General features: G+C 39.0%; 55 protein-coding genes and 1 riboswitch (1 of these 56 cut by a window edge). Of the genes, 28 read left to right on the top strand and 27 right to left on the bottom strand.

From position 1 onward, the window contains the following. Positions 1 to 181 precede the first annotated feature (181 nt). The 8 genes from PALI_RS14340 to PALI_RS14305 all read right to left on the bottom strand — a co-directional run bounded on the left by PALI_RS14340 (position 182) and on the right by PALI_RS14305 (position 7,884). Positions 182 to 934 (bottom strand): HesA/MoeB/ThiF family protein, encoded by a 753-nt coding sequence (locus tag PALI_RS14340; protein ID WP_193156266.1) that lies wholly within the window; start codon positions 932 to 934, stop codon positions 182 to 184. Between the two features lie 35 nt (positions 935 to 969). Then, positions 970 to 2,505, bottom strand: a complete 1,536-nt coding sequence (gene thiE, locus PALI_RS14335) for a thiamine phosphate synthase (protein ID WP_193156265.1) — start codon at positions 2,503 to 2,505, stop codon at positions 970 to 972. Between the two features lie 10 nt (positions 2,506 to 2,515). Beyond that, positions 2,516 to 3,307, bottom strand: coding sequence for a thiazole synthase (locus PALI_RS14330; protein WP_182701539.1), 792 nt, complete (start codon positions 3,305 to 3,307; stop codon positions 2,516 to 2,518). 5 nt (positions 3,308 to 3,312) lie between these two features. Continuing rightward, complete coding sequence (gene thiS, locus PALI_RS14325) at positions 3,313 to 3,507, bottom strand: sulfur carrier protein ThiS (protein ID WP_193156264.1); 195 nt, start codon at positions 3,505 to 3,507, stop codon at positions 3,313 to 3,315. Positions 3,508 to 3,514: 7 nt separating this feature from the next. Then, positions 3,515 to 4,516: an FAD-dependent oxidoreductase gene (locus PALI_RS14320; protein WP_193156263.1), complete on the bottom strand. Its 1,002-nt coding sequence runs from the start codon at positions 4,514 to 4,516 to the stop codon at positions 3,515 to 3,517. Positions 4,517 to 4,646: 130 nt separating this feature from the next. After that, complete coding sequence (gene thiC, locus PALI_RS14315; protein ID WP_226894557.1) at positions 4,647 to 6,599, bottom strand: phosphomethylpyrimidine synthase ThiC; 1,953 nt, start codon at positions 6,597 to 6,599, stop codon at positions 4,647 to 4,649. Positions 6,600 to 6,741: 142 nt separating this feature from the next. After that, a riboswitch (TPP riboswitch) is annotated at positions 6,742 to 6,856 on the bottom strand. A gap of 104 nt (positions 6,857 to 6,960) precedes the next feature. Then, entirely contained in the window at positions 6,961 to 7,359 is a 399-nt protein-coding gene (locus tag PALI_RS14310; RefSeq protein WP_289508497.1) for an META domain-containing protein, read from the bottom strand. A gap of 120 nt (positions 7,360 to 7,479) precedes the next feature. After that, positions 7,480 to 7,884: an acyl-CoA thioesterase gene (locus tag PALI_RS14305; RefSeq protein ID WP_077536044.1), complete on the bottom strand. Its 405-nt coding sequence runs from the start codon at positions 7,882 to 7,884 to the stop codon at positions 7,480 to 7,482. 102 nt (positions 7,885 to 7,986) lie between these two features. On the opposite strand from PALI_RS14305, the gene PALI_RS14300 reads away from it, so the two are divergent. Next, complete coding sequence (locus PALI_RS14300) at positions 7,987 to 10,086, top strand: TonB-dependent receptor (protein WP_226894556.1); 2,100 nt, start codon at positions 7,987 to 7,989, stop codon at positions 10,084 to 10,086. Between the two features lie 841 nt (positions 10,087 to 10,927). On the opposite strand, the gene epmA is transcribed toward PALI_RS14300, so the two are convergent. Next, positions 10,928 to 11,902 carry an elongation factor P--(R)-beta-lysine ligase gene (gene epmA / locus PALI_RS14295; protein ID WP_193156261.1) on the bottom strand — a complete coding sequence of 325 codons (975 nt, stop codon included), beginning with the start codon at positions 11,900 to 11,902 and terminating at the stop codon, positions 10,928 to 10,930. 56 nt (positions 11,903 to 11,958) lie between these two features. Further along, entirely contained in the window at positions 11,959 to 12,525 is a 567-nt protein-coding gene (gene efp, locus PALI_RS14290; RefSeq protein WP_077536047.1) for an elongation factor P, read from the bottom strand. Between the two features lie 41 nt (positions 12,526 to 12,566). Between efp and epmB the strand changes: the two genes are divergently transcribed. Continuing rightward, on the top strand, positions 12,567 to 13,580 hold the full coding sequence (gene epmB / locus PALI_RS14285; RefSeq protein ID WP_193156260.1) for an EF-P beta-lysylation protein EpmB: 1,014 nt from the start codon (positions 12,567 to 12,569) through the stop codon (positions 13,578 to 13,580). Here epmB and PALI_RS14280 read toward each other — a convergent pair. After that, entirely contained in the window at positions 13,577 to 13,786 is a 210-nt protein-coding gene (locus PALI_RS14280) for a hypothetical protein (protein WP_077538842.1), read from the bottom strand. The two genes, epmB and PALI_RS14280, sit on opposite strands and share 4 nt — an antisense overlap. Before the next feature lie 75 nt (positions 13,787 to 13,861). Between PALI_RS14280 and PALI_RS14275 the strand changes: the two genes are divergently transcribed. After that, the gene (locus PALI_RS14275) at positions 13,862 to 14,152 is read left to right on the top strand and encodes a prephenate dehydrogenase (RefSeq protein WP_077536048.1); all 291 of its coding nucleotides are present in this window, start codon (positions 13,862 to 13,864) and stop codon (positions 14,150 to 14,152) included. A 91-nt stretch (positions 14,153 to 14,243) separates the two neighbouring features. Here the strand turns inward: PALI_RS14275 and PALI_RS14270 are convergent, their stop codons facing one another. Then, the gene (locus PALI_RS14270) at positions 14,244 to 14,735 is read right to left on the bottom strand and encodes a DUF3016 domain-containing protein (RefSeq protein WP_077538844.1); all 492 of its coding nucleotides are present in this window, start codon (positions 14,733 to 14,735) and stop codon (positions 14,244 to 14,246) included. Between the two features lie 546 nt (positions 14,736 to 15,281). On the opposite strand from PALI_RS14270, the gene galE reads away from it, so the two are divergent. Next, entirely contained in the window at positions 15,282 to 16,298 is a 1,017-nt protein-coding gene (gene galE / locus PALI_RS14265) for a UDP-glucose 4-epimerase GalE (protein ID WP_193156259.1), read from the top strand. A 77-nt stretch (positions 16,299 to 16,375) separates the two neighbouring features. Here the strand turns inward: galE and zapE are convergent, their stop codons facing one another. Next, positions 16,376 to 17,485 (bottom strand): cell division protein ZapE, encoded by a 1,110-nt coding sequence (zapE, locus tag PALI_RS14260; protein ID WP_193156258.1) that lies wholly within the window; start codon positions 17,483 to 17,485, stop codon positions 16,376 to 16,378. A 59-nt stretch (positions 17,486 to 17,544) separates the two neighbouring features. On the opposite strand from zapE, the gene rsuA reads away from it, so the two are divergent. Then, positions 17,545 to 18,243 (top strand): 16S rRNA pseudouridine(516) synthase RsuA, encoded by a 699-nt coding sequence (rsuA, locus tag PALI_RS14255; RefSeq protein WP_193156257.1) that lies wholly within the window; start codon positions 17,545 to 17,547, stop codon positions 18,241 to 18,243. Between the two features lie 9 nt (positions 18,244 to 18,252). Here the strand turns inward: rsuA and PALI_RS14250 are convergent, their stop codons facing one another. Together PALI_RS14250 and PALI_RS14245 are read right to left on the bottom strand one after the other, a co-directional pair. After that, on the bottom strand, positions 18,253 to 19,026 hold the full coding sequence (locus PALI_RS14250) for a YggN family protein (RefSeq protein WP_138586322.1): 774 nt from the start codon (positions 19,024 to 19,026) through the stop codon (positions 18,253 to 18,255). A gap of 153 nt (positions 19,027 to 19,179) precedes the next feature. Further along, the gene (locus PALI_RS14245) at positions 19,180 to 21,609 is read right to left on the bottom strand and encodes a zinc-dependent metalloprotease (RefSeq protein WP_193156256.1); all 2,430 of its coding nucleotides are present in this window, start codon (positions 21,607 to 21,609) and stop codon (positions 19,180 to 19,182) included. A 154-nt stretch (positions 21,610 to 21,763) separates the two neighbouring features. Here PALI_RS14245 and PALI_RS14240 point away from each other — a divergent pair, with 154 nt between their 5' ends. Continuing rightward, positions 21,764 to 22,732, top strand: a complete 969-nt coding sequence (locus PALI_RS14240; protein ID WP_138586320.1) for a class 1 fructose-bisphosphatase — start codon at positions 21,764 to 21,766, stop codon at positions 22,730 to 22,732. A gap of 186 nt (positions 22,733 to 22,918) precedes the next feature. Here PALI_RS14240 and PALI_RS14235 read toward each other — a convergent pair whose 3' ends face one another. Next, the gene (locus PALI_RS14235; protein WP_193156255.1) at positions 22,919 to 23,245 is read right to left on the bottom strand and encodes a hypothetical protein; all 327 of its coding nucleotides are present in this window, start codon (positions 23,243 to 23,245) and stop codon (positions 22,919 to 22,921) included. 43 nt (positions 23,246 to 23,288) lie between these two features. On the opposite strand from PALI_RS14235, the gene PALI_RS14230 reads away from it, so the two are divergent. Next, the gene (locus PALI_RS14230) at positions 23,289 to 23,648 is read left to right on the top strand and encodes a DUF5522 domain-containing protein (RefSeq protein ID WP_138586326.1); all 360 of its coding nucleotides are present in this window, start codon (positions 23,289 to 23,291) and stop codon (positions 23,646 to 23,648) included. A 363-nt stretch (positions 23,649 to 24,011) separates the two neighbouring features. Further along, positions 24,012 to 24,761 carry a glycosyltransferase family 25 protein gene (locus PALI_RS14225; RefSeq protein WP_193156254.1) on the top strand — a complete coding sequence of 250 codons (750 nt, stop codon included), beginning with the start codon at positions 24,012 to 24,014 and terminating at the stop codon, positions 24,759 to 24,761. A 26-nt stretch (positions 24,762 to 24,787) separates the two neighbouring features. Here the strand turns inward: PALI_RS14225 and PALI_RS14220 are convergent, their stop codons facing one another. The 5 genes from PALI_RS14220 to PALI_RS14200 form a co-directional block, all read right to left on the bottom strand. Further along, positions 24,788 to 25,207: a group I truncated hemoglobin gene (locus PALI_RS14220; RefSeq protein WP_193156253.1), complete on the bottom strand. Its 420-nt coding sequence runs from the start codon at positions 25,205 to 25,207 to the stop codon at positions 24,788 to 24,790. Further along, positions 25,207 to 26,046 (bottom strand): DUF3034 family protein, encoded by an 840-nt coding sequence (locus PALI_RS14215; protein ID WP_193156252.1) that lies wholly within the window; start codon positions 26,044 to 26,046, stop codon positions 25,207 to 25,209. The genes PALI_RS14220 and PALI_RS14215 overlap by 1 nt, the downstream gene beginning before the upstream one ends. Continuing rightward, entirely contained in the window at positions 26,033 to 28,348 is a 2,316-nt protein-coding gene (locus PALI_RS14210) for a bifunctional diguanylate cyclase/phosphodiesterase (protein WP_193156251.1), read from the bottom strand. The genes PALI_RS14215 and PALI_RS14210 overlap by 14 nt, the downstream gene beginning before the upstream one ends. Next, the gene (locus PALI_RS14205; RefSeq protein WP_193156250.1) at positions 28,341 to 29,003 is read right to left on the bottom strand and encodes a methylamine utilization protein; all 663 of its coding nucleotides are present in this window, start codon (positions 29,001 to 29,003) and stop codon (positions 28,341 to 28,343) included. Before PALI_RS14205 ends, PALI_RS14210 begins: the two co-directional genes overlap by 8 nt. A 119-nt stretch (positions 29,004 to 29,122) precedes the next feature. Beyond that, positions 29,123 to 30,229 (bottom strand): phosphoribosylaminoimidazolesuccinocarboxamide synthase, encoded by a 1,107-nt coding sequence (locus PALI_RS14200; RefSeq protein WP_193156249.1) that lies wholly within the window; start codon positions 30,227 to 30,229, stop codon positions 29,123 to 29,125. A 178-nt stretch (positions 30,230 to 30,407) separates the two neighbouring features. On the opposite strand from PALI_RS14200, the gene PALI_RS14195 reads away from it, so the two are divergent. The 4 genes from PALI_RS14195 to PALI_RS14180 are packed head-to-tail and all read left to right on the top strand — an operon-like array spanning position 30,408 to position 33,942. After that, the gene (locus tag PALI_RS14195) at positions 30,408 to 31,481 is read left to right on the top strand and encodes a CDP-glycerol glycerophosphotransferase family protein (protein WP_193156248.1); all 1,074 of its coding nucleotides are present in this window, start codon (positions 30,408 to 30,410) and stop codon (positions 31,479 to 31,481) included. Between the two features lie 9 nt (positions 31,482 to 31,490). Continuing rightward, entirely contained in the window at positions 31,491 to 32,177 is a 687-nt protein-coding gene (locus PALI_RS14190) for an ABC transporter ATP-binding protein (RefSeq protein WP_193156247.1), read from the top strand. Further along, entirely contained in the window at positions 32,174 to 33,427 is a 1,254-nt protein-coding gene (locus tag PALI_RS14185) for an ABC transporter permease (protein ID WP_193156246.1), read from the top strand. Before PALI_RS14190 ends, PALI_RS14185 begins: the two co-directional genes overlap by 4 nt. A 14-nt stretch (positions 33,428 to 33,441) precedes the next feature. After that, a complete protein-coding gene (locus tag PALI_RS14180) occupies positions 33,442 to 33,942 on the top strand; it encodes a DUF3299 domain-containing protein (RefSeq protein ID WP_182701518.1) in 501 nt (166 codons plus the stop codon). A gap of 51 nt (positions 33,943 to 33,993) precedes the next feature. On the opposite strand, the gene mutM is transcribed toward PALI_RS14180, so the two are convergent. Together mutM and PALI_RS14170 are read right to left on the bottom strand one after the other, a co-directional pair. Further along, positions 33,994 to 34,803, bottom strand: coding sequence for a bifunctional DNA-formamidopyrimidine glycosylase/DNA-(apurinic or apyrimidinic site) lyase (mutM, locus tag PALI_RS14175; protein ID WP_193156245.1), 810 nt, complete (start codon positions 34,801 to 34,803; stop codon positions 33,994 to 33,996). Further along, positions 34,803 to 35,318 carry a hypothetical protein gene (locus PALI_RS14170; protein ID WP_193156244.1) on the bottom strand — a complete coding sequence of 172 codons (516 nt, stop codon included), beginning with the start codon at positions 35,316 to 35,318 and terminating at the stop codon, positions 34,803 to 34,805. Before PALI_RS14170 ends, mutM begins: the two co-directional genes overlap by 1 nt. A 118-nt stretch (positions 35,319 to 35,436) precedes the next feature. On the opposite strand from PALI_RS14170, the gene PALI_RS14165 reads away from it, so the two are divergent. After that, positions 35,437 to 36,363 (top strand): manganese-dependent inorganic pyrophosphatase, encoded by a 927-nt coding sequence (locus tag PALI_RS14165; RefSeq protein WP_077536067.1) that lies wholly within the window; start codon positions 35,437 to 35,439, stop codon positions 36,361 to 36,363. Between the two features lie 286 nt (positions 36,364 to 36,649). On the opposite strand, the gene rpmG is transcribed toward PALI_RS14165, so the two are convergent. From rpmG to radC, 3 genes are all read right to left on the bottom strand, one after another. After that, on the bottom strand, positions 36,650 to 36,805 hold the full coding sequence (rpmG, locus tag PALI_RS14160; protein ID WP_004335545.1) for a 50S ribosomal protein L33: 156 nt from the start codon (positions 36,803 to 36,805) through the stop codon (positions 36,650 to 36,652). A gap of 11 nt (positions 36,806 to 36,816) precedes the next feature. Beyond that, entirely contained in the window at positions 36,817 to 37,053 is a 237-nt protein-coding gene (rpmB, locus tag PALI_RS14155) for a 50S ribosomal protein L28 (protein ID WP_004335549.1), read from the bottom strand. A gap of 274 nt (positions 37,054 to 37,327) precedes the next feature. After that, complete coding sequence (radC, locus tag PALI_RS14150) at positions 37,328 to 38,002, bottom strand: RadC family protein (RefSeq protein ID WP_077536068.1); 675 nt, start codon at positions 38,000 to 38,002, stop codon at positions 37,328 to 37,330. A 143-nt stretch (positions 38,003 to 38,145) separates the two neighbouring features. Here radC and coaBC point away from each other — a divergent pair, with 143 nt between their 5' ends. The 14 genes from coaBC to PALI_RS14080 all read left to right on the top strand — a co-directional run bounded on the left by coaBC (position 38,146) and on the right by PALI_RS14080 (position 54,403). Continuing rightward, entirely contained in the window at positions 38,146 to 39,339 is a 1,194-nt protein-coding gene (gene coaBC / locus PALI_RS14145; RefSeq protein WP_077536069.1) for a bifunctional phosphopantothenoylcysteine decarboxylase/phosphopantothenate--cysteine ligase CoaBC, read from the top strand. Between the two features lie 111 nt (positions 39,340 to 39,450). After that, positions 39,451 to 40,038 (top strand): nucleoid occlusion factor SlmA, encoded by a 588-nt coding sequence (gene slmA / locus PALI_RS14140; RefSeq protein WP_077536070.1) that lies wholly within the window; start codon positions 39,451 to 39,453, stop codon positions 40,036 to 40,038. Between the two features lie 173 nt (positions 40,039 to 40,211). Then, positions 40,212 to 42,986, top strand: a complete 2,775-nt coding sequence (locus PALI_RS14135) for a S9 family peptidase (RefSeq protein WP_193156243.1) — start codon at positions 40,212 to 40,214, stop codon at positions 42,984 to 42,986. A gap of 257 nt (positions 42,987 to 43,243) precedes the next feature. Beyond that, positions 43,244 to 44,254, top strand: a complete 1,011-nt coding sequence (locus tag PALI_RS14130) for a Fic family protein (RefSeq protein ID WP_193156242.1) — start codon at positions 43,244 to 43,246, stop codon at positions 44,252 to 44,254. Between the two features lie 927 nt (positions 44,255 to 45,181). Beyond that, the gene (locus tag PALI_RS14125) at positions 45,182 to 45,667 is read left to right on the top strand and encodes a helix-turn-helix domain-containing protein (protein WP_193156241.1); all 486 of its coding nucleotides are present in this window, start codon (positions 45,182 to 45,184) and stop codon (positions 45,665 to 45,667) included. A 253-nt stretch (positions 45,668 to 45,920) separates the two neighbouring features. Next, on the top strand, positions 45,921 to 46,544 hold the full coding sequence (locus PALI_RS14120) for a hypothetical protein (protein ID WP_193156240.1): 624 nt from the start codon (positions 45,921 to 45,923) through the stop codon (positions 46,542 to 46,544). Between the two features lie 255 nt (positions 46,545 to 46,799). Beyond that, positions 46,800 to 47,204 (top strand): hypothetical protein, encoded by a 405-nt coding sequence (locus PALI_RS14115; protein ID WP_193156239.1) that lies wholly within the window; start codon positions 46,800 to 46,802, stop codon positions 47,202 to 47,204. Between the two features lie 121 nt (positions 47,205 to 47,325). Continuing rightward, positions 47,326 to 48,192, top strand: a complete 867-nt coding sequence (locus tag PALI_RS14110; protein ID WP_193156238.1) for a glycosyl hydrolase family 18 protein — start codon at positions 47,326 to 47,328, stop codon at positions 48,190 to 48,192. Positions 48,193 to 48,491: 299 nt separating this feature from the next. Next, positions 48,492 to 49,367, top strand: a complete 876-nt coding sequence (locus PALI_RS14105) for a hypothetical protein (protein WP_193156237.1) — start codon at positions 48,492 to 48,494, stop codon at positions 49,365 to 49,367. 212 nt (positions 49,368 to 49,579) lie between these two features. Further along, entirely contained in the window at positions 49,580 to 50,206 is a 627-nt protein-coding gene (locus PALI_RS14100) for a hypothetical protein (protein WP_193156236.1), read from the top strand. Between the two features lie 91 nt (positions 50,207 to 50,297). After that, positions 50,298 to 50,717, top strand: coding sequence for a hypothetical protein (locus tag PALI_RS14095; protein WP_193156235.1), 420 nt, complete (start codon positions 50,298 to 50,300; stop codon positions 50,715 to 50,717). A gap of 34 nt (positions 50,718 to 50,751) precedes the next feature. Next, positions 50,752 to 51,327, top strand: coding sequence for a hypothetical protein (locus PALI_RS14090; protein ID WP_193156234.1), 576 nt, complete (start codon positions 50,752 to 50,754; stop codon positions 51,325 to 51,327). Positions 51,328 to 51,447: 120 nt separating this feature from the next. Next, on the top strand, positions 51,448 to 53,664 hold the full coding sequence (locus PALI_RS14085; RefSeq protein WP_193156233.1) for a glycosyltransferase: 2,217 nt from the start codon (positions 51,448 to 51,450) through the stop codon (positions 53,662 to 53,664). Positions 53,665 to 53,719: 55 nt separating this feature from the next. Then, positions 53,720 to 54,403: an EAL domain-containing protein gene (locus PALI_RS14080; RefSeq protein WP_193156232.1), complete on the top strand. Its 684-nt coding sequence runs from the start codon at positions 53,720 to 53,722 to the stop codon at positions 54,401 to 54,403. A gap of 73 nt (positions 54,404 to 54,476) precedes the next feature. Here PALI_RS14080 and PALI_RS14075 read toward each other — a convergent pair whose 3' ends face one another. Then, on the bottom strand, positions 54,477 to 55,661 hold the full coding sequence (locus tag PALI_RS14075; protein WP_193156231.1) for a BaiN/RdsA family NAD(P)/FAD-dependent oxidoreductase: 1,185 nt from the start codon (positions 55,659 to 55,661) through the stop codon (positions 54,477 to 54,479). Between the two features lie 323 nt (positions 55,662 to 55,984). Between PALI_RS14075 and PALI_RS14070 the strand changes: the two genes are divergently transcribed. Continuing rightward, positions 55,985 to 57,671, top strand: the 5' portion of a protein-coding gene (locus tag PALI_RS14070; RefSeq protein WP_193156230.1) for a S8 family peptidase. 101 nt of this gene lie beyond the right edge of the window; only the first 1,687 of its 1,788 coding nucleotides appear in the window; the start codon lies at positions 55,985 to 55,987; its stop codon lies off the right edge, out of view.

Here is a 57,671-nt window from a genome sequence, read left to right as displayed (position 1 = left end):
CATGTTATTGCAGGCCGCACCGTTTATATTTTTATGGGCTTTGCCCATCACGCCAGCAAATTGTGCGCCTACAATTCTGGCGCAGAAGTTTGATATGTTGTAGGCGTAGAGCTTGCTCACGCAAGAAGCGAAGCTTCTAATTACTTAACTTAGAACGGTTATAAACCATCAACTAAAACTTTTACTTCACACCACACTCTTTACAGTCTGAATCTTTGACTACTTTGAAATGCTGTTGCTTTAAAGTAAGCGCATCAAAGGCTATAAACACACACCCCTCTGCATGCCCCAGCAATAAATTGAGCGTAAGTTGCGCCTGCATAGAGCCTATTACACCAAGTAACGGGCTAATTACTCCTGCGTTACTGCAATTGATAACTGGTGTAACTTCGCTTTGTGGAAAAACACAGCCATAACACGGGCTATCACTTTGTCTAAAATCAAAGCCCATTAACTGCCCTTTTGTTGCTAGCGCAGCTCCCGAAATTAACGGTATTTTATTAGCAATACAATAACGATTAACGCTATAGCGAGTACTAAAGTTATCAGAGCAATCAAGTACTATATCAGCGCCTTTTAGTATGCTCGGCGCATTACTCTCATCTAACTTTTGGCAATGCGTTACTATTTCTATTTGATTATTAAGACTCGCTAATACTTTACCTGCGGCGGCGACCTTGTTTTGACCTAAGTGATTTATTTTATAAAGCACTTGGCGCTGTAAGTTTGAAAGATCAACCTCATCATCGTCAATTAAAATAAGCGTTCCAACACCCGCAGCGGCTAAATATAAAAGCGCTGGACTACCTAACCCACCAGCCCCCACTACTGCAACCGTTGAGGATTTAAGTGCTAACTGCCCTTCAAGCCCAACTTCTTTAAGCAATAAATGGCGGCTGTAACGCAGGGTTTCTTTATCGCTTAGCTCACTCACGTTTATCAGCCTTGTTAGTATTTCCCTTGTTAGTTTTAATTGGCACTACTTATGGCCACTTGCAGAGCGCTTATAGCCTCTACGTAATTATCAGCTTCGGTAATCGCACGCACGACGGCAACACTGCCTACGCCTGTTTTAGCTACCTGCTCAGCACGGCTTAAATCAATTCCGCCTATTGCTACTGTTGGGTAGCTTTGCATAAGTGGTACAAACTTAATCAGCTTTTCAAGGCCTTGTATTTGACCTGTCATATCTTTTGTTGTGGTTGGGTAAATAGCGCCAAATGCCATGTAACTAGGGCGATAATTATGCGCACGTAGCATTTCATAAAAACCATGGGTAGAAAGCCCAAGCCTTAATCCAGCGTCTTTAATTGCCGCTAAATTAGCAATGTCTAAATCCTCTTGCCCTAAATGCACACCATACGCACCATGTTTAATAGCTAGCTGCCAGTAATCGTTTATAAAAACCTGCGCATTGTATTGCTTGCCCAGCTCAACAGCGTGCTTAATGAGCTCATCCAGCTCGTCTTGCGTTTTATTTTTAACGCGTAACTGCGCTGTTTTAATGCCTTGTTGTAAGCATTTTTCTAGCCAATCGGTACTATCTACAACCGCATATAAACCCAACGATTTACTTTCACAAGGTGCAAAGTCAGCAGCCATATTAAAATCAAGCGGCACATCAAAATCGAGCTCATCACCCAGCCAGCTACCTGGCTCAATCACTTGTGGGTAGTCATCTAAATTAGTAGGAAACCAGGTCTGAGCAACCGGCCCAATCCCTTCGCCGTAGCGTATCGACTGTTTTAGCCCTTGATTTATATATGCTTTAGCTAAAATAAAGGCATCTTTTAATGGGTAGTCTTTAGCTAAACACGCAGCAATTACCGAAGCCATGCTACATCCGGTGCCGTGATTATGCGGTGTTTGTATTTTTTGATTACCAAGCCAGTATTCTTCACCATCTTGCGTAAAATTATTTACACAATAATCAATACAATAGCCACTTGGGTAATCCCAATGTCCGCCTTTAATAACAACGGCTTTCGCGCCCCAGCTTAATAACTTATTAGCCGCTTCTTTTATTGCAGCAGGGCCAATTAAATACACACCGGTTAATAACTGTGTTTCGTGTGTGTTTGGAGTTATTACATCCACTAGCGGCAGTAAACATTCTCTAATTGCGCTTACCGTATCCTCTTCTGTTAGTAAATCACCGCTTGAGGCAATAGCAACAGGGTCATATACAATAACAGGCGGCGTTGGCCACTTAGCTTTGTAGTGACTTATATGTTCGCTGATCAACTGAATTTGCTGCACATTGGCTAACATGCCAATTTTTATCACTTTGGCTTTCATGTCTTTTTCAAGCGCTAGTAACTGCGATTCAATAATATCGGTAGATACTGCATTAATAGCCTCTACGCCTAAACTATTTTGCGCAGTAAGCGCCGTAATTGCCGTACAACCATGCACACCAAAACTTTGCATTGCTTTTATATCAGCTTGGATACCGGCACCGCCGCCAGAATCAGATCCGGCAATTGTCCACACTACGTTATTCATATTCCTTCCTTCACTGCTGATGCCAAAATGGCATACCCATTGTTGGGGTTGATGGGGCTGCAACGTCTTTTTCCGGCATCGCTTTTGCTTTGTATGCAAAGCGACCTGCTTCTACTGAAGCTTTAAATGCGCGACTCATAGTAATTGGGCAACCCGCCCCTGCAATGGCTGAATTTAATAATACCGCATCATACCCCATTTCGAGTGCTTGGCAGGCATGCGATGGTAAACCTAAACCTGCATCCACTATCAATGTGGTATCGGGTAAGCGCTCTCGAATAGTTTTTAAATTATAACTATTTAACAAGCCTTTACCTGTGCCTATTGGCGCACCCCACGGCATAAGCACCTCACACCCAAGCTCATTTAAGCGCTGGCAAAGTACCAAGTCATCGGTGCAATAAGGCAATACTTTAAAGCCATCGTTAATCAATATTTTTGCGGCTTCAAGTAGCGCAAAAGGATCCGGCTGTAAATTGTAATCATCGCCAATCAGCTCTAGCTTTATCCAATCGGTGGCAAATACCTCTCGGCACATTTTTGCAAGCGTTATGGCCTCTTTAACACTATGGCATCCTGCAGTGTTAGGCAGTATTTTTAAGCCTGTATTTTTTATTAACTGCCAAAAGTCATCACCGGCTGCTGCACTTTGTTGTCGCCTAAGCGACACAGTTACAATTTCAGCCCCAGAGGCAACTATCGACTGGGTCATAATGTCGGGCGACGGATAAAGCGCAGAGCCTATTAATAAACGACTCTTTATTTGCTCTCCATAAATAGTTAAACAGTCTTTAGTTTGCATGAGCTTTATCCGCCTTGAATGGGGGACAGTAACTCAACACTGTCGCCTTCATTAAGTACATAGTTACTGTGCTGACTTTGTGGAATAAATTCGCCATTAACAGCCACAGCAAAAGGCGCAACTGCACCAAAACGTTGAAGTACCTCAACGAGCGCTTTGCTATTAACATTAAGTAGCTCGCCATTAATTGTAATGTTCATTTTATTCTCACTCTATTCGAGAAACTGCTTGCGCCACTAATGCCGGCGCCAACATATAACCATGTCGATACAAACCGTTAATGCTAATTACATTACCAACTTGTGATACTTCTGGGCGGTTATCGCTAAATGCGGGGCGTAATCCGGTTTGAATATTAAGTAGTCGTGCTTCGGCAAACCCGCTATGTACGGTATAAGCCGCTGAAAGTAACTCAAGAGTTGAGCGCACTGTTGCAGCTCCATCGTCTTGCGATTCGATTTCAGTCGCACCAATTACATATTCATGATTAGGCTTAGGCGCTATATAAATTGGGTAACGCGGATGCATTAAGCGTACAGGTCGCGTTAAACTCACTTCAGGTGCATATAACCTTGCTACTTCACCACGCACGCCTCTAATCGGTTTATCGCCTTTAGCGCCAAGCCCACGGCAATCTATAATGTAGTCAAATGGTCGATTGTTTATTTTGTTGTCGCTAATGGTTACGCGCTGGTTAAACACAAACTTTACTTTACGTTTGTTGAGCTGTGCAAAGCTGGCTTTATAAAATGCTTGATTATCTATTTGCCCTTCACAGGGTAAAAATAAGCCTTGATTAAAGCGCCCTGCAAGTTCAGGTTCAAGCATTGTAATTTGCTGAGCACTCACACGCTCGGCAGTGTATTCAGCTAGCGGTTTTATACGCTGTGCAAAGCTTTGTAAATCGCCTTTGTCCTGTTGGTGCGCAATGACCAATGTGCCTTGCTGCTGAAAAAAAATATCACTTTCAAGTTCTGCAATAATGCTAGGCCAGCGCTTCATTGAATCAAGACCCATTAACGCTAAGTCAGCCTCGCATAACACCGACTCAGCAAGCGGGGCGAGCATTGCCGCTGCCACTTTACCAGCGCTATTTTGTGTATGCTCATCGTCTGCTTCAAAAACAGTGACATGGTGCTGCTTACTTAATTCAAGTACAGCTAACCTACCGGCTAAACCAAACCCAACCACCGCAATGTTATAAAACATAAAGGCCTCCAAAAGCAGTTATTAGTAGTACACAAGTAGGTGCGAATTCACTTCGCGCTTTTTTAATTTTTAAAGAAGCGAGGTATAGAACCTCACCTACGTCTGCATCTAGCTTCTAGCAATAATTACTTTATACCGCTTTATGGTAAATCTCTGAGCCTGTTTGCTTAAACTCAGCAGATTTAGCTTTCATTTCGGCTTCTACATCAACCATTTTGATTTCAATAGCGTCGCCAGCGTTATTAGGATCAATACCGCGTGTTTCTAAATCTTTAGCGTAATCGCGTACTTCTTGGCTAATTTTCATAGAGCAAAATTTAGGGCCACACATAGAGCAAAAGTGAGCCACTTTGCCTGATTCTTGCGGAAGCGTTTCGTCGTGATACTCGCGAGCACGGTCAGGATCTAAACCAATATTAAATTGGTCATGCCATCTAAATTCAAAGCGTGCTTTTGATAAAGCGTTGTCACGCTCTTGCGCGCCTGGGTGACCTTTTGCTAAATCGGCGGCATGCGCTGCAATTTTGTAAGTAATTAAACCCTCTTTAACATCTTCTTTATTTGGCAGACCTAAATGCTCTTTAGGTGTTACATAACAAAGCATTGCACAGCCGTACCATGCTATTTGAGCCGCACCAATACCCGAGGTAATATGGTCATACCCTGGTGCAATATCGGTCGTTAATGGGCCTAATGTATAAAATGGCGCTTCGTCACAATGTTTTAATTGCTCATCCATATTAGCTTTAATCATGTGCATTGGCACATGACCAGGTCCTTCAATAAATACTTGTACATCGTGTTTCCACGCAATTTTAGTCAGTTCACCTAATGTGCGTAGCTCACTAAACTGCGCTTCATCGTTGGCATCAGCAATAGAGCCTGGACGAAGGCCATCACCGAGTGAAAAACACACATCGTATTGTTTTAAAATTTCACAAATATCTTCAAAGTGCGTGTATAAAAAGTTTTCTTTATGATGCGCTAAACACCACTTAGCCATAATTGAGCCACCGCGTGACACAATACCGGTTACACGTTTAGCGGTCATTGGTACATAACGAAGTAATACACCGGCGTGAATAGTAAAGTAATCAACGCCCTGCTCGGCTTGCTCTATAAGCGTATCGCGGAAAATTTCCCACGTTAAGTCCTCAGCCACACCGTTTACTTTTTCAAGCGCTTGATAGATCGGTACTGTGCCAATAGGTACAGGCGAGTTACGCACAACCCATTCGCGGGTTTCGTGAATGTAGCGACCCGTTGATAAGTCCATTACGGTGTCTGCTCCCCAGCGGGTAGACCACACCATTTTTTCTACTTCTTCTTCAATAGATGAGCTGACCGATGAGTTACCAATGTTGGCGTTAACTTTTACTAAAAAGTTACGCCCTACAATCATAGGCTCTGTTTCTGGATGGTTTATATTATTTGGTAAAATAGCGCGACCACGGGCTATTTCATCACGTACAAATTCTGGGGTAATAAATTCAGGAATACTTGCGCCAAACGACTCGCCTTTATGCTGCGCGGCTAGTAATTCTTTACGAATTTCTGCACGCCCCATATTTTCGCGAACGGCTATGTATTCCATTTCAGGAGTAATAATCCCTTGGCGCGCGTAGTGCATTTGCGTTACGTTTTTACCTGCGATACCACGGCGAATTTTTGGTAAGTGATCAAAGCGAATATGATCCAACCCTTCATCTGCCATGCGTTGCTGCGAAAATTGCGACGTCACTGATTCTAAAACTTCGGTGTCGCCACGGCTTTCAATCCACTGCTCACGAAATTTTGGTAAGCCTTTGCGCACGTCTAGTTCAAAACTAGGATCGGTATACGGTCCCGACGTATCGTAAACACGTAGCGGATCGTTTGACTCATAAACAGGGTTTTCATCTGTGCCGCCAATAAACGTATCACTTAACGTGATTTCACGCATACCAACGCGCACGCCTGGTTGTGTGCCTTCAACATATACTTTATGAGAATTAGGGAACGGTTGACCCGTTAAGTTATAAATATATTCAGACGCGGCAGCGCGAGTTTCTCGGCGCGACGCTTTATTTGTAGTGTTTGACATGACTTGCCTCATTGCTTAAGGGTTGTCTTGTCAGATATTCCGAGGAATAGAGAAAGATCGTAAAGTAGCGTAAATGCTACTTTGCAGCCTAAAAAAATCAAAATCACTTTATTGTGCGCATAAAAAAAGACGCACAAGCGTCCTATTTAGGCAGCTTGTTCCCTACGCAGGTATTAGCCTGATCAGGTTCACGGATCCCGCTTTCGCGATCTCAGCCACAAACTAATTACTTAGCTTTGGCACTCCGACAAGTATTGATATAAATTCTGTTCATTGATTTGATAGTATCATTCATCAAATCTGCGCTGAGTGTACGCCAGTTAAAAATTGCTCGCAAGGGGCAGTTTTTAAAACTTAAAAATTATTTAGGGATAAACACAAGTTTTTGTTTGCCTTGCATAACTAATTGCTGGTCTTGCATTTTAAGCTCTGCGCCTTGCTTTAAGGTTTGGAGTAACTGTTGCTCAAACTCATCAAGTTCTTCACCGCACGACTTGCGCGTCATCCCTAATTTGCTTACAGTCAGGCTGCCTTCTTCAAGCGAACCTTCACCAAAAAATTTATTACAGCCGGCAAAACCGTTTACTTGTAGTGCTTCAATAAAACTCATTGATGCGCTAAACGAAGGTGGAATTGCTAAACCATCAACACGTGATAGTTGCCATTGGGTATATTTTAGCTGCTCACTGGTAACCGTCCCTGTCGATGCGCAACCAACACATAAACCGATTATAAGCATCGGTATTGCTGCTAATTTCATACTGTTATTAACCCATTATCTAATTACCTTAATAATAACAATATTTATGCGATTTATCCGTTAAAAATGCATGTTTTAAATGTAAATTTTTGTTCTATGATAGTTTAAAAGCTGTTCTATTCAGCACTTAGTTGTAGTTTTAAATAAACTATCTATTTTTTCTGGCAGAAATGGACGGCCTTTTTCGTTAACTGACGTTCCGATTACCAGTGCACTAAGCATCTCCCTTTCGTCACTTTTGCGCACAACCGTTTGCTTAAACGCAAACTTTAAACGACTAATACGCTGTGGCTCTACTGCAACGTAAAACTCATCTCCTGGTCGGAGTGAAAGTTTATAATCCATTTCGCTACGCATCACGACAAGATTAATTTTGTCTTTAGCAAGCTGAGCAAAATCAACGCCATTTGCGTGTAAAAACTCGTGGCGAGCATGCTCCAAATAATTAAAATACACACTGTTATTTACGATGCCCTGTAAATCACATTCATAATCACGTACTTTAAAATCAACTTTGAAGGTCATATTAGTAATCCTAACTATTTAACGTATAATTGCCGCATTTATAGCATATGCGCTTAAATAATTGCTACCATACGAGTCCCTAAAATGGAGTTAAGAAACCTAATGAACTTACGTTTGTCTTTAATCACCGCCGCACTTTTACCGCTTTTTAGTGCACCACTTGTAGCTCACGCTGATGATAGCGACCTAGAAAGAATAGTTGTAACTGGCGACTTTCAACGCGAAAGCATTCAAACTTTAAGCGCGAGTGCGAGCTTATTTAGCGAAGATGAAATTAACCAACGTGGTGCAAGTTACTTAGACGAAATGTTAGGCAGTACCGCCAATGTAAACTTTGCGTCTGGTGCGTCGCGCGGTCGTTATATTCAAATTCGTGGCGTGGGACTTCGCTCACAATTTGTAGATCCTATTAATCCATCTGTAGGCTTAGTTATTGATGGTATTAACTATTCTGGCCTTGGTGGCAGCTCATTGTTATTTGATATTGACCAAGTAGAGATTTATCGTGGACCACAAGGTACACGCTTTGGTGCCGACGGTATGGCCGGTATGATCCAAATGGGATCAGCTAAAGCTACAGCCGATCCAAGCTTAAAATTACAACTAGGGGCTGGCACCTACAACACACGTGAAGCAGGCCTTGCAGCAAGCACTGGCTTAACTGACGACACAAGCGCTCGCGTTAGCTACTTTCGCAGAAAGTCAGACGGTTACGTTGATAACCTATATTTAAACGACGAAACACAAAATCAAGACGAACAAGTAGCCCGTTTTAAATTAAACACTCAGCTTACAAAGCATTTAAATACTGAGCTAAACCTTCACTATATTGATATAAACAACGGCTACGATGCGTTTACGCTTAATAACAGCCGTAATAGTGTTGCCGATGAACCAGGTCAGGATAATCAACAAAGCTACGCTATTGGCCTTGCTAACACCTACACAGGTTTTGGTGCTTTTGATGTAAACCTCAACCTATCGGCTATTGATACCGAGTTACTTTACAGCTTTGATGAAGACTGGGTATGTAACGATGCAAATAAGCCACTATTATGTGCTACAGGCTTGCACCCCGATGGATACAGCTCAACTGACCTTTATAGCCGCGATCGCGACGATCAGTCTGTAGATTTACAATTTAATTCTAAAACTGGTAACTGGGTTGCGGGTGTTTATTATCAAAATCGTGATGTTGATTTAGCGCGTAAATATACATGGTTAGCAAGCCCGTTTTCTTCAACTTACGAAACAAATAATGTTGCAGTATATGGCCAAGTAGCGACTCCAATTGGCCCTAAAACCACATTAATTACAGGTTTACGTGTAGAGCAATACCAAGGTGACTACACCGATAGTAATGGCTTTATACAAGAAACTGACGACATAATGGTTGGCGGTAAAATTGCGCTAGAATATCAAGTAATTGATCGCACTATGATCTACACCAGCATTACCCGTGGTTACAAAGCCGGCGGTATTAACTCTGAAGCGCTTGCTAAAGCTAAAGATGAAGGCTTAAACCTAAGCGCTGATTTTTTCCAGCAACACACTAGTTTTGACCCTGAATACTTATGGAGCGGCGAATTTGGTGTTAAAGGCTCATCGCTTGATGACAAATTTACGTTGCGCTTAGCTGCATTTTATATGCACCGCGACGATATTCAGTTAAAAGCATGGCAAGTAGAAGGTCAGCAATTCACCGGTTATGTCGATAACGCAAGCTCTGGCAGTAACTATGGCTTAGAAATCGAAGGAAACTACCAACTAACAGACAATTTATTTTTAACCGGTAGTGCTGGTTACTTAAATACAGAAATAGACGGTTTTGTAACTAAATCTGGTTTAAACCAAGATGGCCGTGAACAAGCACAGTCACCTAAATACCAATATGCGTTTACCGCTCGTTATAACTTTACTAATGAACTGTACGGCATGATTGGTGTTGAAGGTAAGGACGATTACTACTTCTCAGATAGCCACAACTCACAAGCACCAAACAGCAACTTAGTTAATTTAAGCTTTGGCTATGAAGCAGACATGTGGGCAGTACGCGCATGGGCTCGTAATGTGTTTGACGAAACGGTTCCTACACGTGGCTTTGAGTTTGGTAATGATCCACAAGATGGTTACACAACGCATACCTATACACAATTAGGTGAGCCTCGTGTAGCGGGTGTTACGTTTACGCTTAACCTGTAAGACATAAAAGTTGGCTTTCAAATGAAAGCTTCCAGCAAGCAAATAAAAACACCGCGTTTAAATTAAACGCGGTGTTTTTTATGAGAAGTAAAAATTTACGGTAGACGTAGAGCTTGCTCAGGTGAGAAGCGAAGCTTCTAATTACTAACCAAATAAAAAGAGCTTAAAGCTTTGCTTTAACGCGCCAGCAAGCTGTGCGCCTACAGGCCAAGCATCACGCTCTTTACATATCAAACATAAGTAATAATAAAATGTGTTGTAGACGTAGAGCTTGCTCGCGTGAGAAGCAAAGCTTCTAATTACTTTAAACTAACCAAATAAAAAGAGCTTAAAGCTTTGCTTTAACGCGCCAGCAAGCTGTGCGCCTACAGGCTAAGCATCACGCTCTTTGCATATCAAATAAGTAACAATAAAATGTGTTGTAGACGTAGAGCTTGCGCACGTGAGAAGCGAAGCTTCTAATTACTAATCAAATAAAAAGAGCTTAAAGCTTTGCTTTAACGCGCCAGCAAGCTGTGCGCCTACAGGCCAAGCATCACGCTCTTTACATATCAAACATAAGTAATAATAAAATGTGTTGTAGACGTAGAGCTTGCTCGCGTGAGAAGCAAAGCTTCTAATTACTTTAAACTAACCAAATAAAAAGAGCTTAAAGCTTTGCTTTAACGCGTCAGCAAGCTGTGCGCCTACAGGTCAATCATCACGCTCTTTGCATATCAAATAAGTAATAATAAAATGTGTTGTAGACGTAGAGCTTGCTCACGTGAGAAGCTAACCAAATAAAAAGAGCTTAAAGCTTTGCTTTAACGCGCCAGCAAGCTGTGCGCCTACAGGTCAATCATCACGCTCTTTGCACATCAAATGCAATAACGTCTTTAATTTTATCTTTATTGGTTGCGAGCATTACAAGCCTATCAATTCCCAGCGCAACGCCTGCACACTGTGATAATCCATGCTCCAGCGCTTTAATTAAACGCGTATCCATTGGCACTTGTTTTAAACCGTTTTCAGCGCGGTATGCGTTATCTTCATTAAAACGTTTAGCTTGCTCGCTGGCATTAGTGAGTTCGTTAAAACCATTCGCTAATTCCATATTTTTATAATAAAGCTCAAAGCGCCCTGCTACGCGTGCATCGTGTTCACAAATTTGTGCAAGTGCTGCTTGAGAAGCTGGAAAGTGATACACAAAACATGGCTTATCTTGCCCTATTGTGGGCTCTACTTTCATACAAAATAATAATTGCAGTAAGGTATCTTTATGCGTTTCATTTTGGGCTATATCAGCAAATCCCAGCTCACATGCTAGTTGCTTTAATTGCTCTATGCTCGCTGTTAGCGGGTCAAGCCCAAGTGCTTGTTCAAACGCTTGCTGATAAGTAAGGCGCGTTGCAGGGTCAACACCTAAAACGAGCTGCATTAGCTCATCCATTTCATCCATAAGTGCAAATTCATCAAAGCCTGGGCGATACCATTCAAGCATAGTAAATTCAGGATTGTGATGGCTACCCGCTTCTTCATTTCTAAATGCTTTACAAAGCTGAAAAATAGCGCCTGAGCCTGCTGCTAATAAGCGTTTCATGGCAAACTCTGGAGATGTTTGTAAAAACAAAGGAAGCCCACCTGCGTGGCCTGGGCCTACAAATGTGGTATTAAAACTCGCTAAGTGTACATCGGTTACACTGGCAGCGCTTAAGCTCGGCGTTTCTACTTCTAAAACATCACGCGCATAAAAAAACTCACGAATGCGATGTAATATTTCTGCACGTTGCTTTAGTGTTTCAATACTTGCGCTAGGAGCCCAAAGATCTACTGACATATTTTCTCCAAAAAAAATCCCAGCGCAAGCTGGGATTTATCAAACTGAGTTAAGTGTTACTTAACGCGGCTTACGTATTCACCATTACGAGTGTCTACTTTAATTACTTCGCCAATTTGTACGAATAATGGAACACGTACAACAGCACCCGTGCTAAGCGTTGCTGGTTTACCACCAGTGCCCGCTGTATCACCTTTAAGGCCAGGATCTGTTTCAGTGATCTCAAGCTCAACAAAGTTAGGTGGTGTAACAGCAATTGGGCTGCCGTTCCATAATGTAATTGTACATACATCATTTTCAACTAACCATTTAACAGCATCGCCTAGTGCTTTTTCGTCAGCAGCAATTTGCTCAAATGTTTCGTTGTTCATGAAGTGCCAAAATTCGCCGTCTGTGTATAGATACGCTAAATCTGTATCCATTACATCAGCACCTTCAACTGATTCACCCGATTTAAAGGTTTTTTCAAGCACCTTACCAGAGATAAGTTTACGGATACGAACACGGTTAAACGCTTGGCCTTTACCAGGTTTTACCATTTCATTTTCTAAAATACTGCAAGGCTCGCCGTCCATCATAATTTTTAGGCCGCCCTTGAACTCGTTGGTGCTATAATTCGCCATCGTTTCCTCTATTTATATTTTTTCGAGTAATCTACGTGCCAATGATACAAAGAAATGAAGCAAATTTGCATAAAAACTGGCAAAAAGAATTAGCAAATGTAGTTACCTGCCCAAAAACCTTGCTTGAAATGGTCGGTTTATCGAGCCAAGTCCATGAAAACGACCTAAAAGCCCGTAGTTTATTTGCAGTGCGTGTGCCTATCCCTTTTATAAAAAAAATGCGCAAAGGCGATCCAAACGATCCTCTTTTATTGCAAGTCATGCCACGCCATCAAGAATTTTTGACTAAATCAGGTTTTAATAAAGATCCACTGCTTGAGCAAGATAACGACCAACCTGGCCTTTTACACAAATATAAATCGCGTGTTTTAGTGATGTTTAAAACGGGTTGTGCGGTAAATTGCCGCTACTGCTTTAGAAGGCATTTTCCGTATCAAGAAAATCAGCTTAATAAAAAAAGCCTACTTGAGACGCTTAATTATATAAAATCAGATACTGATATTAACGAAGTGATTTTAAGTGGCGGCGATCCGCTAATGGCCAAAGATGATGCTATTAGTTGGTTTTTAGATGAGCTTGAACAACTACCGCAAATTAAACGCATGCGAATTCATAGCCGTTTGCCTGTTGTTATTCCTGCGCGTATTACCAATGAATTATGTGAGCGACTAGCAAAGTCACCCTTAAAAATTATTTTTATTAACCACATTAATCACGCAAACGAAATAGACGACGACTTTAAAGCAGCCATGCAAAAGCTTAAACACGCGAATGTAACGCTGTTAAACCAAGCGGTAATTTTAAAAGATGTGAATGATACGGTTGATGCACAAATAAACTTAAGCGAAGCATTATTTGATGCAGATGTATTACCGTATTATTTGTATTTGCTAGATAAAGTTGAAGGGGCCAGCCACTTTGATATTAATGAAGCGCAAGCAATTGAAATAATGGCAGAGCTATTAAAAGCCCTGCCTGGATTTTTAGTGCCTAAACTAGTGAGAGAAATAGGGGGTCAAAAAAGCAAAACACCTATCGATCTTAAGCTTATTTAAACGTATACATTTACGTTATTACCCAGTGTGGCTGTCACCGATTTAGCAGGTGTTTGCGCACTGGATGGTTGTGCGGCACCTTCAATAAGCGCAAGTGCTGCAGAGCCATCAACCTTTTGCTGCCTTTTTGCGAGCGCAGCACTTAAAACTTCAGCACCTTCGCCAGCACCAGACATTACTGGTAAATTTCCACCTGATATATTCATATAAACAATCCACCTGACTTTTAAATGTAATCCAAGTATTATATCGGCCATGCAGTACAAAGCTTTAGGAAAACCATGGATTCAATTATTGAACAACTCAATACAAACTTAAAAATTGTTTATCGTCAAGCACTTGATGCCGACAAAAAACTTGACGAACTACAGCAACAAGGTCATGGCAAGTTTAAAGCCTTATTCGCACAAGATGCTGGCTTTAACTTTGAAGCTAAACGATTTAAACCTTACGTGCTTGACGTAGCCGCTGATGTAGAAAGCTTATCAACCGATGGTTTTAGTGAAGAAAAGCTTAAAGCTACCGTTATTAAGTTACAGCAATTATTGACACTTTTAGCTACTTTTAAGTAAAACAGCTAAAAGCAACACAACAAAAGCGCAAAGTAAACTCGCGCCTAAAACAAATAAACGCCGAGTTATCATAACTCAGCGTTTATTTGTTTTAATTTAAATTTACTAGAATTTGTTCGCCAAACCACTCTGTTAATAAGCGTTTCTCATAATAAAATGACTCATCTCGACCCATTTTTATCTTATCCATAAAACCCATGTCTTTAAGCTCTACGTCATTGCCTTTGTTGACTACACTGCCATCTTTGTTCGTTAACGAATAGTTGAGTTTAATGCGCGGAAAATAGATAGGTTTCACTATACGAATTTCATCCATACCACCGTAACGAACATCACCAGCTAAATCTAAATCAGTAAATTCTACATTTAATTTATACTCATTTGGCAATTGCTCTGCCAATTTAGTCATGTGTGCTTCAAAACTTTTAATAATATGCTTGTGATACGAACCTTTCGCTTGGTTTGATGAGCGCACATCGCGATAGTCATTAAAGTCATGCCATTTAACAGCAGACTCACCTGCATGAGCAAATACAGGTAATGCTACACACATAAACATTGCAATTTTTTTGACTGAATTCATGACTTTCTCCAAAAAAGATATACCAATCACAAAAGTGTGGATTGGAGTAAACCCAGCATTAGCTTTTACTGCGTTCATTTTAGCACTTGTTTATTAACTATAACTTAATTCCCCACATTGAAGTGTTATTTAAAACGTACTAAATGTAATCAAGGTTGTTTAATTTACCAGCATTAAAGAAAGACCGTATTTAAGCTAGGGCGTGTTGACCTTCCGTGATTGATTTTGCATCAGACTGTTTGGTATTTAGGCAAGGCAGCGCCTATGGTGTGTGGTTGTTCCCCATAAATAGGGATAACGCAGCATAAATGCCAAACATGCGCTGCCCTTTGGGTTCTTTCTAGGGGCGATTGACTCTTTGTTGCTCGGTTTTTACTTAGCCCACTCGATTACAAACCTCGCGCCGCGATTAAATAGCCCCTAGATTGAACAAATTTCAATCCACAAAAGTCAACACGCCCTAATAAAATTACAGATAAAACATGTAAAGCAACACGATTTATGGTGAAATTGACACAATTGATAAAAGGTACCCACGGAGCTTTCATGACTATTTTAGTAACCGGTGGCGCAGGCTATATTGGCTCACACACTGTTTTAGAACTTTTACAGCAAGGTAACAAAGTTGTTGTTATTGATAATTTAAGTAATTCATCACAGGAGTCTCTTACTCGTGTAAAAAAAATCACAGGTAAGGAAGCCACTTTTTACCAAGGTGATATTCTCGACAAAGCCTTTTTAGATTCAGTGTTTGCTAAGCACAAAATTGATAGTGTTATACATTTTGCTGGTTTAAAAGCGGTGGGGGAATCAGTTGCCAAACCCGTAGAGTATTATCAAAACAATGTACAAGGGACGTTAACACTTATTGATGCAATGCGTGACGCTGGTGTATTTAAGTTAGTATTTAGCTCATCAGCGACTGTTTACGGCGATCCTGCTAGCTTACCAATTAGAGAAGACTTCCCCGTTGGCGGTACTACTAACCCTTACGGCACATCTAAACTTATAGTTGAAATGATGCTACAAGATATCGCTAAATCAGATGAGCGTTTTGCGTTTGCTATTTTACGTTACTTCAACCCCGTTGGCGCGCATAAATCAGGCTTAATTGGTGAAGACCCTAATGGTATCCCAAACAACCTTTTACCATTTATTGCACAAGTTGCTGTAGGTAAATTAAAGCAACTTGCTGTATTTGGTGATGACTACGATACCGTTGATGGCACTGGTGTGCGCGACTATATTCATGTAGTAGATTTAGCAATTGGCCATTTAAAAGCGCTTGATAAAATTGCCTCGAGCACTGGTGCGCTAGTCTATAACTTAGGAACTGGTAATGGGTATTCTGTGTTGCAAATGGTAAATGCATTTATTAAAGCTAGCGATCAAGCTGTGCCGTATCAGGTTTCCCCACGTCGTGCTGGCGATATTGCTGCATGTTATGCAGCACCAGAAAAAGCACTTAACGAACTGGGCTGGGAAGCTCTGCGCGGTATTGATGAAATGATGCAAGATACATGGCGTTGGCAGTCAAATAACCCGAATGGGTATAGACAATAAAGGTCTTATGAAAACAAGGTAAGGTCTAAATTTTATATTTACACTTTAGCCTAATGCCTAAAATCCATTATTTATACTCACCAATTTTGCATTTCTACTATGCGTGACTGTGTTCGTGCATATTCAAAACTCAATTTTTTGCCTTTATATAAATGCTCAATATCAGTTTGGGCATTGATCACTAACAACTTATTGCAATCATAAAACTCATCCACTAAGGCAATAAAGCGCCGCGCTTCGTCGTCAAAGGTGTGCTCGTCGAGCGTTTGCTTTTCACGTTGATAGCTATCTTCTATACCGTGCACTATCACTTTACCTGTCGCTTTAATACCCATTTGTGGCACGTTCGATACATATAACACATCAAATTGCGTTGCTAAAAACATATAATCGTTAGCACTGCGCGGGCCGGAACATAGCGCCATAAAATCAATCATCAAGGCGTTATCGGCTTTTAATAGATACGGTAATTCGCGGCCATGCACGCTAATTGTATTATTATGAATGACAGTAGGAAAAGACGTCAAAAACTCATTTTTAAAATCGTTATTTGGTAAATTAATAAAATAATGTCGACTATTTTTACCGTATCTAAAACGATGATCATCATCCCCCGCTACATTAATGATATGGCAATGACTATTAATTAAATCAATCGTAGGTAAAAATAGCACCCGTTGCAGGCCGTTGTAATAAAGCTGCTCAGGCTTTGCGTTAGATGTAGCCACCAGCACCACACCTTGTTCAAACAACGCATTAAATAACTTAGCCATGATCATGGCATCGCCAATGTCGCTCACAAAAAATTCGTCAAAACACAGCACACGGATATTGTTAGCCCAATGCTTAGCAATCAGTGTAAGTGGATTTGCTTGCCCTTGCAGCTGCGAAAGTTGGGCATGCACTTGCGCTATAAAATGATGAAAATGCAGTCGCTGCTTTTGCTCAATAGGTAGGTTTTTATAAAATAAATCCATCAACATAGATTTACCACGCCCTACTGGCCCATATAAATAAACACCTTTTATTGTGGGTACTTTTTGCCACCACTTTAACGGTGTTTGTAACTGCTCGCTTAAGCTATTTAATGCCATTACCGCGTTTTGTTGGGCTGCATCAAAGATAAGCTCACCGGATATAACTTTTGCTTGGTAATGGTTTAAAATTAGTGTGCTGTGCTCTGTCATGGCATTTCACTATCGGCTATAATCGCGCCCATTGTAGCCGACTAAAAATGTGAACTAAAATGAAATTCCCTTGCCGCTTAGATAAATTTATTAGCCACTTAGCAGAAATGCCACGCACGCAAGCCCGCGCGAGTATTAAGCGAAAAGAAGTAAGCGTTAATGGCGAAGTAATTACGTCACATAATTTTCAACTTGCTGAGCAAGATGAAGTATTGCATCAAGGCGAGCCTTTAGTCTTTTTAGGTAAGCGCTACATTATGCTCAACAAACCTGTCGGTTATGTATGCGCTAATAGTGACGAGCTACACAAAACTGTTTTTGACTTACTTGATGAGCCAAATATGAGCGATTTTCACGTAGCCGGTCGTTTAGATATAGATACCACAGGTTTGGTTATTATTACTAACGATGGCGAGTGGTCACATAAAATCACCTCACCTAAAAGTAATAAATTTAAAACTTACTTAGTAGAAACCCAAGAACCTATTACCGATGAAGCGCTTAGGCAACTACAAACAGGTGTCATGCTGCATAACGAAAAAGATCTAACCCGTCCAGCTATAGCTGAACGACTCGCAAATTACGGGCTGCGTTTATCAATAAGTGAAGGTAAATATCATCAAGTTAAGCGCATGCTTTACGCGGTAGATAATAAGGTCGTTGAATTACATCGCGAGCAGATTGCGGGGATTAAATTAGATGAAAACCTAGCAAGCGGTGAGTATAGATTGCTAACAGCCGAAGAGATTAAGCTATAAAAGCTGTGTTTAAGATTTTATCTGTACTAAATCAAAATCGGCCATCCCAGGCACAATTGCTTGCAGACGCGATTCGGTGACATCTAATGCATTTAAACATTCGCAGTATTCAGACGCTTTAAGTTCAAGTTGATGGGCTTTTTTTTGCAACGACTTATCAATCTCTTTGGTGATGATATCCATGCGCTGGCCCATATCGTTAATGCGATCTTCTATATTGCCTTCACGCGATTTAAACGCATCTCCCAACGACATTAAAATAGCGCCGAGAGAGCCATGCACTGCAGAGTGAATTTTTTGGCTAATCTCTTTAGTAAAAAAATCATCAATTTGAGAAAGCGATTGTGGCGCTATAAAAAAGAAATCGTCGCCGCGCTTAAACTTATCCATTAATGCACGTTCTACATATTGCAGTTGGGTTTTAAGTACCTCAGGCTCTTTATCTGACATACCTTCAACAATGTGCTCAATTGCACTTAACCCTAAGTTAACGCCATCGGTGGCTAGGTTTACTAGTTCAGGTACTGTGTGACGAATGCCATTACTAAATTGCTCAAGTACTTTGCTTTCGTCGTCACTCAAATCAACCCAATAACCACGAATAAACAATTGGTTATTGTTATTAATTTGCACGCGGGTTTGGCCTTTATCAACAATACGAATTACATCATCGGTAATAATTAAACCGTGTCTGAGTTCTACGTCACACTGCTTTTGAGCGAATACACTGCTGCTTGAAAATGCTATGGACAACGCCAATATCGAACGAGATAGAAACGCCATAAACACCTCAAAAAGACTAAAATGGAAGGCGGGTAGGTTAACAAAAAACCAACTTTATGCAAGTAAAAGTACGCTATCGGCTATAAGCACATAATAAAACACCGAGCATAAATACACTCGGTGTTTTGCTTTATCGCTTACTTAAAATAAGTACTAAATTGGTGAGCCTGGTGGTATTGGCAATACTTTAAAATTGCTTGGCCACTGACCTTTAATTAAAAACTGATTTATTTGCTCAGCTAAGTATTGTTTAAACGCACTCTCGCCAGTACTTGTATGGCTTAGCATTGAATTTTGGTTAAAGTCTTCACTAAGCTCAACTAAATAATAACGCAATTGTGCTTGCACCTCTGGGCTGACACTATCACTTGCGACTAAATCAGCCATAGTTTTTGCTGTTAAAAACTGTACGCGCTGGGTGATTTTACCTACCATAGTGTTAGGCGACGATACATTGAACACTTGGCTATAAAGCGCTTTTAATAATTCATCTAAACTATAAAATTCATTATTGCGTGCTTGTTGTTGCGCTAGACGATTTAAGCGTTGTGCGTTTAACAAAAGTGACAAACTATGCTGTACAGCCACCTCTGGCAACGCCATTGCATCAAGTGTTAACCCCGTGCGCCCGACTATGCTTTCGCGAGACTTAGACTCGCCATACGCTTTTGGGGGAATGAGCGATAACACAGATTCAGGAAGTAACAAGTTACTGGGTTTAAGCGTTGCAAAAATAGCGTTTACCGCTTCTTGCTGCACTTTTTTATCAACCACTTGCGCGCCTTTTACGGGTGAATCACCGCGTGTTTCGTATTCATAATCAACACCTGCGATAAGTTTAACCACAGCTTCAACCTGAAAACGGTGAAACAGATAAAGCGGAACTAGTTTTTCTTCTAATTGCGATAGTGAGTCGCCCGTTTTAATATTATTAATACCAAACTGCGAAAGCGCTTTTTTACGTACTTCGAGTACTCGTAAAAGTTCCTGTGAAGGGTTAGTACCATTATCCCATAAATGGGCTGTTGGATGCGCACCACCTTTAGCTCGTGCATCGCTATCTGATATAAACTCAAGGCCTTTGACTTTATTTTCTTTTAAAATAGCAGCGAGCTCTGCGCTTTCATCTTGGTTAGTAAAGTCGCTATAACCATATTTAATTACTTGGCTATCCCACACGCCCATGCCTGTTGCATAGCCACGCGTTACATCAAGCTTACCTTGTTCATTAAAACTAAGTAACGGATGTGGGTAATCCATTACAGAGGCTCTATCGCCTATTGATGCCGCAAAATTATGAGAAATACCTAGTGTATGACCAATTTCATGGGCGCTTAATTGACGAATACGATCAAGCGCCATTGCTTGTAAATTTTTAGCAACTTCATTGCCTTTCAAATAAGGTGCAGCAAGTGCTTCCGCTATTAAAATATCTTGGCGAACACGCAGAGATCCAAGTGTTACATGGCCTTTAATTATTTCGCCAGTACGTGGGTCGATTACCGAACTACCGTATGACCAACCACGCGTTGCACGGTGTACCCATTGAATAACGTTATAACGAATATCCATAGGATCGGCATTACTTGGCAATACTTTTACTATAAATGCGTTCTTATATCCGGCACCGCTAAAGGCATCGTTCCACCACTTTGCGCCTTCAAGTAACGCACTTTTAACCGGTTCGGGCACACCTGGATCAAGATAATAAACAATAGGTTCAACTGGCTCACTAATAGGCAGACTTGAATCTTTTTTAGTTAAACGATGGCGTGGTATGTAGCGCACATACAGTGACTCACCCAGTGGTGCGGCGTAATCTTTATGTTCAATACTCCAAAAGCCTGATTGTGGATTAAACTTTCGAGGTGTGTAGTTATCGTCTGGTAATTGAATAAGCGAATGATGCATATGCACAGTAAGTGCATATGGGTCGGCGCTGACTTGGCGAACAAATTCGCCTGGTTTTGTGCCTTTAAAAGTAAGTACTGCTTCTAGCTCAGTATTTTTTACAAATGCCTTTGAGCGATTCATATCTACCGCGCTACGTGTTTCATCAAGGCTAAAACTGCCTTGCTTACGCGCAACAAGCGTGCGGCTTACACCATGTACATCACTCAATAAGTAAGGCGTGTAATCAATAAGCGCTATGGCTTTATCTTCGGCGACCACTTTAAAACCTGCGAGTATGCTTGATGCAAACGCTTCTTTAATGCTTTGCTGCTCAGCCTTATTACTCGTATTAGCACGATAGTAAGTGTTTACAGCACGTAGCATCACTTTGTCGCCAAAACGTTCAAATTGCACAAGGTGGGTATTACCAAGCTGGCCCCGGTCAAGGCCTATGTCATTAGAGCCAATACCATATGGCAAACTTTGCTGTAATAAAAATTGTTGTTCAAACTTATCTACTTTTAAATATACTTTTCCATTTTGGGTATCATAAAAAAATGAGTAATAACCCGGAAAGTGATTCATTTGCGTAGTAAATTCATCAATTGACTTAATTGCTGCGTGCGCTTGGGTTATGATACAGAGCAACACGGTCAAGAATATGTAACTTAGTTGTGATATTTTTTTCATAATCTTATCTTTGTTATTGGCGTTTTAAGTACGATTAGGTGCCACCATTATAAGGTGGTATTTAAACAATACAGGTATTTAAGACGAATTTCAGCGCTCTAAGCTAATCTCTCTCACATTATGATTGGTTTTAACACGTTATCAGGAAAATAGAATGCGTAGACTCCCTCCAGTATTACTTGAAGATGGTTGTTCAAGAGAACTTTTATCGTTAATTCGAACAATTTTAGCAGCATGTAAAGAAATTTCGTTTCGCGTTGGCCAAGGCGAACTATCTGGCGTATTAGGCTCAACCCTTGATGAAAATATTCAAGGCGAAACCCAAAAAAAGCTCGATGTATTATCTAACCAGTTGTTAAAAGATATTTTACTGGAATCAGGCACGGTTAAAGCAATCGCCTCAGAAGAAGAAGACTACACAGTCGCTGGTAACTCAGACGCTAAATTTATCGTCGCATTTGACCCACTGGATGGCTCGTCAAATACCGATATTAACTCACTTGTGGGTACTATATTTTCTATTATGGAAGCGCCTGAAGGCTCTGACGCTGCTGATGAAAGCATTTTTATGCAGCCAGGTCATAAGCAAGTTGCTGCAGGTTACGTACTTTACGGGCCATCAACGATGCTTGCGCTTACCACAGGCAAAGGCACCCGCATGTTTACCCTTGATAAAACACAAGGCAGCTTTTTACTCACTGAAGATTTTGCCACTATTCCTGCAGATACAAACGAATTTGCAATTAATGCATCGAATCAACGTCATTGGCAACCAGCTATGCAAAACTACATCAATGATTTACTAGCAGGCGATACTGGCCCTCGCGCTAAAAACTTTAATATGCGCTGGATTGCAGCGATGGTGGGCGATGTTCATCGCGTACTGAGTCGCGGTGGTTTATTTACTTATCCTACCGACACAAAAGATCCTAAAAAACCAAATAAATTACGCCTACTTTACGAAGCAAACCCAATGGCCATGCTTGTAGAACAAGCTGGCGGTATCGCATCAACAGGGTCTGAACGTATTATGGATATTCAGCCTGATGCAATCCACCAGCGCGTAGCTGTTATTTTAGGTTCTAAAAACGAAGTAGAAACGTGCTTGGGATATCATAAGTAATAAAGTTTTAAGTTACTTGAAAAGAAACACCATATTCAATTTGAGTATGGTGTTTTTTATTGTAAGTGAGGTTTATACCTCGCTTTTAAAATACGTTACATAAGCGCGAAGCTTTTAACGTGAGCAAGCTCTACGTCTACAACCCTAGGCTCGGTGCTAAATTTGTCTGTAAACGCGCAGCTTGTTTCATTTAGCTATTAGCTTCAATATTTGAGCCAGTTTTTCATGGTTAAGCTCTCCCATTTGTTCACTGTTGCTGAGCGCATAAATAACACCGTCATGCTCTGAGCAATCAATATCATCTCGCGATTCAATTACGTTTGCCCAAAGCTCCAAGTCATCCAAGTCTATTTCGTTACTTAAACAGCGTTTAAGTACATCAATTAAAACCGCAGTTGAGAGAGTATAATGGGTTTTATTGCTATCAGCAGAACCTGAAACGATAACCGATATAGCTTCATCCCTTTGTTCACCAAACGTAATAAATTCAGCTAATGCTTTTTGTATATTCATAATGTTTGTTATTCTTGGTTCATTGTTATTAAAAAGAATTATGATGACTCAACTTAACTGCACTCAATGCCATACCACTCTAACGTGTAATGTAGATAATATATCGGCGTGTTGGTGCAACGAGCTGCCTGCTATTTTACCGCTAGATACCAATGCAACAAGTTGTTTATGCCGCAAGTGCACGCTTAATAAACTAAGTACTTTTCTAGAAGATATTTATAAGCAGCCAATTAAAAGCCAAATAGGTTTCGCCAAGCAGTTTAGAGGGAGCGACAATCTAATTGAAGGCCTTGATTACACCATGCAAAATGGCTATATGGTATTTAGTAAGTGGTTTTTTTTAAAGCGAGGATCGTGTTGTAAAAACGGCTGCAAAAATTGCCCGTATGGCTTTAAAAAATAAAAACGCCAAGCTTTTAACGTGAGCAAGCTCTACGTCTACAATTTATTAAAATATCAAAACTTTACATGTGGCAATGGGTAACAAAGTATTTGCGCCCCACTCGATCCATGGGCCATCATAAACACTTAAATTACTATAACCGTATTCATCAGCAAGTAACGCTAAAAGCTTGGCTGTAGCTCCCGAGCCACAACTAAACTTTACCTCCTGTGCATCACCTACTACGTTATTAAATATAGCTTTAATTTCAGTAAGTGGTTTTGCTTTTTCTTCATTGAGTAAATCAATAAAAACTATCTAGGCTGTTCAAGAATAAAAAAAGTGCTAAAATATCAGCAAGATTATTTCTAGCCTATTAAAATTATGCCGATCCCTTTTTACGTTATCAATATGAAAGGCTGTGAAGGACGTTGGAAAACAACTTTAGAGCGACTGAGTAACCTAGGTTTAACTGTGGAGCGATTTGAAGCGACTATTGGTAAGCAACTATCGAATCAAGAAATCAAACAGTGGTATTGCCCTAGCAAAAATAAAAAACGCTACAATCGCAACTTATCCGCTGGTGAAATAGGCTGTTATATTAGCCATATGCGCATTTGGCAAAAAATGGTCGATGAAAGCATGCCTTGCTGCGTTGTGTTAGAAGATGATTTATTTATTAATGCTGAGCTTAAAGATGTGGTTGATGCAACAGCTAGATTAAAAAATTGGGATTTAATTAAGCTCTCTGATAATCGTAATTTTCCTTTAATAGACACGGCTTTATTAGACAATGGGTTGACTGTTGGTAATTATAAGAAAGCCCCTAATGGTACCCAAGGTTACATAATTTCACTATCCGGCGCGAAGAAGCTACTCAGCCGAAAGCCTTTTTTTAGACCTGTTGATGTAGATATGCAATTTCACAAAGAAGTGGGCCTAAGCATGATAGGTATAAAACCATATCCTATCGCTGAAGATAGAAGCTTTGTTAGTGAAATATCTACTATTAATGGCGGTTCACACTCTAATAGAAGCACTTTTTTACGCAACCTGATCCACAGAACAAGTATTCATAGACAAAGGAAATATAAAACAGCTGATTTAGCAAAAATCATTAATAACAAAGTATAAAAATACTTAATTTTATTTAATTAATACTAAACTTTGATAACTTCGCCACGCAGCGGTGCCATTTTAAAAAGAATTTTATTTTGTATTTTATGATTTATGTTTTGTTTATTCATTGCATTAATAAGTAAATCAACAACGTGGTTAAAGTCTTTTTCTGATATATGCATACCCGTATGAATAGCGACCATTGAATCGCCATTATATTTACAAGGGCCTTCGAGCAACATGCACATGTGGGTTATAAAGCCTTGGCGAAAATGCGTAATATTAGCGTGTTCAAAATAATGAAATACCTGCTCATCATTACCTATTTGATCAATAAAGCTATCAATTAGCTTTGCTATGCCGGCTTTACCACCTACCTGCTCATAGAGCGATAATTTAGGTGTATTAGTACAGCCGGCTAGTAACATTACACATAATAAAAATACAGAAAGGTTTTTCATTACCAATACCCTGTTACCGACACATACCAGCCTGTTTGATCATTTGCACCAGCAATTCGTCCTAAATTTAAATATGCAGCAGTGACACTCACACTTTTATTTGGCATCCACGCAATAAACACATCTTTCCAATCTTGCTCACCTAAGTTGAGATTATCTGATTTTTGCCGATACTCTATACCCACCGCCACTTCACGGCTGAAAAATATAGCGGTACTGCCCTCAAACAGTATTTTTGAAGCATTATTAATACTAGCGCTGCCATAACCTAACAAGCCTAATTCGTTTGCTTTGCTATAACGTGTTGTGACGTTCCAAAACCAGTTGTAACCCGCAACTGCACCTAAATGCAGCTTGCTTGCTGCTAAGTAAACATCTGTTCCGCTAGTCTCTTTTGCGCCGATTAACTTAGCAACGGCTCCATCGTTTAATGACTTGTGTGTAATTCCTACACTTAATTGCGGCAAAGGACTGTAAACAATATCACCATATAAACGAACTTTAACTCCCGTTATTGATTGCTCTATTTTTGTGCTAAGTGCAGGAACATCAAACTGCTGTAATGCATAGCTAAATTCAACGCGGTTAAATACATTAAGCTGCGCACCACATACATCAAGCGTGTAGTCAGTTATATCTGCGCGACTACAAAAACCATTTATCGAAAACTCATCATCACTGGCATACCCAGCAAGTTGCGCCCACGGAACAATACCACCACCTGCACTCCCCTCTATTTGAGAAACGCCTGGGGTGGCTAATAATTTTCCACTACTAGCGATACTAGGTACGCTTGTTAGTAATGAACAAAAGACTATAAAGCATTTAATTTTTTGCATAATACTCATGCAGCCATTCTTCTAATAGCTCTGCTTTTAAAGGTCTGCTTAAGTAATATCCTTGTGCATGGTCGCATTTCATATTTTTTAATAAATTTAACGAGTCCAATGTTTCAACACCTTCAGCAACAACAGAGAAACCTAACTGGTGCCCCAAAGTAATGGAAGACTGCACTATAAATTGATCTTTTTGTGACTCATCTAATTTTAAAATAAAGCACTTATCTAGTTTTAATTCATCGATAGGCAGCATTTTTAAGCGCCCGAGCGATGTTTGTCCTACACCGTAATCATCTAATGATATTTTAACGCCAATCATTTTCAAATCTTCGAGTGCTTTAATGCCTTTTTCTTCATTTTCGATCATATCTCGCTCCGTAAGCTCAATAGTGATCAACCCTGGGGCCACTTTATATTCTTTAAGTGTATCCACCAATGCGCTATGGAACCCCGGAAATGCAATATCTTGCGCTGATACATTAATAGCTGCTTGTAATTCAATGCCCTTTGATTGCCAATTAGCAACCTGTGCAACAACGGTATTCACAACCCATGCAGTTAACTCTACAATGAGGCCTGATTGTTCAGCCAAATCAATAAATAGCTCAGGATTAACCCAGCTACCATCTTTTCGTTGCCAACGAATAAGCGACTCAACTTTATCTATTTTTTGTGTTTTCATGTGTAATTTAGGCTGATAGGTCATAAATAATTGACCATCATTGTCACTAATCGCTTGTTTTAATTCATCAAGCATAATTAAACGATCTAAATGTGCTTCATCCTCGCCTACTTGATAATAATGAATACTTTCATGCTCATTTGCTGCGCTATCAACGGCAATCAATACACGGCGCATCAGATCATCACTCGCAATACCTTGCGTAGGATACTGAACAATACCGGCACTAAAGCGCAGATTAATTTTTAATTTTTGAATTGTGTAACATGCTTGCAGTTGCGCCATTAACCCTTCAATACCACTTTTAAACTCTTTTGCCGCAGCCATTGGAAACACAGTTAAAAATTCATCCCCACCAATACGTGCATGAAAACCGCCAAGTTCGTCCGAAAACTCACCGATACGGCACGCAACCGCTTTTAGGCAGTCATCACCAATACGTGGGCCTAATTTGTCATTGATATGACGCAAACCTTTTATATCGATACCAACTAAGGTGTACTCAGTTGATGGCTCAAGTTGTTCACAAAGTACTTCTAGCATCGCCGAACGATTATAAAACCCAGTAAGTGAGTCATGCTTAGCCTGAAAATTTATTTGCTGTTCACGCTCATGAATATCGTTACCCATGCTGTTGAATGCTTCAACTAAAGTGGTTATTTCTGAACTTTGCTTTTTACCTTTAAATTCAAAGCTATAATTACCTAATGCAAATTGCCTTGCAATGGCTGCTAATTGAGTCAAGGGGGTGGTTAAATTATTAGCCAGTAAACTACTGGTAACTACGCCCACAAATAAGGTCAAAATAGCCAATACCATTAAGGTCAAAAATAGCTTTTCAAAATCGCTATAGCTTTGCGTTAAATCAGCGCTAAGTAATATAATAATCGGATGGCTGTGTAATGAAGGTAGGTTTATATCGCGATTGCGGTACACTAAATATTCACTAAAAAAGCGTGACGTAGTGAGTGTATTAAAATAATTAACAGGATCAAATTGTTCAGGGCGCTTAACTAACGAGCTAATAACCAAATCATCCGCACTTCCTATAAAGCTCACATCCATGCCGGTTAAGTTTTTAAGTTCGCTCGCAACACTATCGTCAATTTTAAAGCCAACCAAACTATAAGCCACTGTACGTGGCGCTTTTACTGGTAGTAGGATAACTTGATAAAGTTCTTTGTTTAATACAACAAAACTAGATTGTTCAGGGGCATTTAATAACTCTTTCATCAATGGTCGTAAATCGTGGGCAAAATGATCTTCACTGGTGTTAGCTGAAATTAGCGTCCCTGACAAATCAATCAACATCATAAGCTCAGCATCTATACGCTGGCTATGATTAAATAGCACACTGCTTATAGTTCCTGCATCACGCGTAGCAACAGCTTGCTTAAAGCCAAAGTCGGAGGTAAGTACCTTAGCTGCTGTTAATAGTAAGCTTTCTTTTGATTTTAAATATTGCTTATAAACGTTTTGCGCTACGCTAATATCTTGATTAACTTTCTCTTCTTGAAATTTACTTGTAGACCACCAAAAACTAAACAAACTGACCATAGTAGTTAATAACACCAAGCCAACACAAAGTATGGTTATACGATTTTTTAAACTATTAGTCATTACCAGCCTTAAATTTACTGCCAAACGTATTACGTGGCGATGGTGATGAAGTATTTATTGTTACTACTAAACCACTTTTATCATTAATTGTTATGATTTTTTTACTCTCCAACGACTCAGTTTGCAAAGGGTGCCATACACTAATTTGCAGAGGAAAATCATTTAAAGGTAACTCAATGCGGCCTTGTTCATCTGTTTTATAAACACGTTCACTGCTTGCTATGTAAATATAGCCAACCATAGAATCATGAATGTTACACCCCAACACAACAACGCCTTGTTGCTCAAAAGTAATTGGATCTTTTGGTTGCCCTGAATATAACTTTAGTTGAAATGGCTTAGCTTGTGAAAAAGAATACACATGATGACGAATGTTATCACTATTAGGAAAATTCACTCGCTGCCCTTTTTGTACAATTAATAGCTCAGGTAAAAACTGTTTGTGAACCTGATCCATAATAGCAACGCTACGAGGAGCTGGCGAATACGGCTTATTTATTTGTTCTAATTCAATTACCGCATCTGCTAATTGTTGACCATATTGATCTTTAACGACTAACTCAATATTTTCAGCCAGAGCTGAGTGACTAAAAAGAAAACAGGTAATTAAAAAACAGTAATTTTTCACACAACGCTGTAATACCCGTTTAAACATAACAACACCCAACGATTAATATTAGGTTAAGTTAATTTGAGACAGGGACTAATTGCAAGAACTATAGCCCAGTAACTAAAAATAAAGACTTAGCCACTGGTCTACTTAATTCTTTAGGATTACTTTTTAACAATTAGTCCGTAATCGTTATCTAAAATAGCAATCACTTCTTTACGAGGATCTTCAGGGATGACAATCTCTTTGCCAACAATCTTACTAGCAATACCTACGTAGGTGTTTGACACCTCAAGCATTACTGATTCCGGTAAAATGTAATCTTTAGCCAGTTGTTCACGCTCGCCCATGCGATCTTTATTTAATAATACGTCGCTTTCAGGCACATTATTAATAAGCAACTGACGAAAGCCCTCTTTAGAATTTTCGACAATTTTACCTTCACGATAAGAAGCTTCATCCCAAATACGTGATGAATCGGGAGTACCTACTTCATCAATATAAATAAGTTGCTGCGTGCCGTTTAAATCCTCTACATAACCAAACTCAAATTTTGTATCAACAAAAATTTGCGCAAGCTTTGCAAGTTCATCGCTAATTAATTTAAAACCTTCAACTAATAACCTTTCGTATTTGGTTACATCATCTGCCGATTTAAAATTAAATACGTCTAAGTTATTAGTGATATTAGCCCGGGTAATATTTACATCATCAACAGCTGGAATGTCGGCAACACTTTCAATAATACCTTTAGTTGATGGTGTAATGAGTACATTATCGAGCTTTTGATTTGCTTTTAAGCCCTCAGGTAAATCAATACCGCAAAAGTTACGAACGCCTTTTGCGTAATCGCGCCACATGCTACCGGTAATATATTGACGTGCAATAGCTTCAACTTTAACAGTACTCGCTTTACGCACAATCCATACATAAGGATGCGGAATATCAACAATATGGTTACCCGCAAGGCCTGCTTTATCAAATAACTTAAACCAATGCGATGCCACCGTATTTAATGCAATACCTTTGCCTGGCACACCGTTTAAGCCATTTTCGCCCTGCCAAATACAATCAAATGCAGAAATTCTATCGGAAATAACCATAATAGCTAATTCAGTCCCCGCAGGTACTTTATAGCTTTTTTCTTTAATTAATCGCGCGCTATCGTCATCAGTTAACCAATAAACTGAACGAACCTTACCGCTGTGTACTTCACCTTTGGTACGAATGGGTAAATCATCGTTTACGTCTAAAACTTTATAGCTAGTCATGCTATCTCCGGGGTTAGGGATGCTCAAAGAGCAAAGTATGGTTTGGGGTTATATGGGCGGTATAATAATCCACCCCATGAAAAAGCTCAATCTTGCACTGAAAACAAAAAACGGTGAATATTTATATAGCTGTAATAATAGGGTAAACTTAGTATGCTAACTAGCCTAAGGAGATACCTTGAACTACCTAACCGCCACAAAAAATAAAAAATACCTAATGTATATTTCTCAAAATTATTCATACGCTATTTTGAGGCCATTGCAGCAGCAAATATTAGCGCATGGTGGTCAGGTAAGTTGGTTTTTAGAAGGCAAAGATGTCAATCCAGATTTTTTGACCGATAGTGAAAAGCAGCTTTATTCTATTGAAGACATTCATAAGTGGTCGCCCGATGCTATTTTTGCTCCAGCCAATTTAATACCAACCTTTTTACCAGGCAAAAAGGTTGCAGTGTTTCATGGCTTTGATGCTGGTAAATTAAATCGAAAAGGTGAAAACGATCATCTTAAAGCCAGAGGATGTTTTGATCTTTATTGTACTCAAGGCCCTAATACCACAACCCCTTTCAGTGCTTTACAAAAAAAGCTGGGCTACTTTAAAGTAACACAAACAGGCTGGCCTGCTTTAGATCGTCTATTTAAAAATGAACCTACTCGCTCTTACGTAGACGAATTAGATTCAAGGCCAACCCTATTAATATGCTCTACTTTTTCTAAACGACTTTCACTTGCGCCTAAACTTTATAAACAAATAAAACAATTTAGTGAAACAGGAAAATGGCGCATTTTGATGCAGTTCCATCCAAAAATGCCGCTTGAGTGGGTAAATAAATATAAAGCATTGAGCAATAATAATTTAACCTTTATAGAAACAGATGATGTCATTCCTTTATTAAAATCTGCCGACGTTATGTTATGCGACACCTCGTCTATATTATTAATGTTTTTGTTACAGCGAAAACCTGTCGTCACATTTTGCAATCAAGACCCTAAAAAACATTTACTCAATGTAACTGATGCGAACAAAGTTGAAGGTGCTATAGATAATGCGTTAACTTACCCGCCAGAGTTAATGGAAAATATTGAAAGCTATTGCCAAGAATTACATCCATACTCTGATGGGCAATCAAGTGAACGAGTACTTGTCGCAACCAATGAATTTTTACTAAGTAATGAAAAGTTAAAATCTAAACCGCTCAATTTTATTCGACAATTTAAAATGCGTAAAAAACTTAATTATTGGAAATGGTAAAGCCAAACAATGATCAACCTAACAAACGTCACTTTTAAATGGCATAAAAACGATAAAGCCCCCACGCTTAGCATCAGCGAATTAATTATAAAAAAAGGCCAACATGTTTTTTTACATGGTCCTAGTGGCTCTGGTAAATCAACACTGCTTGCACTACTTGGGGGAATAAATACCGCCACCAGCGGCGATGTTGTAATATTAAGTCAAAATTTAAATACGCAAAGTAACACCAAGCGAGATGCATTTAGAGCGGATCATATTGGCACTATTTTTCAAAACTTTAATTTACTGCCTTATTTAACACCCCTCGAAAACGTGGTTTTAGGGTGTCAATTTTCTAAAATACGTCAGCGCCAAGCATTAAAACACTCCACTACTTTAACCAAAGAAGCCAAGCGCTTACTAAACGCACTTGGCTTAAGCGAGCAACAATATAATAAAAATGTTGCAGAGCTAAGCACAGGTCAACAGCAGCGTGTTGCCGCTGCCCGCGCTTTTATTGGCAGCCCAGAACTAATAATAGCGGACGAGCCTACATCTGCACTCGATACCCAAAACCGTGAAAGCTTTATTAAATTACTGTTTGAACAAGCCAAATACTCAAACAGTACTTTGATGTTTGTAAGCCATGATGAAAGTTTAAAACCGTTATTCGACCGCTCAGTTGATCTTATCAGCTTGCAGGAGCAGCTATGATCCTTGCTAAACTTGCTTACAAAAGCCTATTAAATCGTCGTACCAGTGTGCTTTTAACGCTCTTTACAATCGCCATTAGTGTTATGTTACTGCTTAGCGTTGAGCGTATACGCATTGATGCCAAAAGTAGCTTTAGTAATACAATTTCGGGCACTGATTTAATTGTCGGCGCACGCACTGGCGATATACAATTACTGCTTTCCTCTGTCTTTAGAATTGGCCACACCAACAATAACGTAAGTTGGCAAAGCTATGAATATATAACAAGCCAGCGTGGTGTAAAATGGAGCATACCTATAAGCCTAGGCGACAGTCACAAAGGCCAAGCTGTACTGGGTACAACACTTGATTACTTTAGCCATTATCGCTTTGCAAAAAAGCAAAGCTTAAGCTTTAACAAGGGTCACGCTTTTAGTGCTATTAACGAGGTGGTGCTCGGCAGTGATGTCGCAACTGCATTAGGGTATAAACTTAACGACTCTATTGTTATATCTCACGGCATGGGCAACACAAGCTTTCATCACCACGACGATAATCCGTTTAAAGTAGTAGGAATTTTAAATCCCACAGGAACACCCGTTGATAAAACGCTACATATACCGCTTGCAGCTATCGATTTAATCCACGGCAACAATTCTGGCGATAACCATGACCATGACCATGACCATGACGAACATAACAGCCTAATTGGCCATCCAAAGCAAATTACTGCATTTTTAATGGGATTTAAATCGCCTTTATACACATTGCAAATTAGGCGTAATATAAATCAATATAAAAAAGAAGCACTGCTTGGCATTATGCCAACGGTCACACTTAAAGAATTATGGCAAATGCTCGCCATTGTAGAAAAAGTACTGATGTTGTTTTCAGCCGTAATTGTGTTGGTAAGCTTACTTGGTATGCTAACCTCGCTGCTTGCCAACTTAAGTCAGCGTCGGCGTGAGCTTGCCATATTACGCTCAGTAGGTGCTCGCCCATGGCAGTTATTTACGCTCATTAGTATCGAATCATTATTTACAACATTACTTGGTTGCATAGTGGGCTGTGCATTATATTACTTAGCACTATTTACAGGTGGCTCTTATTTGCAAAGCCACGCTGGCATTAGCGTTAACATAGCTATGCTTTCTAGCTATGAACTCACACTTATCGGCGTTATTATGATTGCTGGCTTTATTATTGGCTTAATACCCGCTACACGCGCTTACTTTTATTCGCTCAGCGATGGCATGAGTATAAAAACATAATTATTAGGTAGTTTATGACTTTTTTTAAAACAACATTTTATTACAGCGCGCTAGTGTGCTTACTAATAAGCAGCTTTATAAGTAACGCGAACCCACCAAAAGAAATTTTTTGGGAGGACTTAATCCCTAAAAATCACGTACAAATAGACACACAAACTCAAGCTAATCACGACGGTAGTGAGCAAAACTGGGTGCAGCCCGACTTAGATGCCCCCATTGTAAAAGAGCTAAATGGACAATCGGTTAGCTTACCTGGCTTTGTTGTGCCGCTTGAGGGTGACAGTGAAGTCATTACCGAGTTTTTACTGGTGCCGTACTTTGGCGCTTGCATACACGTTCCGCCGCCACCACCTAATCAAATAGTGCATGTAACAATTAAAGGCGGTGTGCCTATTGAAAGCCTATACGACGCAATTGTGGTCACAGGAATAATAAGCACTGAATCATGGTCAGGAGAGATAGCCCAAACAGGCTATAAAATCAAAGCTGTAGGTGTTGCACCATTCGAGCTTTAAAATATACAGTCAATCGAATTAAATTGACCGTATATTTTAAATTCAAGTAATCTACTTTTGGCAGTTTGAGCAAAAAATAGTACTGCGCTGCCCCAATCTAATTTCTTCTAATTCGTTTTCACACGTCATGCACGGTTTTCCTTTGCGTCCATAAACTAATAACTCTTGAGCAAAGTAACCTGGCTTTCCATCGCTTTGTGCAAAATCTTTAAGCGTTGTTCCACCTTGTTTTATGGCCGCAGCAAGCGTGTCTTTTATAATAGGGATAAGTGCCTGATAACGCTTTAGTGATACTTTACCAGCCTCTCGTTTGGGATGAATACCGGCTTTAAAGAGTGATTCATTCGCGTAAATATTACCGACTCCAACAACCACAGCGTTATCCATAATAAACTGCTTTACGGGCACTTTTTTATTGCGCGATTGTTCGTACACGCGTTTAGCAAAAAAATCATCGGTAAGCGGCTCAGGACCAAGCTTAGAGAGCAGCTTGTGTACCTCTCCTGGCTCTTGCCATAAGCAGCAACCAAAACGACGAGGATCGTTTAAACGCAGCGCCTTACCATTACCAAAAATAAACTCAACATGGTCGTGCTTTTTTAATGGCTCAGCTTTATCTACTACACGTAAATTACCCGACATTCCCAAATGCAAAATAGTACTACCAAGTTGGCAATGTAACAGTAAGTATTTAGCTCGTCGTTCAATGCTTGTTACCGTTAACCCTTCTAGTTGATAAACATCATCAGGCACTGGCCAACGCATACTGGCATTGTAAATGTTTACCTTGGTAACAACTTGGTTCTGTACATGGGGAGTGATCCCCATTCGGCTCACTTCTACCTCTGGTAACTCAGGCATTAATTAGACTCACTTTGTGAAAAATCAAAACTAGGAAATAACTGCTTCGCAGTCGCTAAATCAAGCTTAAGTACTCGTTGGCTACTTTTTTCAAGTAAGTAATAATGCGCATTATCTTTATACAACAAATAAATCCATGGCAAACTCTCCCCTGCTAACTCAAATGTAGCGACATATAAAGGCGCTCGAGGATTAAACACAACCGACTCATTAATATTTATAAGCTCAATACTTTGCCAACGGTTGATAAGCTCACCAAGCTGCGGTTCAGACGGCAACCAACGAAGAGATACGTCATTTTGTAACGCAGTTGTACGCCAACTAGTGCCAATTCGTTCAATTTTTTGATCGACAAACTCAAGGGTCAAAACAAAACTCTGCACTGGCAATACCGGCTGCATTGAAGGCGCATCGATATTGCTAAAAAGTTGTTTATGCCAGCCATTTAAAAAGAAGATCATAATCAACATCGAAAATATAATAACGTTGTTCCAACCTTTGCGGCCCAGTCGCATATTTACACACCCAATTAATTCAAGAATTTAAAGTGTAACTAAAACTTAATTGCACTGTCTATATGTTAAACCCTACATACTTTGTTAGAATATCGGCAAATTTATAGGAGTTCCGTCAATGTCTATGTATGTAGTGGGCCATAAAATCCCAGATTCAGATTCTATTTGTGGTGCAATTGCACTCGCGTATTTAAAAAACCAAATCGATGAGCCAGCGATTCCAACACGTCTTGGTGAAATTTCACCAGAAACGCAGTTTATCCTTGATAAATTTGGTTTCGAAGCACCAGAGCTAAAATTAAGCTACGCTGGTGAAGATGTTTACATTGTGGATCACACAGAAAAAACACAAGCACCCGATGATATCGACCAAGCTCGTGTTGTTGGCGTGGTAGATCACCATAAGCTAGGTGACTTAACATCATCGACTCCGCTTGAATGTTGGATCCGCCCTGTTGGTTGTTCAAACACCATTATTAAAATGATGTACGACTTTTACAGTGTAGAAATCCCAAAAGACATCGCAGGCATTATGCTATGCGCTATTTTAAGCGACACCGTAATATTTAAATCGCCAACATGTACCACTGCCGACATTAAATGCGTTGAAGCCCTAGCAGAAATTGCAGGCATTGAGGATTTTAAAGAGCTTGGCATGGATATGTTCCGCGTTAAGTCTGCTGTAGAAAACACACCAGCGCGTGACTTAGTAATGCGTGACTTTAAAGATTTCAACATGAACGGTAATTTAGTCGGCATTGGCCAGCTAGAAGTAATCGACCTTGCTGTTTTTGATGATATTAAAGCAGATCTTGCTGCTGATATTGCTAAGCTAAAGCAAGAGGGCAACCGCCATTCTGTATTTTTACTGCTTACCGATATCATGAAAGAAGGCTCAGAAATGCTAATTGTATCTGACGATGCAAACTTAGTTGAGCAAGCTTATGGTGTAAAACCAGAAAATGATAAAGTATGGTTAGATGGTGTACTGAGTCGTAAAAAGCAAGTTGTGCCACCATTACAAGATGCGTTCACAAAAATCTAATAATGTTTTCATTAATTGATTTAAAAGCCTTGTTGGTTATACCAACGAGGTTTTTTATATTATATCGATCTGCTTATATATGGGGTCTATTTAGCGTTAAGAAAATCACGCTAGAACTAGGCAAAATTTTTGTATCTAGTTGTTCTAAATGAAAGTTTTTAAGGACCTTATAGTGCAATTTAATTCGTTAAATTGTTCAAAGATTTATGCAGTTTGGTATTAACCATATTTTAAATAATAAAAAACCCAGCCTAGGCTGGGTTTTTAAATTCTAAAAGAACTAAAATTACTTAATTTTAGCTTCTTTAAAAAGAACATGTTTACGAATCTTTGGATCAAACTTTTTGATTTCCATCTTCTCAGGCATGTTACGTTTGTTTTTGTCAGTAGTGTAGAAAAAACCAGTACCGGCAGTTGAAACTAAACGGATTTTATCGCGCATGATTCAGATCCTTAAACTTTAACGCCGCGAGCACGGATTTCTGTAAGAACCGTGTCGATGCCTTTTTTATCGATAATACGCATACCTTTAGTAGTAGTGCGTAATGTTACAAAACGTTTTTCACTTTCAACCCAAAAACGGTGTGTTTGTAGGTTAGGTAGGAAACGACGTCTAGTCGCGTTTCTCGCGTGTGAACGGTGATTACCAACCGCTGGACGCTTACCTGTAACTTGACATACTTTAGACATGTCTATATATCTCCAATAACTTCGCTCGAGCTTAATTTAATCTAAGGCCGTGTATTTTCGCCCTAGAGATAAATCGAAGGGCGCTCTTTATACAGCTTTTACAGGCAAAGATCAAACACTGATCTATCCAATCAGCTCATATATGTAAATTTGATAGCGGCTAATTATAAAGATCGAATGCCCTTAGGGAAAGTAAAAACTGCATTTAAATTAAACTAATTTGCTAAAACGCGTTAAACAGCTCATTTTTAACACACTTCTGTGCCTAACAAAGCTAAATAAGGCCTCGCTCAGCAAAAGAAACACAGGTTTCCCCACCCACAATGATGTGATCAAGTACACTTATGTCTACCAATTGCAGTGCTTGTTGTAATTTATTGGTTATAAGTTTGTCAGCTTGGCTAGGTTCTGCAATACCGCTTGGATGATTATGTGCAAAAATAACTGCCGCAGCATTATTTTTAAGCGCCGCTTTTACCACCTCGCGCGGATAAACACTGGCTGAATTAATCGTACCGTAAAAAAGAATTTCATCTTTCACTAATCTATTTTGGCTGTCGAGGTATAACACCATAAACACTTCTTGTTGCAAACCACGCATTTGAAGAGTGAGATAGTCGTAAACCGAGTTTGGCGAATTAAACACAGCGTCTCGCTGGCAACGTTCCTGCATATATCGCTGGCTTAATTCAAGAACCGCTTGTAGCTGCACATACTTTGCGGTTCCTAACCCCTTTTGAGAACAAAACTCCTCAATACTGGCATTAAACAAGTTATGCAGTGTTTTATTTTCGTTAAGTAAATGCTGGGCAAGCTCTATTACGTTCATACCAGGTAAGCCAGTGCGTAAAAAAATAGCCAGCAACTCAGCATCCGTTAATGCTTTGGCTCCTTTGGCAATGAGCTTTTCACGTGGGCGAAGTGAATTTGGTAGCGATGTTAATTGCATTATTCATCCTTGCTGAGCAAAAGTGTCTTTTAACTGTAATGCAAATTTTTAAATTAGCCTGATAATTTCAAATTAAAAACTTAGCTGTACAGGTAAAGATTTGTTATTTTAGCCACAATATTAAATAAGGCTTATAGACAACCATGATTGATTTAACCAATAAAAAAATTGTACTGGGTATTACCGGCGGTATTGCAGCTTATAAATGCGCCGAATTAGTTAGACGATTAAAAGACCATGGTTGTGAAGTTAAAGTGGTAATGACCGAATCGGCCAAGCACTTTATAACCCCCTTAACAATGCAAGCGGTAAGTGGCGAAATGGTATCAGACTCATTACTTGATCCCTCTGCTGAAGCGGCAATGGGCCATATAGAGTTTGCAAAATGGGCTGATTTAATTTTAGTCGCACCCGCAACCTGTAACATTATTGCTAAAATGGCGACCGGTATTGCCGATGACTTATTAACAACGTTACTGCTAGCTACACCAGCTAAAGTAGCCGTTGCGCCAGCTATGAACCAACAAATGTATGCACACCCTGCAACGCAAGCTAATTTAGCAACATTAAAAGCACGTAACATACTTATTTGGGGCCCAGGTAAAGGAGAACAAGCCTGTGGTGATGTAGGCGCTGGTCGAATGCTAGAACCTCATGAACTTGTTGAGTTATGCATTGCGAAAGAGCAACCACAGTTACTTTTAGGTAAAACAATTACCATAACAGCAGGGCCAACACGTGAGCCACTTGATCCGGTTCGTTTTATATCAAATCACAGCTCAGGAAAAATGGGCTATGCACTCGCACAAGCCGCTTTATTGCTTGGCGCAAAAGTGAATTTAATTTCAGGCCCTGTTAATATTAAGCCGCCAACTGGTGTAAACTTAATTAATATACAAAGCGCTGAGCAACTACTCGCTGAGTCACTTACTTACGCTCCACAATCAGATGCATTTATTGGCTGCGCTGCCGTTGCCGATTACCGGGCTGCGAATGTTGCGACTCAAAAAATGAAAAAACAAGGTGACGAACTTACCCTCACCTTAGTAAAAAACCCTGATGTGATTGCAGCAGTTGCAGGCCTTACTCAAAATCGCCCTTACACGGTCGGCTTTGCCGCTGAAACACAAAATGTAGAAAACTACGCTAAAGGCAAACTCAAAAACAAAAATCTCGACATGATTTGTGCTAACGATGTATCGCAAAGTGGCTTGGGGTTTAATTCTGATCAAAATGCGCTAACGCTTTATTGGCATAATGAGCAGTTAGAATTAGCGCAAAGCAGTAAAGTAGAAATTGCCCGCAAAGTGATCGAGCAACTCGCTAAACACCTATAAAAAGGCTGGAAACAAACTGAATAAAACATTAACATAAGCCATTCATTTGAACAAAAAATGACTAGGGTCCTTAACTGTGCCACTAAGAAATAACTAAAAAAAGGAATGTTCATGCCTGCGACAAAAAAAAGCAATCGCAAAGAGCAAATACTGCAAGCACTCGCACAAATGTTAGAAACCAGCCTAGGACAACGTATCACCACAGCTAAGTTAGCCGCTGAAGTGGGCGTATCGGAAGCCGCGCTGTACCGTCACTTTCCTAGCAAAGCACGTATGTTTGAAGGCCTAATAGAGTTTATTGAAGACACTCTTTTATCGCGCATAAACCTTATTTTAGAAAATGAAAAAGAAAGCCAAACTCGCATTTATAATATTTTGTTATTACTTTTAACATTCGCTGAAAAAAACCCAGGCATAACCCGTATTTTAACGGGCGATGCTTTGCAAGGTGAGCAAGAGCGTTTACGCGAACGTGTGCAGAGCTTTTTTGAAAAACTCGAAACCCAGTTTAAGCAAGTATTGCGTGAGCGAAAACTACGCGAAGGTAGAAATTTTCAAAGCGATGAACTGACGCTTGCAAATTTTTTACTTGCTTATGTTGAAGGTAAAATGAACCAATTTGTACGCAGCGATTTTAAAGCAAAACCAAGCACTCAATTTGAAAAGCAATGGCCTGAGTTACAAAAAATCTGGCTTTAACTGCGACTCTCTGCCAAATTGAATTTATAATTAGCAGATACAAAAAGCGACCTTTTGGTCGTTTTTTTGTATCTGCATGTTACTCATCGCCCTTGCTTGCTATTTATCTGATCTACTCGAAATATTAATCAAACTCGTTACACTAAATAAATGTTAAAAAATGAGAACCTATAATGAAAACAAAGCTCACCTTATTAAGTTCTGCGCTTATTATTAGCTTAACGAGCACAGCTATAAACGCCAAAGACGCATTGCAATTTAAAGATATATTTAATTTTAAATCAGCTAAAAGTACTCAGTTATCTGAAGATGGGAGTATTTTGTCACTCAGTGCAACGCCTTATCGTGGTAATGCCACTGGCCAAGTTTACTCACTGAGCAGTAATAGTTTAATTAGCGAAGTTGAGGGAGGTACTAAACCCGTTATAAATAAAGCTGCAAATTGGGTCGCATTTACGCAAGTACCTACTTTGCTTGAAAAAGAAAACAGCAAGAAAAAAGACACACTAAAAAATAATGTCGTACTCGTAAACACGCTATCAGGCGAACAACAAAGCTTTGCTGACGTTAAAGATTATAAACTGTCAGATGACGGTGCTTGGCTTGCTTATCGTTTAAATAAAGCCGCTGATAAAGAAGATGACGAAAAAGAAAAAAGTGAAAGCACTGGCGACATTAAAGACGAGAGCGCAATTTCACCAGATAAAAAAGATAAAACTTACTCACTCGTTATTATAAATTTAGCCGATAAACGCAGCCACACAATAGAAAACGTATTTAGCTATGATATTAGCGCGACTAACGATCAATTACTGGTTAGCCAAAGTTACAGTGATGGCAATAATAATCAAATAGCGCTTATAAACTTAAATAACTTTCAAAGCACAACCTTAATAGATGAGCCTGGCGTAGTAGCCAGTAAAATAGCTTGGCATCCAACAAATACGAGTGTTGCGTTTACTGTAGGAAATTACGTCAATGACGATACACGCCGCCGCAACTACAGTTTACAGCTATGGAAAAACGAACTTCTTTCAACAATAAGCTCGCCAAATAAAGATTGGACAATAGGTAAAACAGCCACGTTAACATGGTCTGAAAACGGCGAGCGCTTATACTTTGAGAACCACCCAAAACTCGCAGCGAAAGTAAAAGCAAAAGAATACACTGACGAAGCATCACTTTACGATTTTGATACCATACGTGAACACAAAGGTTTAAATGTATGGCATAACAACGATGTACAAATAAAGCCGCGTGAAGAGCAACAATGGGACGAAGTTAATAAAACTCGTCATTACAGCGCGGTATACCACGTTAATTCACAAAAAGCGGTACAGCTAAGCACCACTAATATGCCTGAGGTTGCACTAAACTCTGAGCGAGATGTGTCTTTACTTGGCTCATCTAACATCCCCTACCTAGAAAAAATAATGTACGGCGGTTTTTTTGCAGACTACTTTGCTGTAAATATAAATACAGGCAAGCAAACAGCTATTATTAATGACTACCCATTTAGGCCAAGCCTTGCACCTAATGGTGAGTTTGCCGCTTACTTTAGCAATAGCCAAATACAGCTTAAAGATTTAAAAAACAATCAAGTAACCCCACTGACTAAAGCAATTCAGGCCACCTTTGCTGACGATAAACATGACTACCCTTCAACTCAGCCAGGCTATGGCTTTGCCGGCTGGATGCAAGACAGCAGCCAAGTACTTGCTTACAGCAAATACGATATCTGGGCATTTGACGTACAAACTAAGCAAGCAACCCGTTTAACCGATGGAAAACAAAGTAATACGCAATATCGCGTTGTTAAGCTTGATAAAGACCAAATTGGCTTTAAAAAAGCAGACACCCTGCTTTTATCTGCTATAAACCTACAGACTAAGCAAAGCGAAGTTGCAAAACTCGATTTAACTACAAATACGATCACCAAAGTACTGAGTGGACAAAAACGCTTTGAGCTGGTCAAAAAAGCTAAAAATGCCGACAAGTACGTGTTTACCTCGCAAACTTACAGTCAATTTCCGGATTTCTATCACACTGACTTTAGTTTTAGTGCACCAAAAAAAGTAACGACATTAAACCCACAAATCAATGATTTTGCTTGGGGTGAAAAGCCAGAACTAATAAGCTACAAAGGCTTTGATGGCGAAGACTTGCAAGGCGTGCTTATAAAACCAGCAGGCTATAAAAAAGGTGATAAAGTCCCTGTTGTTGTGTACTTTTACCGTTATATGAGCCAGCGCATGTTTGAGTTTCCAAAAATGGAATTAAACCATCGCCCTAACTTCCCTATGTTCACATCAAACGGTTATGCAATATTTTTACCTGATATTCGTTTTGAAATAGGCCACCCAGGCAAATCATCAACACAAACCATGATTAATGCCACCCAAAAGCTAATCGACTTAGGGATTGCTGATCCAAATAAAATAGGTTTACAAGGCCACTCATGGGCGGGTTATCAAAGCGCCTTTATGATCACCCAAACTGATATGTTTAAAGCCGTTGTGTCAGGGGCTCCTGTATCTAACATGACCAGTGCTTACAGTGGTATTCGCCTTAAATCGGGCCTTGCACGTCAATTTCAATACGAAACAGGGCAAAGCCGTATTGGCAAAAACTTATTTGAAGCACCAGAGCTTTACATTGAAAACTCACCGGTGTTTTTTGCAGATAAGGTAAACACTCCCATCTTAATTATGTTTGGTGATAAAGATGATGCTGTTCCATGGCACGAAGGCGTACAGTATTATTTAGCACTACGCCGCGCAGGCAAAGACGCCACCTTTTTACAATATGAAGGTGAACCGCACCACTTGAAAAAATTCCCTAATCAGGTCGACTTTTCAGTGCGTATGATGCAGTACTTTGATCATCATTTAAAAGGCAAGCCTGCCGCCAAATGGATAACTGAAGGAGAAGCATTTATTGAAGAATAAATGCTGTTACTTATTGTTAGCAATCGTGTGTTTGGTTTTAAAGTAATCTTGTATTGTTATTAACAATCATAAAAACACGCCATTTTAAGCCCTCTTTGTAAAGAGGGCTGTTTACTTTACAAATACTTAATAAAAACATAGGATAGATGTAAGGCTTTACTCTTTATTAATAATTTTAAATTATACCAATAGCGCTGACTTTTAAGTTTGATTAGCGTATCTTATAGATAGAATTTAAGCTTAAAATTTATTATTTCATGAGTCATTTTCAACCTCCCTTTACGATTACAGCAAAAATTATTCATTATATTTCTGATATTGCCGAAGCCCTTGGTAAGTTGTCTTTTTTTTATAATAAAAACGACATACATCAAGACCGCGAAAACATTGTCAAAAATCAGATTCAAAACACTCTTGCTATTGAAGGCAGTGATTTAACCCGCCCGCATATAAATACGCCACATCGTGATGACGACTCCTTAGTCGCTGAAATCGCCCAAGAAAAAAACGACATAGCTAACACCTATAATCAATTAGATAATTGGGATACAAACCTTTGCAATGACTTTTTAAGTGCGCATAAAACCCTCATGCTATCGCGAGGAAGTAATGCGGGTCATTATCGAACCAGCAATGTCGATAAAGGCAAAAGATTGCAAATGGCTCCACAAGCTCTGCATATACCACAAATGATGGAAGAGCTGTTTAGTTGGCTTGCTAGCTCAAAACAACATCCTCTTATAAAAAGTTCGGTGTTTCACTATGAGCTTAAATTTATACATCCCTTTGTTGATGGTAATAGCCGGATTGGGTGTATTTGGCAAACTCAAATGCTAAAGCAATGGAACCCATTATTTGCTCTAATGCCAATAGAGGGCATCGTCGCGACAAGTGAAGAGCAATACCACACAGCAATAAGTAACAGTACCGAAACAGGTGACTCTTGCGCCTTTATAGAATACATACTAGAAAACGTTTTATGTGCAGTTTTAACATTTGATGATTCATTATCAGACAAAAAACCAACCCCCCAACAAAACCCCACAACAGTAAAGCCCCAACAAACCCCACAAGTTAAAGCCTTAATAAACGTACTATCCCAAGCGAGTGATTCTTTAAATCGAAAGCAATTACAAGTAAAACTAAATTTAAAAGACAGAAAGCATTTTAGAGAACGCTACCTAAAACCAGCTATAGATGCCGCGCTAATTGAAATGACAATACCTGATAAGCCAAACAGCAAATTGCAAAAATACAGGTTAGTTTAATAAAAATAAGCATTTAAATAATGCAGCTATAAGCGCCAGCAGTAGTTTGTTTTAAGTGATAAAACGTGAAAGAGCAAAGATGATTTATAGCATATACCAAGGCATTAAATGAGGAAGTAATGAATAATTTAATCCGCCAGTACAACCGATAGTTTAATAAAAATCGCATTACTGGCGGTAAAAATAACAACAAAAATACGCTAAGATACAAAGATCAATATGCTTACAATACACCTAATTTCACTCAGGCTGACTATATTATGACTTCGATATGTTGAATACTAATCAAACAAAGTTAAGCCACTTACCTTTTTATAAAAGTACACATATGTTCAGCGACAATAAAATTAACCCGTAACAATATGTATAAGAATACCTCACAGCCACTGTGAATTTTATAAACCCTATAATACTAAGAATAATGTAAAAATAAACGTTTCTAAATTTTAACTCAAACTAGTCTTACTATTCATAATCTCCCTTGCTGTAATACTCTGTAATACCATCACAAAAATTCCTTCTATAGAGTGTTTATTTCCGTGAAACTAAACGGACTTATAATTCAACATAACGATAGGAAGAGTAATATGATGAGTAAAAAAAATATTATTAACAAATATAACATCAACTGATTTAAGCACATTATTAAACATACTAAATAAGGAAACCTATAACGTATTTCACCTACCGCCGAAGCAACTAGAGGCAGAGCCCCCCTTCCTATTCGACCTAATTATTACAGGTACGGAGCACTTATCGGTAAATAAAAAGCAAACCCCACTCTCTGATATAAAAGAAAAGATTACACACAAACAATTTATTACTCCACCTATCCTTGCATTAACTAATATAAATACAGACAACCGAACATCGTTATTTGAGCAAGGTATACATGATTACATTTTCACACCGATTATTGAGCCCGAGTTGTTGTTACGTGTCAAGTTAGCCTTGTTTTTTCAAAAGGAAGAGACAGCAATAACTGAATGCATGGCCTGTAGAGAAAAATCAAAACAGCTACTTTTACTAAAACATAACTTAAAACTTGATCCCATCTTCGCTTTAGCAGAAAAATCCGCAGCGTACCTATTGTCGGAAATGGCAAATGATATTTCAATATCAACACTTATTCGTCACATGGGCACAAATCGAAATAAGCTTTCTTTTGCTTTTAAAACCCACTATGGCGTCACCCCATTAAATTGGATTCGAGAGCAACGCATGCTGCATGCAGCACAGTTACTCACCTCTACAGATCAAACCATTTTAGCTATTTCTCATGCCGTGGGTTACCTAGATTCCAATAACTTTTCTACTGCGTTTAGAAGAAAATATCAATTATCCCCAGTGCAATATAGGCAAAAACAAAAAAGTCATCAAACAAAGAACACCATGCAAAAGGCAAAGGTATAAACACTGGGAGGTGGATAATGTTAACTCCTCTTCAAAGCGCTTGTAATTACTCAAAAGAGTTGAGAGGTAAAAGTACTTATGAGGAGAGTTCAAAAATAGCGTGTGGTCTTTTAACAGCCGTTTTGGCTGTTATTAGTTCACCTTTATAAAATATATAACGTTAATAATGTCCACTAATGGATTTTAACGTCATGTTATAGGTAATAAACAAAGCCTATTACAGATAAATTAAAAATAGATGTTGGAGAGAAATATGATTAGTGAAAATACTGTAGTAAATACGCAAATTATTGATGCAATTATTTTATATCACAGAAAAAAAATAGTGCCCGCAGGTGGTTTGGGTATTGTACTTAACGGTACGATTCTCGAAATCCCCTATGGATATAATAATGTTCAACGCGGCAGAATAGCAATGGCTAGGGGGCAATTTGAGATAACCCAAGTGACAAACTCGCTTGGCAATTTAGTAAACTTGAAAAGCTATAATCATGTCGGAAGCAATAAAACTAAACAAAAATATATCGATGCATTAAAAGATACTAACTTAAACAATAGTCAAGAACGTGTGTCTGCATTGATAATACTCACATCGGAATCTTGTAGATCACAAATGGTGTCTAGTGCCCTGACTATCCTCTTGAATAATGGACCAAACTTCGATGATGATGTCTGGGCTGGATTAGAGTTTGCTTTCAATAATTATGGTTCTACTGCAAAACATATGGGGTTTAATATTCAGGCAGGGGGAGAGCCATGGTCATGGTTAAGTTCTTCCAATTACCTAAGCTACATTCAAAGTGACACATTTACGGGAGATAAAGAGGTAGCCACTGCCCGAATAAATGCGGTGAAGAAATACATTAATCCAAACTAATTCTGTGCTCCAACTACTTAAGCCGTGTAGCATAGTATTTAATTAATAAATCGATTGACCTTACATTAACCTGCTGTTGCATATGATTTTTTCATCTTGGCGTCTAAGTAAGCACATTAAAAATTGGAAGACCAAAAATAATCCCATAACAAAACCTAAAACCCATTAAAACGGGTTTTAGCTCAATTGTTATAGGCAACTGAAGAAAGCCTATAACAATTAATGAGATCTAACAAATTATTGGAAACGAAAAATATGACTTACAGTTTTAAAGATGCAGCAAATGCAATGGTAATAAAAGAAATGGAATGTGGTGAAGGTATAAGGGTTCAATTTACACCTTTTTCATCTTGTCTTGGTGTGGTAAGTCGCAAAGGAGATCTACTAACAGGAATTCATTTAGTAGAAGTTGACATACAAGGTCAATTTAATGATGAAAAGGCGAATGCAGTTAAAGATAAAATAAATGGCTGCGATGAATGGTTTTTTGTCGGATTTGTAACAGATTGGGCATCTGGTAATACAAAAGATCAAGTCGATATAATAAAGACTGTTCCAAAGCAAAAAAACTCTGTTAATTTAGGTGATGGGGTATACGGGGCAAAATGGGAATTTAATGAACTGGCCTACCTAAAAGCGCCAAAGTATGTGAAATTGTAATAATTTTTCGCCTGTATGGTACGTATGGCTATAGCAAAATGTGTGCGTTTCAACTAAGCCTATAACAAAACCTAAAAATCATTAAAACTATTTTAGCAGTACTTAAATAAAAGGAACTACAATGAAAGATTATAAAGTCGTAGGATATTTCAATGGAAGTGTCACACTAGATAGCGTGACAAAATGCATCGGTGGTTATACAGATATTATATTTTCATTTTGGGTAAGCCCTGAACAGGGAGTTGCCGGCGCAGCTGCATCAGCGGTAGGTAACTCAGATATTATAAATTCCGTGAAGAAAGCGGGAAAAAAGTGTATTTTGGCTGCAGGCGGCTCAACTTACCTACCTGAAGTAGCAGATCTACAGCATGCTAAAGAGTATGGAAAAGCCCTTGCCGAATACGCCCTAGCAAACGGTTTTGATGGGGTAGATTTAGATATTGAAAATATTCAAATGAATCAGCAGACCTTACAATGGTTAGCTGCTGTGACGAACGCGATAGTCAGTGTCGCAACTGAAAAAAAAACCACGCTGCAAATATCTCACGCCCCTCAGGCACCTTACTTCCATAAGACCGAAGGCTATGCAAAACTTGAAGAGCTAACTGCTGGTAGAATCGATTACTACAATATTCAATACTACAATCAGGGATCTTATGCTTATCAAGCATATGAAGATTTCAGCTCTATGTTTGACATTGAATATCTAGGTGTAAGTAATGAAACATCAGTAAAAAGCATTATAACTCAAGACTCACCAAAGGTCCCCTTTGAAAAAGTGGTTATTGGCAAGCCTATCACTAAAGACGATGTCGGCAGTAGCAACAGTACTGGTTATATACCTACATGTGCGTTAATAGACATTTTGAATCAGGCTAAAGCACGAAAAATTCCATTTGGTGGGGTAATGGGTTGGAAAATTGATAGTGATATCGACGGAGCTTGGGGTGAAACTCTGAATGAATGCTTAAATGGAAGTAAAGCCTAATAACATCAAAAATATTGACATTAAAGCAATCAAGGTGAGGTCAAATAAAATTGCCCTTACCTTGATTACTTTATACTTCCCTCTAATTTATTTTTATTTTATCAACTGATTATAAATAACCTTTAAAGTAGCTAGATTTAAACCTCAATGTATAACCCTCCCATAATATCTATTTTATTTATCATTAAAAATGACGTAAGCAAAGAAAAAATAGTCTCATATAAAGGTTTATTATTTCGATATTTATATCATTCATCTGGCGATATCGCATAAATAATATATAAATATGGAGAAAATATATGTTGCATTATCAATTACAACAACTACAAGCAGTACCGTTAGCGGCTAATATTACAGCTGCAATAGAGGAAGGAGTAAATGGCATAACGGGATGGCACAATGTATTTCAACAACCCGCCTTGGCTGAATATCGAATTAAAGTCGTAACTACCGATCAATTGCCTGGTTTCAATGGCATAACAGTACCCAACCTATATCTGAATACGGCCAATAATATCGTTTACACAACGGCACTAGCTAGAAGGTTAGCTTTACTAGCTAATGATGTTGACCGCACCGATATGGTGATTTTTTTAAACTCAACCGAAATAAATAATAATACAAATCCTCAAAACTTTGCTCGTATTCTCGCTATGCATGAATGCTGTCATGGGTTAGGATTTCTAGGGCTATGTAATATAGTAAATAATGGCGCAGGTAATATTGGGCAATACTCAAGTGACAGCCTAATAGCTGCCATTCAACCCTTATTAAATAGGCTGGTTGCTCATTATGCTCTTGCTGATATAGGTGTTTTAATTCCATTTTGGAATGATCTTAACAATCCTATGAATCCAAATTCGGCAGCAAACCTCAATGGTCACCCGACGGTATTCTGTCAACTCTGGAATAATGCACCAGTCAACAATACACTATCGCTGGCTAATCGTTTGCGTGGTCTAAATAATACAGGTCTGCTAGCAGAAGATTTTCAACTTACAGCTAGTGGCGTGGCTTATGACTTATTTACTCCGATCCCTTTTATCCCTTTCACATCCGCTGACCACCTTCAAGCACATTATAATCACTGTTTAATGCGAGCAGGAGATATTCCTAATCAACCCGGCGGTGTCGATGCTATTACCATGGCAATTATGAATCAGTTAGGCTGGTAAAAACCCACTTTATATTGACAATTAATTAACAAAAGTGAATAAATCAAAGAAAAGTAAATGCCTGGCAAAGGTTTTAGTGAGTAATATCACCTAAATTAACTCCTGTGCTAAGCACTACTAGCGCCAAACGCTTTAAGCATAAATGACTATTAAATATAGAAAAAATTCTTATTTAATAATTTAACATTCAACTATAAAAGAGAAAATATAAAATGGCTCAAGAAAATATTAAATTAAACTTTATCAACCGCTCTAATGATATCAATAACAGTGAAGTGGTTATTTTTCAAAAAAACGTCGCGGAAACTTTTGACGAACTAGCTGTTGCTTGGCGAGTTATTCAAAATTGTGGCCGTAACGATAACCACCCTTTTAATTACCCGTTACAATTTCAAGTTTGTGCAAGTGATTCATATGGTAACTATTCACCAGAATTGACTGCCTATGAAGGTCAATCCTTTGAAATGGTCAAAGATACTTCTGGTGATGTGTTGAAAATATCACCAACACCTGCAGTCTCAGCCCAAGAAGTTGAAATAAAAAACAATTTAAGTACTGGTGCAATCAGTGGCAACATCTATCGTGATGGAAAGTTACTCGCAGCAAAAACGAATGTTGCGCCTGGTCAAAAGGGGGTATTCCAATTTAAGCCAAGTATATTTATTGGTACTGCTTCTCAAATCGTCGAAGGAGACGTTATGAATTCGGCTATTATTCAACAAATAAATACCGAGATTAACCTCTTTGGTATTCAAAGTGCTGACATTGTGATGACTGGCGGTGGTTCAGGACCTGGTGCGACAGCATTTAGTTTTCATTTAGAAAACATTAATAAATAGCAGTATAATCCAAATGTTGTAGGCTATTTATTTAGCCTCAACATTTTCATTTTTACACGCTAAGAAACTTACATTCATAAGGACAAATAACATGGCAAACGACCCAACTTCACAAACATGGCAATCTGGTGACTGGAGCAAACGTCCAAACTCGGAAGCCCCCTATAATGGTATCGAAATTTCCGGATTACCTGAGTACGATGAAAACGGCATGTTGATATCAGTAGCTGTAACACTCACCGATTACACACTTAATAAAGAAGGTGTTGCTAGCATTATTCCTGAACTAACCGTTTTTGCTGGTCGAGTTGATATTATTGCACCCATAGCGCAAACATCGCCACCTAGCTCTCCTCCTAAACCAAGTAGTGACTTCACTATAAAAGGCTGGGTCTCTCTTGAACCCTCTGGTGCTAATGTTTGCTTAAGGATCAATTTAAGCTACGGTTTAGAACACTTAAGAAGAGAAGAAATTGGTTACGTAATGTGTTTTGATTTAACAGCCGTTTAGTCATTGCTGATATACCATCAGGATTAAGAATACTATGTTTACTGATATTTGCTTTACTAACATGTCTACAAATAATCATCAGCCTAGGGTAACGCTATTCCAGCGGAACCTATTTGGAAATATTAACCAAATGCTGGCATGGAAGGTGATAAACAACTGCAATTATCAGTGGACCCACCCTTTTCGTATAAATTGGGCTTATGAGTATCAATTATTCGATGCTTACGGCAACGTTAGCGCTATAAATTCTTTATCTGCAAATAATAAGCCCGATATGGGAAACAGTGGTATTGCTATAGACTATCAACTTGACCATGTTATTTTTCAAAAAACTATGGAGAATAAAGTTGAGGGTATTAACCTTATTAAGAATAAACGCATTATTGCTGCTCAAAAAATTGACTCTAATAACCAAATAAAATTTGAGTTATCGACAACTGTTTATATTTGTGCTGATTTAAGAGCTCAACAAGGTGAACTAATTCATCCTAATGATTTAAACGTCAGTTTAAACAAGTTAGATATCTCCGAGAACAAGAAGGTCAACCTCATTATGCAAGGAGGACAACCTGGAGAACTTTCTAAACCATTAAAATTTTTAATGCGTTAATTACGTATTAATTACTTGCAAAATATTTCTATTTTCTCTCTTTTAATATGCGATAAGTGAACTACCCATCATTACTTCTATAACAAAACGGGAGTGAAAAGTTTTAAGGATAAACTGAAAATGAACAAGAATAATACGATAATTGGTGTTTATGTTGATTTTCAAACAACCAGCCTTCAACTACATAATGTGTTATACCACTTGCACCTGAATGCAGCAGAAGTTAAAAATGCGACACTACTTTTATTATTGGATCAGCCAAATGAGCAGCTTAAGCAAACTATTCAGCAATTGCCTTATTCAGTAATCGAATTAACCGCACAACAAAGCGGTCACGTATATTACTTTAACCAGCTTATTGCACAACAAGCCGACTATTATGTATTTATAACCTGCGAGATGTTACTGGCACCACATAGTCTTAAATTATTACTGTTAGAATTCACGCAAAACGAAAGTACCGGCTTAGTAGGCCCTTCAAGCAATAATGCTTGGAATCAACAAAGTTTGTACCAGGATGAATCTCCTAGCAATATTAATTTATTGCTACGAAGCCAAAAACTTCAGTATAAATTTCGCCCTAATTCCAATACAGAATCATTGCATCCATTATTAGAGTCTTGTTTTGTACTCAATAAAGCATTAGTTAACACTATTGGTTGTGCCGATGAAGATTTTAAAAATGGATTTTGTTGGGAAATAGACTACCAACAAAGGGCTATTGAGGCCGGATATGATGCTATATGGGTAAAAAGTGCCTATGCCCATAAATCCTACTTTACTGAAAACATGCACAGAGATAAAACCTTCGTAACAAACTCACGGTTGCTAAGCATGAAGATGGATAAATATTCAACTAAAGTAAAAGATTACTACTTACCACCAGAAAAATTAAATAGAGAAGAGAAACCATTAATATCTTGCATTATGCCAACGCGAGGTAGAGCTAATTTTGTCAAACAGGCTATTACCTACTTTTCACGACAAGATTACCCGCATACCGAGTTAATAATTGTCTATGATACGCTAACAGACTTACCGAAGGGTATTGAACAATTTAGTAATATTTATTATATAAAATCACCAGAGAACTCCAGCATAGGCTACAAACGTAATATGGCAGTAAAACTTGCTTGTGGTCAGATTATGGTGCACTGGGACGATGATGATTGGTATGCCAACAACAGATTGTCTGAACAAGCTAAGCCTATTTTACAAGGAGAAGCTGATATAACTGCCTTATATAATACTGTTTTTTTTAGCCCTTCTCGGTGGGAAGCATGGGAGACGAGTTCAGATTTATATAATGACATGTTTGTAAAAGGAGTGCATGGCGGAACATTGATGTATACACGTAAGTGTTTAGGTCACTCTCAATTTCTTGACATTTCACTACGCGAAGATGCTGTGCTGTTGGAAGAATTAATTAATAAAAAAGCACGTTTAGCAAAAATAGATGGCTGTAGTTTATTTATATATTTACGTCATGATACCAATAGTTGGTCTTTTGAAAGTGGTCAGTTTAAAGACAAAAATGGTTGGAGAAAGACTGATGTTTCTTCTTTATTGGCAAGCGATCTAACATTTTACCGTCAATATTATGAAGTTGCGCAAGAGGAAACTATTGCCCTACCACCGACAAAGCATCTTTTTGGGGATCAAAGCTCTTTACCCAAAGTATCCTGCATTATGCCAACCAAAAATAGAAAGCAATTTGTCGTCCAAGCAATCCAACATTTTTTAAAACAATCCTACGATAAAAAGGAATTAATAATTGTCGATGATGGCAATGATCCTGTAGATAAACTCATACCTTCTAATATAAATAACATTAAATACTTAAAGTTAAACTCACACCATTCTATAGGTAATAAACGTAATATCGCTAACGAGCTCGCCAGCGGTGATATCATTATTCACTGGGATGATGATGATTGGATGGCTAAAGACTGGATAGCTACACAAGTTCATGCTTTATTAAGCTCAAAAGGCGATATTACAGGGATAACCAATGTCTATTATTTCGATCCTGAGAAAAGGCTGGCTTGGCTTTATTCTTACCCGCAATCAGAGCGAAATTGGGTATTAGGCGGCTCGCTTTGTTATTGGAAAAAGTTCTGGACCAATAATCAATTTAAACACCAAACAATAGGAGAGGATGCAGAATTTTTATGGACAAAAAATACAAAAAAAATTATTCCTCATCAAGAATATTCAGGCTATATAGGTTTTGTTCATGGTGATAACACCTCACCAAAAGACACTAGTAGCCATTATTGGACTAAAGTTGATCCGCAACATATACAGACATTAATGAGTAACGATGAATCTATCTAACCTTAGGTTTCATAGATTAATCTTATAAGATTCGTATAGGGAATTAAAATATATTATGCATAACAATACTTCTTTTGCAATAATGCCAATTGTATCGGCCATAGATGGCGGAGCATTTGGCCAAGAAATTTTATTACGAAAATTTAACTCTATATCACTTGAAGTATTTAATCGTAATCCAGAACTGTATGCAGAGTTTTCATTTGAACTTCTCACTGAAATCTTCAAAATTGATGCAACTAAAAATATAAGAACAGAATCAGAGCTGCTATTTATAAACTTTACTGTGAAACAGTTCTTATCAGCTGGCACACTAGATTTTTTAATCAATGCGCATACAACAAACACTAAGTTGCACAATATTGTTATCGAAATTACAGAGCAAGAATTACTCTACACCGATGTACATATACAAGAACGAATATTACTTTTTAAACGTTTTGGTTGCCTGTTTGCCATTGACGATTTTGGAACTGAACATTCAAATTTTAAAAATGTCTTTGACCTTAACCCAAGTTATATAAAGTTAGATGGCGACATGATTTTTCAGTATTGCCAAAACGACGTTTGTACTGCTCCGCTTATTAAGTTAGTCGCTTTTTGTCAACAACTAGGCGCTAAGGTTATAGCTGAAGGCGTTGAAAATATTGATATATATAAAAAAGTGAAAGATATGAACATAGATTATGTGCAAGGATATTATTTAGGAAAACCAGAGCTAATCCCCTCAAAAGAGTAAACTAAAAATGGGCAACAATAACAAGGGATGGAACGCTCATCCCAAGGTTACAAACTTTATGCTCCTAAACAATTTAACAATACTGCCCTGCTGCGAAACCACAGCTCCACGCATACTGAAAGTTATAACCGCCTAGCCAACCCGTTACATCAGTTACTTCGCCTATAAAGTATAGGCCTTTGGCTTTTTTAGCTTCAAACGTTTTAGAGCTTAGCTCGTCAGTGTTTACACCACCGAGTGTAACTTCTGCTGTTCTATACCCTTCTGTGCCATTGGGTTTAACTTGCCAAGCGTGAATGTAATTTACTAACTCATCTATTTGAGCATGTGTAAGCTGGTTAATATTACAATCAGGAATGGCTTTACTCTCATGAAGAATTTCTATAAAACGCTTTGGTAGAATAGTCGCAAGGCTATTTTTTAACGACTTTTGAGATTGCGTTTCACGCCAATTGGCAAGTTGCTGTCTTAAGTCTATTTCAGGTAGTAAGTTTATAGTTACAGCTTGCCCTGCTCGCCAAAATGAGCTGATTTGTAGTATTGCAGGTCCCGATAATCCACGATGCGTAAAAAGAATATTTTCTTTAAATACAGTGCCGTCTTCGCTTGAAACTTCACATGGGATACTAATTCCCGAAAGCCCTTCAAAGCGATCTTTATCGTGCTGATGCAAAGTAAATGGCACAAGTGCAGCCATTGTTGGCAATACATTTAAGCCAAACTGCTCAGCAACTTTATAGCCAATTGGGGTTGCACCTAGTTTAGGCATCGTTAAACCACCCGATGCAATGACTAACGACTCACAGTAAAGCGTTTCTTGCTCGGTCACTACGCAGTAACCATTATCAGTTTTTGATACGCTGATCACTTCGCTACGTAACTTGATATTTACCCCAGCCCACTCACATTCGGTCAGTAAAATATTAACAATGTCTTGTGCGTTATTATCACAAAACAGCTGGCCAAGAGTTTTATGGTGATAAGCTAAACCATGTCTGTCCACCAGCTCAATAAAGTCATGCTGGGTATAGCGACTTAAACACGATTTAACAAAATGTGCATTACTGCATAAGTAGTTATCTGGACTCGCATTTTCATTTGTAAAATTACAACGCCCACCACCACTTATTAAAATTTTACGACCGGGTTTTTTACCCATATCAAGTACAGTAACGCTTCGACCTCGGTACCCTGCTTGTGTCGCACACATTAATCCGGCAGCTCCCGCGCCTATTACTATTACATCTACTTGGGCCATTAATTTATCTCACTAAAAAATTTTTTCGATTATAGCAAATTTAAACATGTCCAACGTATCGAATTAATTATTAGTAATTACACAACAAATTAAATGTATTTAACTTACTAAAAGTAAAAAAGCATAAATAAACAACACTTTTAAACTATTAAAAAGAGTATTGAAACAACAAAATGACTATAAAAGCACTGTAAACTCTCGTTATAACCAAATTAAACAGGTACATAATGAAATGATATTTTAACTTAATTAACAGATCGTTTACTTTAATTCCCTTCTCGCAGGTTTTGTCTGCGTAAAAGTTAATAACACTAGGGATAATTATGACAACAACTAAAATCTTTAAAAAATGCGTTATTGCATTAACAGTAAGTACAATCTTTACAGCAACATCAAGTATGGCTAACCCTGCTCAAGCGCTTGCGCCTTCAATGGCTGAAACATCAGCAAAGTTACAAAGCCAAAATAGCGCTGAAACACAGTTCATTATAAAATATCAACATAACAGTAATGATATGGTAAATATTTCATCTGAAAATACCGATTCTGCTAGCATGAATAAGCGAGCACAAAATTTTGTTAAAAGCTTCTCTTCCAAAAATGGGAAAGTAAAGGGCAAATATGTACGCGCTATGGCACTTAATAACCACCATGTAGTACGTGCAGATAAAAAACTCAACGCAGAAGAAGCACAAGAGTTTATGCAAGAGCTAGTTGGCTCAGGTAATGTTGAGTATATTGAAGTTGATCAAATGTTACAGCCGTTTTCGACACCTAATGATCCGCGTTTTGATGATCAATGGCATTATTATGAGCAAGCAGGTGGCCTAAATTTACCTACCGCTTGGGATAGCGCAACAGGCAATGGTGTGGTTGTGGCAGTACTTGATACAGGTTATCGCCCTCATGCTGATTTAAACGCAAACCTTTTACAAGGTTACGATATGATTTCAAATCTATCGGTCGCAAATGACGGTGGTGGTCGTGATAGCGATGCTCGCGACCCTGGTGATGCGGTTGCAACAAATGAATGTGGCACTAATGATGCTAAGAGCTCTAGCTGGCATGGTACTCATGTAGCCGGCACCGTTGCCGCAGTTACTAATAATGGTGAAGGTGTTGCAGGTGTTGCTTACGACGCCAAAGTAGTACCAGTGCGTGTATTAGGTAAATGTGGTGGTTTAACTTCTGATATTGCTGATGGTATTATTTGGGCAGCTGGCGGTAATGTATCTGGCGTGCCAGCAAACGCTAACCCTGCCGATGTTATTAACATGAGTTTAGGTGGCAGCGGGTCATGTAGCTCTACGACTCAAAGCGCAATTAATGCGGCACGAAGCAACGGCGCAGTGGTTGTTATTGCCGCAGGTAACGACAATGATAATTCAGCAAACTACAACCCAGGTAACTGTAATGGTGTAATAAATGTTGCTGCTGTAGGTCGTAACGGTGGTCGTGCATATTACTCTAATTACGGAAGCAATATTGATGTTGCAGCACCTGGCGGCGCGCAAAGTTTTGCAAACGACTCAGAAGGTGTTTTATCTACCTACAATACAGGTTCATCAAGCCCTTCACGTGACAGCTATAGTTATTCGCAAGGCACATCAATGGCTGCACCACATGTAGCGGGTGTTGCTGCACTTATTAAACAAGCTAAGCCTAATGCGACGCCTGATGAAATAGAAAATATTTTAAAATCAACAACCCGCTCATTCCCTGCAAGCTGTACTAACTGTGGTACAGGTATTGTTGATGCGGCCGCCGCCGTTGCAGCTGCTGGCGGAACAGATACGACTAAACCGGAAGCAGGTGGTGGTTCTGTAAGTGATGTAAATATTAGTGCAGGTCAATGGAAACATTACACATTAGATGTCCCTGCTAACATGTCTACATTTACAGTGACAACCTCAGGCGGTAGTGGAGATGCTGATTTACATGTTAAATTTGGTAGCCAGCCAACAGCCTCAAATTATGACTGTCGCCCGTATGAAGATGGTAATGAAGAAA

This window comes from Pseudoalteromonas aliena SW19, assembly GCF_014905615.1.
Taxonomy (GTDB): domain Bacteria; phylum Pseudomonadota; class Gammaproteobacteria; order Enterobacterales; family Alteromonadaceae; genus Pseudoalteromonas; species Pseudoalteromonas aliena.
The sequence above is the reverse complement of the archived record's forward strand: the minus strand, read 5'-3'. Positions and strand labels throughout refer to the sequence as shown.

Bases quoted from the DNA above. Each gene is read 5' to 3' on its own strand.
- PALI_RS14330 (WP_182701539.1), bottom strand. From the start codon at position 3,307: ATGCAAACTAAAGACTGTTTAACTATTTATGGAGAGCAAATAAAGAGT.
- PALI_RS14245 (WP_193156256.1), bottom strand. From the start codon at position 21,609: ATGAAAAAAATATCACAACTAAGTTACATATTCTTGACCGTGTTGCTC.
- PALI_RS14270 (WP_077538844.1), bottom strand. From the start codon at position 14,735: ATGAATTCAGTCAAAAAAATTGCAATGTTTATGTGTGTAGCATTACCT.
- PALI_RS14165 (WP_077536067.1), top strand. From the start codon at position 35,437: ATGTCTATGTATGTAGTGGGCCATAAAATCCCAGATTCAGATTCTATT.
- PALI_RS14085 (WP_193156233.1), top strand. From the start codon at position 51,448: ATGAACAAGAATAATACGATAATTGGTGTTTATGTTGATTTTCAAACA.
- PALI_RS14080 (WP_193156232.1), top strand. From the start codon at position 53,720: ATGCATAACAATACTTCTTTTGCAATAATGCCAATTGTATCGGCCATA.
- PALI_RS14220 (WP_193156253.1), bottom strand. From the start codon at position 25,207: ATGAAAAACCTTTCTGTATTTTTATTATGTGTAATGTTACTAGCCGGC.
- PALI_RS14105 (WP_193156237.1), top strand. From the start codon at position 48,492: ATGTTGCATTATCAATTACAACAACTACAAGCAGTACCGTTAGCGGCT.
- thiC (WP_226894557.1), bottom strand. From the start codon at position 6,599: ATGTCAAACACTACAAATAAAGCGTCGCGCCGAGAAACTCGCGCTGCC.
- PALI_RS14090 (WP_193156234.1), top strand. From the start codon at position 50,752: ATGTTTACTGATATTTGCTTTACTAACATGTCTACAAATAATCATCAG.
- PALI_RS14185 (WP_193156246.1), top strand. From the start codon at position 32,174: ATGATCCTTGCTAAACTTGCTTACAAAAGCCTATTAAATCGTCGTACC.
- PALI_RS14075 (WP_193156231.1), bottom strand. From the start codon at position 55,661: ATGGCCCAAGTAGATGTAATAGTAATAGGCGCGGGAGCTGCCGGATTA.
- PALI_RS14250 (WP_138586322.1), bottom strand. From the start codon at position 19,026: ATGGCGTTTCTATCTCGTTCGATATTGGCGTTGTCCATAGCATTTTCA.
- rpmB (WP_004335549.1), bottom strand. From the start codon at position 37,053: ATGTCTAAAGTATGTCAAGTTACAGGTAAGCGTCCAGCGGTTGGTAAT.
- slmA (WP_077536070.1), top strand. From the start codon at position 39,451: ATGCCTGCGACAAAAAAAAGCAATCGCAAAGAGCAAATACTGCAAGCA.
- mutM (WP_193156245.1), bottom strand. From the start codon at position 34,803: ATGCCTGAGTTACCAGAGGTAGAAGTGAGCCGAATGGGGATCACTCCC.
- epmA (WP_193156261.1), bottom strand. From the start codon at position 11,902: ATGTCAGTAGATCTTTGGGCTCCTAGCGCAAGTATTGAAACACTAAAG.
- PALI_RS14305 (WP_077536044.1), bottom strand. From the start codon at position 7,884: ATGACCTTCAAAGTTGATTTTAAAGTACGTGATTATGAATGTGATTTA.
- PALI_RS14095 (WP_193156235.1), top strand. From the start codon at position 50,298: ATGGCAAACGACCCAACTTCACAAACATGGCAATCTGGTGACTGGAGC.
- PALI_RS14170 (WP_193156244.1), bottom strand. From the start codon at position 35,318: ATGCGACTGGGCCGCAAAGGTTGGAACAACGTTATTATATTTTCGATG.
- rpmG (WP_004335545.1), bottom strand. From the start codon at position 36,805: ATGCGCGATAAAATCCGTTTAGTTTCAACTGCCGGTACTGGTTTTTTC.
- PALI_RS14230 (WP_138586326.1), top strand. From the start codon at position 23,289: ATGACTCAACTTAACTGCACTCAATGCCATACCACTCTAACGTGTAAT.
- PALI_RS14280 (WP_077538842.1), bottom strand. From the start codon at position 13,786: ATGAATATATCAGGTGGAAATTTACCAGTAATGTCTGGTGCTGGCGAA.
- PALI_RS14235 (WP_193156255.1), bottom strand. From the start codon at position 23,245: ATGAATATACAAAAAGCATTAGCTGAATTTATTACGTTTGGTGAACAA.
- coaBC (WP_077536069.1), top strand. From the start codon at position 38,146: ATGATTGATTTAACCAATAAAAAAATTGTACTGGGTATTACCGGCGGT.
- PALI_RS14200 (WP_193156249.1), bottom strand. From the start codon at position 30,229: ATGACTAGCTATAAAGTTTTAGACGTAAACGATGATTTACCCATTCGT.
- efp (WP_077536047.1), bottom strand. From the start codon at position 12,525: ATGGCGAATTATAGCACCAACGAGTTCAAGGGCGGCCTAAAAATTATG.
- PALI_RS14310 (WP_289508497.1), bottom strand. From the start codon at position 7,359: ATGAAATTAGCAGCAATACCGATGCTTATAATCGGTTTATGTGTTGGT.
- PALI_RS14240 (WP_138586320.1), top strand. From the start codon at position 21,764: ATGCGTAGACTCCCTCCAGTATTACTTGAAGATGGTTGTTCAAGAGAA.
- PALI_RS14190 (WP_193156247.1), top strand. From the start codon at position 31,491: ATGATCAACCTAACAAACGTCACTTTTAAATGGCATAAAAACGATAAA.
- PALI_RS14210 (WP_193156251.1), bottom strand. From the start codon at position 28,348: ATGACTAATAGTTTAAAAAATCGTATAACCATACTTTGTGTTGGCTTG.
- PALI_RS14320 (WP_193156263.1), bottom strand. From the start codon at position 4,516: ATGTTTTATAACATTGCGGTGGTTGGGTTTGGTTTAGCCGGTAGGTTA.
- zapE (WP_193156258.1), bottom strand. From the start codon at position 17,485: ATGACAGAGCACAGCACACTAATTTTAAACCATTACCAAGCAAAAGTT.
- thiS (WP_193156264.1), bottom strand. From the start codon at position 3,507: ATGAACATTACAATTAATGGCGAGCTACTTAATGTTAATAGCAAAGCG.
- PALI_RS14205 (WP_193156250.1), bottom strand. From the start codon at position 29,003: ATGTTTAAACGGGTATTACAGCGTTGTGTGAAAAATTACTGTTTTTTA.
- PALI_RS14115 (WP_193156239.1), top strand. From the start codon at position 46,800: ATGACTTACAGTTTTAAAGATGCAGCAAATGCAATGGTAATAAAAGAA.
- PALI_RS14120 (WP_193156240.1), top strand. From the start codon at position 45,921: ATGATTAGTGAAAATACTGTAGTAAATACGCAAATTATTGATGCAATT.
- epmB (WP_193156260.1), top strand. From the start codon at position 12,567: ATGATACAAAGAAATGAAGCAAATTTGCATAAAAACTGGCAAAAAGAA.
- PALI_RS14215 (WP_193156252.1), bottom strand. From the start codon at position 26,046: ATGCAAAAAATTAAATGCTTTATAGTCTTTTGTTCATTACTAACAAGC.
- PALI_RS14110 (WP_193156238.1), top strand. From the start codon at position 47,326: ATGAAAGATTATAAAGTCGTAGGATATTTCAATGGAAGTGTCACACTA.
- radC (WP_077536068.1), bottom strand. From the start codon at position 38,002: ATGCAATTAACATCGCTACCAAATTCACTTCGCCCACGTGAAAAGCTC.
- PALI_RS14225 (WP_193156254.1), top strand. From the start codon at position 24,012: ATGCCGATCCCTTTTTACGTTATCAATATGAAAGGCTGTGAAGGACGT.
- galE (WP_193156259.1), top strand. From the start codon at position 15,282: ATGACTATTTTAGTAACCGGTGGCGCAGGCTATATTGGCTCACACACT.
- rsuA (WP_193156257.1), top strand. From the start codon at position 17,545: ATGAAATTCCCTTGCCGCTTAGATAAATTTATTAGCCACTTAGCAGAA.
- PALI_RS14300 (WP_226894556.1), top strand. From the start codon at position 7,987: ATGAACTTACGTTTGTCTTTAATCACCGCCGCACTTTTACCGCTTTTT.
- thiE (WP_193156265.1), bottom strand. From the start codon at position 2,505: ATGAATAACGTAGTGTGGACAATTGCCGGATCTGATTCTGGCGGCGGT.
- PALI_RS14100 (WP_193156236.1), top strand. From the start codon at position 49,580: ATGGCTCAAGAAAATATTAAATTAAACTTTATCAACCGCTCTAATGAT.
- PALI_RS14180 (WP_182701518.1), top strand. From the start codon at position 33,442: ATGACTTTTTTTAAAACAACATTTTATTACAGCGCGCTAGTGTGCTTA.
- PALI_RS14130 (WP_193156242.1), top strand. From the start codon at position 43,244: ATGAGTCATTTTCAACCTCCCTTTACGATTACAGCAAAAATTATTCAT.
- PALI_RS14135 (WP_193156243.1), top strand. From the start codon at position 40,212: ATGAAAACAAAGCTCACCTTATTAAGTTCTGCGCTTATTATTAGCTTA.
- PALI_RS14275 (WP_077536048.1), top strand. From the start codon at position 13,862: ATGGATTCAATTATTGAACAACTCAATACAAACTTAAAAATTGTTTAT.